A 57,671-nucleotide genomic window follows, 5' to 3' on the forward strand; every position below is an offset into this window, starting at 1 on the left:
GTTGTTCGTCCGAGGAAACTTGGCTGTCTGCTGTTCCGGCACCCGTCCCCCGTGTCTCATAATCAAACGACTTGACTGTAACCGGAGAAGACAAGTTCGTGCATGACTGTGCTATTAACTGAAATCTGCATAAAGCAAATACAGCAGTGAATACAAGTTTAAATAGCGTTGAGCGTTTGTCAAGAATCATAAAAGGCAATGTTTGTAGTTTATTATGTATGAGATAAAAACAAGCATTTTGTATTAACTGCCGATATGATAAGTATTCCCATTATCAATAATATCAAAGGAAACTAAAACGATTTTTAAACCACCCTTAAGCGACTGCGCGATAAATCGCAAATTATTAACGGTCAGATTCTCCGTCTTTCCGCGCAGTGCGGGAGCCAACTGATTTATTTGGCCATAGAAGCCGGCCGCATCAATCGCTGCATATCCCGCTGAGTTGCTAACCGTAAGAGAACGCACTCCGGTTGTAAGGGAAACGGTTTGCAATTTCGCGTTGAAGTCATGGATAAAGGGCCGGTAATCGCTGCTAGTGGACGCAGTACCCAAATATTTTGTCCGGTTTGTGCGTAACCCGATGGCTGTGGTACTTTGGGTCACATTGTCTTTGTGATAGGACGTTGCCCCCACGGTCATTGCCATTTCGTAAGTATTGCTGCTGGGAAGCATGACTGTAGAAGCTGTCAGGGACAACAGTGAAATATTCGCCCGCGCATAATCTACCCAGTCCGACAGATATGGCTGGGATGACAGGCCATTGGGCATCAGCACATCGCCCTTGTGCAAGATGCGCAAAACGTCATACTTAGCCGTGTTTGCTCCGCCACTTGGTACGAGATAGTACTTTCCCATGCCCGAACTACTTGTTTGCACAGCTACTTTCGCTAAAGTAATCGGCACACGCATGAACTTGTGAACTATCCCAATACATATTAATACAGTAGTGTTTAACACCATGTGTAGAGAACAATAAGTGAGATTGTGCCAAAGAATAAAAACCGTACTTATTCTACTTTGTAAAGCGCTGCTGGGCGTCCGGCTTGGGCATCAAGCAAGGCCTCAAAGGAAACGAGGGTATACGTCGTTGCTCCGCTTACTTTATTGGTCATAAACACCATGTTTTGCACTTTCATGTCGTGAACGGTGGGTCGGAATGCCGTAGGCAAGCGGTTATAAAAGCCGGACACATCCATGTGTGCAAAAGGCCCCCCGAGCGTGAAATGGTCAATGCCCGCCGGCGTGCTCAAGGCTAACTGCGCATTGAAAGCTTGGACAAAATCACTGTTCTGGGGAGTCTTTGCCGTTTCATTCGCAGCGTTGGCATCTGTATTATTGCGCAGCCTAATTATCGCGTCTGTCTTGTGGTAGGTCGTAGACCCTGCCTCCATGGATAACTCGTTGGTATTCCCGCTAGCGACTACCCGGATGCTGGAAACCGCACTGCTGGCTGGCAAGGTGTTCGAAACACTGGTCGGATAAATTTGTATCCGATTGCGGGCATAGTCAGCGCCCCCGGAGATAAACAGGTTGCCACTATTGCTCCCGCTATTGGGGGTGTTTACTTCCACCAAATCGCCCTTGTGCAAATAATGAAGCAGGTCACAAGCGCCCTGACTATTCATCGTGCTCACCAACGTCAGGTAGTAGGACCCGATGCCACCTGCTACGGTAGCCGTTGCTACTGCGTTACTGCCTGTACTGGCAAGAATTACGCCCTCATTCTGGGCCTTGCTTTGTTTCTCCGGGTAGAGCCAGGCGGCCATGACGTCCTCCTTCAGGTACGTTCCCTGAAACTCGTCCTGCGACCGGACCGCAACGGGCTTCCCGGTGTTCTGGTCCAGGGCGAGGTTCTCCTCCAGGTGGTAGATGCCGTCTTTGTACATGCGCACCGATTTCACAATGGCCGGGTAGCGCACCACTTTCGACGTCACGTGGGTGTAGATAGCCGCTTCGTTTTTGGTGGCCGATAAGCGGGCCGTGACAAACGGAATGGGAAAGATGAAGACAATGCCGAACGTGTTGTCAAACTCCATGCTTGCATCCAGGCTGAAATCCTTGACCGCGTGCTGGGCCATGGTGAGGTCCACCTCGCGGCCCGGCAAGTGTGTGCCGAGTTCGTCCCCTTGTCCCGGCGCATTCCACCGTACGGGCTGCGCTTGGTCGGGCAGGAAATATTCCTGCACCTGCTCGGTGATGAGCGTGGCCCCCGTCCCGTCGTTGATGTGCGCGTAATCGCCGGCGTACGTAGCCGTGCGCTTGGGCTGCCCGTGCATGCTGTTGAGGATGACACTAAAGCCCTGCGCCGCAAACTCGTTGTTGACCGTGGAGGAAACCAGGCTGCCAAAGCCGGGCTTGTAGTAATTTCTCCGTTCCAAGGTGGTGTTCTCGTACCGCACCGGGTAGTCGTGGGCCGTAAAAAACTCGGAAACCGTAAAGCCCGGGTTGGTTTTGCCGCTGTGGATGCTCCGCTCAATGACCCGCGAGTACCCCACCGAAGGCGCGGGCAATACCGACTCGCCCAGCGGCCCTTCGGATTGCTTGCGGTCCTCCCCGGAGATGATTTTCGAAAACAGGGTTTGGCCCCGGCGGGGAATGAACTGCACCAACGGGTTTTCGCCGCGGGAGGCCGCCGGCTCGTTCGTGGCCACGCCACTGCTCAACTTGCTGCCTGCCAGCTTGTAAATGTACTCACTGCCATACAACACGGCCTCGTTGTCAAGCGCGGGGTCGGCGGCGTAGGTGAGCAAGCGCCGGACCCGTACGCCGCCCCCCTTTTTGGAGAAGGGGACCGGAATTTTAAAGTACGACAGCCGCGGGTTCAGTTTGGCGCACATGTTCGACGGGTCCAGCACACTGCCCACGTAGCTGGCCATTTGCTGCACAATCTGTTTAGCGCTGGCATTATTGCTGGGAACCCCCGCCACCCGCGGGTCGCAGTTGCCGCTGGGGGAAAGCTTGCCCCGGCGCTGGGTCTTGACAAAGTCCTGGCACACCTGGTTCGGCAGCGAGTAGCCAGACGAGTTGGTATTTCCCACCGTCACTTCGATGAGCCGGCGGCCATCTTTCTGCACCACCCTGGCGGACCGCAGGTTGACGTAGCCGGAAAGGTAGTCGGTGTTGCACATGGTCGGCGTGGGAATAGCGGAACCGACCAGGCTGTACAGAAACTTGAAGAAGATGGGCCGTTTGCTTGGTCCGTAAAACGTGTTAATGGCCGTGCACAACGAATCAACCGCATCGGCGGCGGCCGGCGAGGCCGGCACCGTGGGCTCCGCGACGCCGACGGACTTCGGGTCAATATAAAAGGTGTTGCCAGTGCCCGCCGCAGCACCAGTGGGCGTGATGTCCCCGTTGTCTTTACCCGGGTAGAGCGAAGCCAGGGCGTGGGTCATTTCCCCCTGCACGAAAGCGTAATCGTCCTGTTCGTACTGGACGTGGATTTCGGCTTTGGAAGGCAGCTTAATGACCTTCAGCTGCCAGGCGGCGGGGTCAAAATCATTAGAATTGGGCCGCTGGTTGACCCAGGTTTTTAAGCTGTCGTACCGGTTATTGCCGAGGATATCGGGGTTGAACTGGTAGTTGCCCCACGCATCCACATTGGTGGGCCGATACCCGGGGTTCTGGTCATTGGCATGACCGGACCGGTTGTACTTGCCGTACTCGGCCACGATGCGGTCGTGGTAGGGGGCAGGGTAGATACTAAAGTCCGTGGGGTAACGGTACGTGAATTCGTAGGGGTTGACTTTGGTGTTTACTTGCCCTTGGTATTCAAACCACACCCGCGAAAGGGTCAACTTTCCGCCTTTCTTGAGCGGGCGGTCCGTGGCCGTCCAGCTGTTCGGCACATCGGGGCACAACTCGTACGTGTACTGGAATTTTACCGTCTTGAGGGGTTTGGCGGTCGATTTCAGCGTCCAGGTTTTCGATTGCGTGTCAAACCCCTGAACATCGCCGTTCGCATACAAATCAATCTGGTCGAGTTTGTACAGGAGTTGGTCGCCCTTGGCGGCGGACGAGTTCCGGGCCGTCGCGGTGTTATCAGCATCGCGTCCGTCTTCGCGGGCACTCACTTGGAAAATCGCCGTATGGGTTTTGGTGTGAACCGAGTACAGGTACGCGATTTCTTTATCGCCTTCCGAGACGCTGCCCATGTCGTCCAACGGGTCCGAAAGCGAGTTTTTCTCGTACACGTGGCCGGTATAGGGCAAACGCCAGTGGTAAGGAGTCCCATCCAGGGAGTTCTGTTTTTTGTAATTGAACTTCGTGAACCCCCCAAAATCATCATCACTTGGCCCGTCGAGGGTGCGGTCAACGTAGTCCGGGGTCGTGGCCTCCGTCAGCAGGTACGTCGCCGCGTAGGCCGCTTCCCGTTCCTCCCCAATCTTGGTGTCCTGGCTTTGGTTGTAGAGAATGAAGCCGTGCTCGCTGAAACCGGCCCCGGCAGTACCCTGCGCGCCGTACTGCAAGTTCTTTTCGTGGGCGGAGTAAAGCGGCAAGCCGTACGTATACCGGCGACCTTGCTCGTTGACCACCGAAAGTTCGCCAATGCGTTCGTTCCCTACCCCAGCATAAGCCAGGTCCGCCACATCCGCACTGCGGCAGTAGCGCGCGGCAGGATGCCCCATCTGCCCCCGGGTATGGTACCCAATATACGAGCCGCGCTTTTCCCGGGCATGAGCAGGCAAAACGGTGGTTGCGGTGGCCGCTTGATTCGTTGCCTTCAGCAAGGCCGCCCCGTATTGCGGGTTGAAATTCTGAAAATCAGTGGTGGATAACGAGGCCGATACGGCTTTGTCGTCCGTGTCCTGCTGGTCGGGATTGGCCGTGAGTTCGTTGGCAAACTGAAAATAGACGCCTTCGCCGTAAGCATCCCCGGTGTTGCCCCCAACGTCAGAGAAGCTTCTTTTGGGAGGCGGCACCCGTGAGGCACTCAAATCACTCCAGGAGCCTTCCTCCAGGCTTTGCGTCCCTACCCCACCGTCGTAGCCAATGCCCAGATTTCCCTGCGGAGAGAGGGGCACGTCGAACTCTACGGAAATATTGGCGATGGCGACACTGCTTTTCTTGCGGTTGGGGGCAAACTCCCCCACCCGGTCATGGTGCAGCCGAAAAGCTCCCCCAATGCCTTCCCCACTCACGCTGAACACGTCGGCGTTATTGAAGGGAATGCCCAGAAAAACATCACGTGTATTATAAGACGACGCTTTCTCGGTGTAATAATCCGAAACCGAAGTGCTGCCTGCATGCGCCGCGTACATATAGCCGGCCGCCGATAAATCGGTTTGCGGAACGTTTTCCTGGTAGGAATAGGTGCCAAACACGTTGGCGGTGACCCCGGCCGGAAGCCAGGTCGGACTGCCCTGCACCCCGGTTCCCACGTTAAACGAAGCCCCCGTGTATTCGCTCACCTGCGTCGAGCGATTGGTCTCGCCGTAGTCCAGCATTCCGTGGTTTCCCCCCAACAAGCTTATCGTGGCCGCCTTATTGAGCATTTGCATGGCTTGCCGCTGCATCCCCCCGGTCGCCTTTTCCTCCTTGCTGGCGGTGGTCGGCGAAGGGTTTTCCGTAGGGGGGGTGGCATCCTTCTTCTCCATTGTGAACGGATGCGACAACAAGGCCATGGGGTTAATGCTGGCGGTGAAGCTATGGCCCTCATCCGTCCCATTATACCCCAGGGAAATCAGCCCTTTGCCCAGGCTGACGCCAATGCCGTAGTTCGTGCCAAAGCCTTTGTTGTTATTATAACGCAGCGCGCCGGTGCCGTTGAGCTTGCCGATGTTGTCCGTGCTGAATAGCTCGACCCCAACGCCAATGCCAATGGTCGCGGTCCAGTTTTTGGGGACCTTGTTCCAGTACTTTACCGTTTCGTTGTCGTAGTCGTCCGGAAAGCCCCGGGTCCCGCGGTTAATCGCGCCCGGGTTCAGCGTCCAGCCGTACCCGACCCAAGAGGCCTCTTCTTCCGGATTCCCTCCGCTATGGTAAGACAGCGACAGGGGGTAGGAACTGCCGTTCGGCCCGGGGACTTCCAGCACGGGAATGCTGTAGTTGAAATCCCCCGTGAATTGGTCGACCATGCCGGCGGTGCTCACCGGCGAGAAGCTCGAAAATTCGGGTTGGCTGGGCCCGCTGGTCAGGGCATAGCTGATGCCCGGCAGGAAAATATTGGCAACAGTGTTTACTAGCAGGGATATGGCTATCCCTTTTCGCGCGGTAGGTCGCAAAAGCATACTGGAAAAGTAAGGGTTTACTCAAATAGTGACGTGTGGGGGCGTGGAATGCACACACCGCTGCCTAAAGACGCGTAGTGTGACTGGAAAAGTACCCGTCGTCCGAGAGAAATCCAGTTCGGTCAGGAGCGAATTGGATGAATAGGGGAGCCTTGTAGGATTGAGACGAACAACCGACAACTCAATGGAAAGGAAAGTCAGCACGACTACCTGCGACAATATTACAGGACTTGCATGAAGTAGCAATGGATTAGCTAACATTTATTTTTAGCAGTGGTCTACGGGCATATCAGGAGCGTATTGGCGCTATACTGTGCTAACCATAATTTACTTAGGCGGTCGTTGGTTCAGTGAGCCGGTCCACAAAAACGGCAGTAACTGCGGGCGGGCCAAGGACCAACGCATGGCCTCCGTTTACCGGGCCATTTACGGGCCGTGGCGTTAGACGTAGTTACCCGCTACGTGCAGGTGGTGAAGCTGCCGGATTAGCGCAATTCGCAGTGCCGCATTGTATGGACCACGGGCGGTTCGCGCACGACCATGGCCAACCTGGCAAAAGAAAGCGGCGCACACTGCCTCGCTGCTGCTTTATCGGCGGCTGAAAAAAAGCTCAGCACAAGCGGTGGGAAAACCTCGAACTGGATGAGATTGGACGTTCTTGAGCCGCAAGCAGCGAAAGGTGTAGCCGTTCGGTAACCCGAAGATGGAGCGTGCCGACACACTTGGCAGAAACCACAAAGGTGCGCCATACTGATACCCCCTCCCCTACTGGCTGCGCGAAGCAAAACAGGTGATTTTAATGGGTCAAGAAGTGGGTTCTGAAAGTTTTTGGCATGTTGCTTTATGAGCTATAGTTTCTGAACCATATAACGCATAATTAGCTACGCACACGTCTTGATTGCTGAAAGTAGCCAGCTGCAAGGCCAAACGCGACTTTTGGACCAGACTTTTAACCAAAGCCAGCGTCACCGGCCTACAAGCGAGGTCCGGGCCGGTTTTTTTGCTGCGTCGGCTGCGTCTGGGCGGGCTGCTGCAATAGGTGCACGGCCCGGCGCAGTTGCTGCACGGCGGGGTTATCCTTCAACGCGTCGAGCTTATTGACCACGGCCAGCACCTTCTCCACGTTCTCCCGGTTCAGGCCCTCCAGCGCCGGCCTGGTCAGCAGCTGCCGGCTAACTTCCTGCAGGCGGGCCGCATGTAGCAGCGCGGCACTTGCGCGCAACTCCCGGGCCACCTGGCCCGCCGCTTCGATAAACGATTGCCGGGCCTGGTCGTGAGTGGGGGAGTCCCTGGGCACCAATTTCGGCCCCGCTTGGCGCTGCTGCTCCTGCGCGGCGACCAGCTGCCGACGCTCGGACGCATCCGGCCCCGGCTCAATGACCGTAGTTCTGGGATTTTGCCGCAACGCATCCAGCGCGTCGCTAATGGCGGGAAGATGCAGCGAATCCAGTCGGTAGCGCAGGGTTAGCTCAGTGGCAATCTCCCGGGTTGCAGTCGGTTCCAGCTTCACGGCGTGGTCAATGGTGAACCCGACTTTTTCGAGGTTTTCGCGCAGGGTAGGCAGCAGCGCCACAGCGTCGCGGCTTTCCCGCAGCTCGACCACGAGCAGCCGCTCGCCCTGGCTCCGGGCCTGGGCCTGCGCCGCGTGCTGCTGCGTGATTTTGCCGCTGCCCTCGATAGGTGAGTTGTCCCAGTGCTGCTGGCCAAAGCCGTACTGGTCCTCGTAGATGCCACCCAGCTCGCGCTGCACCACCCGCTGCAGCTGGTCTTGCTTAAGGTCCTGGTTCCAGTCTTTGCCTTGGCTCTTCACAAGCTCCACGCGGTGCTCAAAGGCCAGCGCCTGGCTGGCCGCCTGGTTGAAAGCGCCCAGCGCCTCGCGGCTCATCGGCACGTGAAACTGGTAAGTGTGCGCTCCAAGCTTGTTGGAGTGAATCAACTCGTCGCGGAGGGTCTGGCTGCTGGTCGGATTGCCCGGCTCCCCATTCTCCTGAGCGTACTGCCGGGTGGCCTGGTCGTTGTAGCTTTTGAGGTGTTGGCTGAGCGCCTGCACGCCGGCCGGGTGGACGGCCATGATTTCGACGGTCAGTAGGTGCTCGTGCTCCCGAACCACTTTCATGGGGTTCTGCTCGCTGGCCAGGCTCGCCAGAAGCCGAGTATCGAAGTGGTGGCCCTGCGTGTCGTTGTCGAAGGCGGCGCGGATGGCCGGAATACGCTCCTCGCTAAGCAGCCGCTTCAGCTCGAAAATCTTGTTCTGGGTGAGCGTGCCGGCCGTCGAGCCGTACAGGGCGCTTTCGCCGGGGTGCAGCTGCGCGTAGGACAGCGTATCAAGGGCCGATTCGCTGATTACTAGCACCGCCGCCGGCCGGCCCTCGGGCAGCTTGCTTAGCCACAGCGAGCGGGTGAACTGGCTTTCGGGGGCTTGGCCCTTGAAGCCTTCGCCCTTCAGCTCTAAACCCACTACCCGACCCTCGTGGTAGGCCGGAAAAGCGATGTTGACGTAGGTTTTGGCCGGCATTCCCTCCTTCTGCACCGTGTAGAGCTGATTGAGGATGCGGCCCGCGAATTGCGGGTTGGCAATCGTGCTTTTGGTAATACCGCGCCCTTCCAGGTAGGCCGTATTTTCGAGCGGCCGGCAGTGCTGGGTGTAGATGCTGTGGAATTTCTCCCCCGGCGCGGTTTCCGCGATGGGCGGCAGGTCGAGCCGGGGGCGCTGCGCCTCGGGCAGGTTGAGGTAGGCGCGGAAGTGCTCGTTGACCGATTGCCAGAGGTTGCGGCCCGGCAGCGGGCCAAGGCCGGCGATGCGGTCGGAGCTGACCCGGTTTTTCATCCAGTCGATGACGCTGCCCTTGTCGCGGTCGTCCTGGGAGTTGAAGTACATCCAGTCGCCGCCCCGGCCCTTGAATACCACCAGCGTGTCATCGCCCTCGAAAACGTGCCACTTGCCTTTGCCCAGGTGCTCGCCTTTTCGCAGGGCATAGCCGAAGTGGCTCAGTAGTTCGGGCAGCTCAACCTGCTCCTTAATCTTCTGGAAGGTGAGTTCGTGTTCCATGGCAAAGCGGATTAGTTTGAAGGATGGAAGGCAGAAAAAAGAAGCCCGGAAGTGGGCTTCCGGGCTTGTAGGGTGAGAAATGGAGGTTAAGGGGGAGGCCCGGCTAGTGGCGGGGTCCCCGGGTTTTCACCTGGGGCACCTCGGCCTTCACGGGGGCCGGGGTCACGGTCTGGGTGGCTTTCACCGTCTTCTCGGCCCGTGGGGCCTGGCGCTGGCCCAGCTCGTGGGCGGCCGGTTTCACCTCGATGCAGGCCTTGGCGGCATTCACCTGCACGGTGCCGTCGAACTTCTGGCCGCCGTTGCCGCTGGCCATGTTGGCCAGCGCCACCACCTTGCCTTCGCGCAGGTCTTGGCGCTGCTCGGGGGTGAGCTTGACGCCGGCCACTGTGTCGTGCAGCGTCACTTTGCTTTCGGGCAGCACTACCACCTTATTCATGGCCTTGTCCACGGCCACGTAGCCGTTGAACTTGCGGCCCTGCTCGTCCTTGAGGCCCCGAATCAGGCCGGCGTTGCCCTCGGTTTCGAGCCGCTGGCGCTGCTCGGGCGTGAAGGGCTGGCCGCCAATCTCGTTGGGAATGACCAGCTTTTCCTGGGGCAATTCCATTTTAAGCGTGGCCGTCCCGTCGGCCTCGCGGTGGAGCACCATCTTGCCTTCGAACTTCACCGGCTCCTGCCCTTCCTTGCCCACGACTTGCATGGGCAACAAGTCGGTTTTCTCGCCGCTGAGCAGCTTTTGCAGCTGCCCGCTGCCCGTTAACTCAGCCAGATTCAGCCCGAGAGAGGCCAGCACTTTCTGCGGCACTTCATCGGCTTTGAACAGTGTCGGTGGAGGGGCCGGCACCGCGGCGGTCTTGCGGGCGACCTCGCCCACACCGGGGCCAGTCGCCACGCTGGGGGCCTGGGCATCCGGGGCCGGCGAACCAGGCGAAAGCTCCGGCTGCGCCGCCCCGGCCTGCCGGGTCAGGCGGGCCTGCAAATCCTGACGGGTTTTCTCATAGTCGATTTCCAGATTCTGGCGGGTCTTCGGGCCGCCGTTCAGGTGGGCGTAGAAGTTCTTGAGAAACGCCGACGCGGGGTTACCGCTGGTGTCGATGTCAAAAATGCTCTTGCCATCGCGGATGACCTGCTCGGTAGTTTTGCCCTGCTGCTGGGCCAGCTGCTGCACCCGCTGCCCGGCGGCGCCCTGCTGCACCTGCTCCGGAGCCGTGAGAGCGTGCTTGGGCACGGCCGATAGCTGGGCACTGAGCGCGTCCCACTGCTTCACGCCGAAGGCTTCCCGAACCTGCTTACTGCGCTGCGGCTCGTAGTCGTCATCGTAGCCCACTTCCTGCCGTCGGGCAGTCGCCTGCTCGGGCTCCTCCACGACGGCCATGCCGTTCCCCACTTGTCGGAAGCCCTGCAGGGCGGCTTCGAGCTGGCCCAGCTTGTGCGACTCCGGGTCGTAACTCACCGCGAAGCCGCCGCTGAGCTTGCCGGCCAGGTCGCGCTCCAGCTGCAAAGCGCCCACCGCCACGCCGGCTTCCTTTAGCTGGTCGAGGTAGGCCCGCATTTCTAGTAGCGGAGCCACTTCGTCGCTCTTCTGCTGCCAGGTAATGCGCAACTCTCCGACCGGCTCCGCACTGGCCGCAGCATACGGGGCTGGTATGGGGGCCACGGGCGGGTGCTCGCGACTTTGCCCCTCCCCTACCGGTTGTTGCCGCTCCGGCGCGTCGGTGCTTTCGCCTAATTCCGTTCGGGCCTCGTCACGTAACGCATCCGCGTAAGTGGCCCGGCTCTCGTCGGGTCCTTGCTGCGCGCGGTCGGCCACTCCTTCCAGTTCCACTTCCGACTTGGTGCGAACAGTGCCGGTAGTGGTAGCTACTTCGCTGGCCAGCTCCTCGGCCCGCGTCGTTAGTTCAGCTTGCTGGGTAGCCTGTGGAGGCACTTGGCCAAATACCTGCAACCGCTGCTCGGGCTCGGTGGCGCTGTAGCCCACGCGGCCCTGCTCGGTGATTTTCCAGTTGTCGCCCACTTTTTCCAGCCGCGTAGGCTTTTCTACCGTGAGAAACTTGTCTTCCCGGCCGGGGAGCCGGTTGGTAGTAAAGGCCCGCATCAGGGCATGGTCGAAGGCATTCAGCAGCCGACCATCCGCGCCGGGGGCCGGCAGCAGGGCCGCCTGGTTGGGGTTGGCGGGGTTGACCTGAATCTCATAGAGGGAGTGCCTGGCGGGCTGCTGCTGCAGGCCCTGGCCGCTGAGGTTGCCGTTGGAGGTTGGCACCGCACTCATGTACCAGCGCTCCGGCGTGGGGGTATTCACTTCATCTTGCTCAGCCATAGGAGGAATGGGTAGGTGAATAAAAGCTGCCCTTCCGACCGGCGCAGGCGCGGCCAGCCCGGAATTCGACGCTGCAAACCTACCGGCCCCCATCAGGCCCTGGGGAGAATATTGACGAGTGGCCGAAATTGGGCCGTGAGGTGCCGCTCCGGCACACGAACGGCACGAAGCCGGGGCGCAAAACCCGGCTTCGTGCCGTCCAATAGGCCACCTGTCCAGGCCTTACTTTTCTGCCTTCTCCTTGATGAGGTGCCGCAGCGTGGGTTCCTGCCCGATGCGCAGCAGCTCGCGGGCGCACAGTTCCTTCACTTCGGTTTTAACGCGGTTGAAGTTGGCCTTTATCATCTCCTCGGCCTCGTCCTTGCCGGTGGCCGGGTTAATGAAGCTGGTGATGTCGGGGATGGGTTGGTAAGCCTGGGCCTCGGTGGTCACCGCCTTCACGTCCACCTGAATGCGGGCGTGAAACACCTTCTGGTCGATTTCCTCGCCGAAGTTGTCGGCCACCGCCCCCACGAAATTGCCCTGCGTGAGGTTAGCAATGGTGCTGGCCGGAATCATGCTGTCCATCTGGGTGGATAGACTGGTGCTGGTTTCGCGCATGTTGATGCTCAGGCTCTGGCGCTGCTGCAGAATCTTGCCAAACCGCTCGCTCAGCCACTTGCCGCTGTTGCCCGATACCTGCCCGCTGAACACGTTGCCCACCGTGTTCTTGATGACTTCGGCTTCCTTCTGGCCGTAGTCGCGCTCCAGCTGCGAGAAGTCCTGGAAGCCCAGGCAGGTGCTCACCTTGTTGCTACGCGCCGTAGCAATGAGGTTGTCCAGCCCCTTGAAGTAGATGGTGGGCAGCTCGTCGATGATGATGGAGGATTTGCGCTTGCCCTTCTGGTTCACTAGCTTCACCAACCGGGCGTTGTAGAGGCCCAGCGCCGCCCCGTAGATGGCCTGGCGCTCGGGGTTATTGCCCACGCACAACACTTTGGGCTCCTCGTTGCTGTTGATGTCGAGCGTGAAATCGTTGCCCGACATCACCCAGTAAAGCTGCGGGCTAGCCAGCCGGCCCAGCGGAATCCGGGCCGAGGCAATCTGCCCTTCCAGCTGCTCAATAGCATCCTTCTGGAAAGCCGACACGAAGGGCTTCACTAGGTTCTCAATCTCCGGGTACGAGGCCAGCACCGGGAAAATCTCCTCGTAGTCGCGGCTCAGAAACTCAATGACGTGGGGGAAGGTGCAGTACTTGCCCTTCTCAAACAGCTTCAGAAACCAGATGATGGCCGCCACGAAGTTGATGGGAGATTCCACGAAAAAGTCGCCTTGCTTCTGAATCCAACTCTTATTCAGGTTGAGCATGATAGTGGAGGCACTTTCGTAGGCATCCACGATGTCGGTCATCAATTCGGGCAGCAGCGGGTTGCAGCGGTGGCTTTTGCGGGGGTTATCGAAGTTGATGACGTAGAAGCCCACCGGCTTGTCAAACTTGTCCTGGTGGCGCAGCAACGTGTTATAGCAAATGCGGCTCAAATCATCAAACTTGTAGTCGTAGATGTACATGCAGAAGCCCTTGGCCAGGTGCTGCCGGATGAACTCGTTGATGATGGCAAAGCTCTTGCCCGAGCCGGGGGTGCCTAGCACCATCGTGGCCCGGAACGGGTTCACCACGTTCAGCCAGCCGTGGTGCTGCTTGCCGCGCAGCTGGTACTCGGTGCGCAGGTTCACCGAGTACTCGTTTTCCATCAGCCGCTCCTCCTGCGGGAAGCTCTCGTTGGCCTTGTTGAAGATGTCCTTCATCAGGTTGTTGTTGAACAGCCGGCTTAGCCAGGCCCCGGCGCTCAGCAGCAGCAGAAAACCCGCCGACAGCAGCCCAGCGTAGAGCGCCGTCGTCAGCCCGGCTCCCAACGAGAAGCCGCGCACCACATCCGACCCGTAAATCAGCGCCAGCCCGGTGGCTGCGTAGCCCGCCACCGAGGCTCCTTTGAGCTTTTCATTGGCCCGCCCCCGCGTGCCAAGGCAGCTCAGCAGCAAGAATACCACAGCCAGTGTCTTGCTCACCCAGCTGGCCTTAAACAGGAACGTGTTCCGGGTAAAGCTCTCCAGCATATGCTCGACCACGGCCGGCGTCCAGCCCATGCTTTTGAAGTAGCCGAAGCAGTAATAGTAGATGTTGATGCCCATCAGCACAATGGCAAACAGGCGCATAAACTCCATGATTTTGCGCAGTCCTTTCTCGTCTTCCATCGCTTGAAACGCTTGGTGAATCAAGCAACCTACCCCCGCTGGCAGCACCCGGCGCGGATTATTTGACGAGCGGTCCAAAGTCAGCGGTGAGGTGCACGTCGGGCACACGAATGAACTGCCCCACCCGTCCGGCCGCTACCCGGCGGGCCCCTTCCGACGGGGGCGCTTCATCGGCTCGCTCCGACTGGCCTTCGGCAGCACGGCTGGCGTGACCGCGCCGGGCACCCGCGCAACTTCCGACCCCAACGCCGCCTGCAGCCCGGGCGCGGCCAGGGCTTCGCGCAGCTGCGCCCCTTTAAAGCCCACCTCCTGCCCCCGGACGGCCACGCCGTTCAGTTCAAAGCTCACGCCCCGCAGAACGCCGCCCTTGTCATGGGTATACCGCACTCCAATCAACTCTTTTTGCAATTGCAAAGCCAGCCACTCCTCCCCTCCCCTATCGGCTTGAGCGAGTAAGTGCTGCAACGCCCGGCTGACCTGCTCCCGCGCCGCCTCCTTCGTGGGGTCCAGCGCCCGCAGGCTGCGCCGCCGCTCCGGGATGGGCTCCATGCCCAGCTCCTGACTTATCTGCCGGGTGATAGCCGGCTGCCGGTAAAAGTTATTATCCGTCCGCAGCGCTGGTCCCCCATCAATCGGCACCCGGTTCAGGTAGATGTGGACGTGTGCGTGCTTCTTATCCCGGTGCTCATAAACCACCACCTGGTGCCGGTCAATGGGCGCGCCAATCAGCTCACAATACCGCTGGGCAGCGGCCACTTTCTGCGCTTGGCTCACTACCTCCCCCGCCTTCCACGAGAGCACGGTATGCCACACCGGCTTCTGAATCCTTTTGCTCTGCGCCGCCACGGCCCGCATATCCTGCGCCATCTCCCCAGGAGTGCCCGGAATCAGATTAGCCACTACTAAAAGTGGGGCCTCCCCCGGCTCCTTGCCCCGGCCCTGGCGCTGCCCCGCGCCGTAGGTTAGCGCCCCCTCGAAGTCATTGCCGGTGGTGGTCTTTGCAATCATACCAGGTACCCTCTGATGATGGCTAATGCCTGTACCAATTGAGCTTCGTGGGAGCTAAAAGACTTACCAGCCTGCGCCAGCCGCGCTATCTGATTCAAGTTGGTGCCGATGCCTACCAGCTTTCTACGTAACTCCGGCGGGATACTTTCTTTGACCTGCACCCCACGACCCACGTCGCGCAAATAAGTCGACACTTTCTTGTAGCCGGCGGCCGTAGCTTTTGCCTGCAAGTCCTTTTTCTCATCCGGGCTCACCCGCACGTCAATACGCAGAGTACGGACTGCTTCAATGGTATTCTCAACTTGCTTCTCTGGTTCCATAATGATTCTGGGGACGTTAGTTTACCCAAGTTTGCTAAAACTACTTTAGAATTGCGAAACGTAAAACTCTATACGCTAAACTAGCAAGCCAAGCCATGTGAGCCTGCGAACTTGGTGGTGTCATTGACTCGGGCAAACGAAGTTTGTCCGGACAATGACATGGCTTGCTGACCGATTGAACGGGCTACTGGAACGGGGGCGTTGCACGGTGCTAGGGCTAGAACTATAGATTAGCACTTATGCCACATTGCAACTTTGACACAATGCAACTTTCCACCTCCACAGCTATCAATCAGGAATGATGCCATTCGTGGCGTTTAATATTTTAATATTGCCACATTGCACCGTTACAACTTTGCCCCTTTGCAACACAATTAACCAACATAGAGAAGTATGACCTACTGGATAAATTGCAACAGTTCACCAAAGCAACTTTGCAACTTTACTGAATTTTGCGCTTCAAATTATTTGCCATAATGTTGCTTTGCAACAACGCAACATATTACCTTTGCCACATTGCAACTAAGCAACAATACCACATTAGCTTATTGATGCTTTGCAACTTTGCACCTATACACCTTTTTATCAATGCGACAAGTTGTATAGGTGCAATGCCATAACGCAACTTTGTTGCTATGCCCCAATGAAACTTTGTTGCAATCACACAATACAACTTAGCGGCATTGCAACAAAGCCACATTACAACTAGTAACCCAGCCTTCATCAATCTCCCGGTCCCACGCATGAATCAACCCCACGTACTCGCATTTGCCACCCAGAAGGGGGGCGCTGGTAAGTCGACTATCGGCACGCACATGGCCTCGGCGCTGTGCTACTACTATGGCTACAAAGTGGCCATGGTGGACTGCGACTACCCGCAGAATTCCCTGCATGCCTACCGCCTCGAAGAGCAGAACCGGCTGCAGTCGGAAGCGCCCTTCCAGGCCCGCCTGCTGAAGCAGGGCATCCCGCCGTACCCGGTTATCATTTCCAGCGTGGAGAAGGCCGTGAGTTCCATCGAAGGGTTGTTTGAGCAGGATTATGATTTCATCTTGGTGGATACGCCCGGAACGGTGAACGTGGTGGGGCTCCCCGAGCTGCTCCGGCTGGTGGATTACATCTTCCTGCCGATTGAGCCGGACAAGGGCTCAATTGCCTCCACCATGTCCTACATGGGCATCCTGGGCCAGTTTGTGCAGGCCCGCGATGAGGACTCCAACCTGCTGGGCTTCTACGCCTTCTGGAACAAGTTCGTGAAGTCCGAGAAAAAGGGAATTTATGACAAGACGGAGGAGCTGTTTCAGGAGAAAGGCTTGCCCTTGCTCAAGAGCCGGGTCGAGCTGCTGATGACCTACAAGGAAAACCGCTCCACGATGTTTCCGCTGCCGGAACGTGACCTCAACCGGCTCGGCCTGGGTCAGCTCATCCTGGAAATCCTGACCCTCGTGGTAGGGGAGGGGGCGGTCACGCCCTCGGGTAAAACCATTGCGTTTACGGCCCCGGCCGTCGAGTCAGCCCCCGGCGCGTAGCCCTACGGCTCATCCACCGCTGCTTTTCCTCTAAAAATTCAAGTCTGTATTCTTCTTCGTCATGGCCAAAGCCTCCATCAAGAAACCCAAACTCACCCCGGAAGAACAAATGGCTGAGTTGGCCCGCCTCACGGGCTCCGTTGCGGCCATCAGCCACATGGGGACCAGCCAGCCCTTCGTCCTGCCCACCCCTGCCCCGGAGACTACGCCCACGCCGGCGGCTACGGCCCTGGAATCGGCACCGGTGCCAGTCGAAGCCGCACCCGCGGTCCCGGCAGCAAAACCGGAACCGTCGGTGCAGGTCGCCCCTGTTGCCGCAACAGAGCCCGCGCCTAAATCGGCTGCTGCTCCCGCGCCAGCCGCCAGTGCAGCCCCGTTGGAACCGAAGGGAGAAAAAGCATCGGCCGTTGCGGCACCGGCACCGCCGGCTGCCGAGTTGCCCGTTGAAGATGACCAAGAGGAAGAGGAGGTTGAAGTGGAAGCTGCGCCGACGCCAGTTGCCACGGGGGACGGCAAAGACAAGCTGGACCTAACCTCCCTGTTTGCGGATTCGGCGGAGAAGAAGACTTTTCAGATTCGCATCACGGCCAGCCACCAGCAGTTTTTCCAACAGATGGGCCTATTGCTGGGTGGGGGAGCCTCCTCGACTGATGTTATTCACAACATCCTCGCCCAGTTCAAGGCGGCGAACGAGGCCCAGATTCAGAAAGCGTTTCAGCGGCAGCTGCGCCAGATGATGTCGCCCAAAAAGTAAGCGTATCCGTTAGGGGCTATTCCGCCGGCCCGGCCCGATTGGGGGGTCGTCGGTTCTTCCTTCCCTATTTCAAACTATGCCCTCCGCTGCCGGCCTACCTGGGCAGGGTAGGGGAGGGGCCCTATACTCTACCAGCAATGCGTACCAGCAGTACTTTCATTTTCAGCCCCCAAAGTGTGTCGAAGCGACGTGGCGGGCGGTAAGCGTTTGACCGTGCTGGCCCTGCTGCTGGCCAGTACGGTAGCCGGTGCCACCGGTTTGCCAACTGAAAGCAGCCTGGCCTCGCCCGGGGACAGCGCCACCGTTGACTCGCTGCGCGAAGTGGCCCGGCGGCCACAGCTGCCGGACTCGGTCCGGTTTCGGACGCTGCGCGCGCTGAGCGACGCACTGTTTGCCCAGGATGAGCCGGAGGCGCGCCGGGTAGGGGAGCAGGCCGTGCAGCTGGCCCGTCATCGACGGGATTGGCCGGGCGTGGCCGATGCCCTGTACCAGTTGGTGGTAAACTGTGAGCGGGCGGCCGACTACGTGGCCGCCATGCAGTACAGCCAGGAGGGTGCCGGCGTGGCCAGGGTGCACCAATTGCCCGACGAGTGGCGCTTTACCCAGTGCATGGGGCTGGTAGCGGTCGATACCAAAGATGTGAAAGCAGGCCTGAAATACATGCGGCAGGCTTACCAGCAGCAAGGAGCCGTGGGTAACGTTCCACCCCGGGAACGGGGCGGGCTGCTGCTCAACCTGGCCAACACCTTTCTGGTCATGCAGCGCTACGACTCGGTGCTGCACTACGCGACCCGGGCCCTGCCTTATATGCAGCGGGCCAAGGATGCCCGGGGCCTGGGCTACGTGTACCAGTTCCGGGGCGAGGTGTACGCCATAATTCAGCCCCAGACCAGGGCCACGCTGGATTCAGCGGCCACGAACATGAACCGGGCCCTGCGCATCATGCAGCGCCACGGGTTTCGGCCCCAGATAGCCAGCTCGGCGCTGGCGCTGGCCCGCGTGTACCGGCTGCAAGGCCAGCCGGCCGTCTCGCAGCGCATGGCGGAACTGGCCCTCACCCTGGCCCGCGAGCTGAAGATGCCCGACTACGAGGCCGACGCGCTGGCGAGCCTCGCCTGGGCCCACGCCGACCAGGGCCGGATGCGCCGCTCCTTCGACCTCGACAACCGGGCCCAGGACCTGCGCGATTCCCTCTTTAACGGCGACAAGGCGCAGGCTCTGGCCCAGCTGCAGGTGCGCTACGATGTGAAGCTGCTGACGGAACAGAAGCGGGCCGCCGAGTTTGAGCAGCGCAGCCAGCGGGCGCAGCTGCACTCGCTATGGCTGCTGCTGGGCGGGCTCACGACCACCATCGGGGTGGGCAGCTGGCTGTACTGGCGGCTGCGGCGGCAGAAAGCGCTGCTGGCCGTGGCCAATCAGGCCAACTGCCGGTCCGTGGCCGAAAAGGAGGTGCTGCTGCAGGAAATCCACCACCGCGTAAAAAACAATCTGCAGCTGGTGAGTGGCCTGCTGGGCTGGCAGGCCAGCACCCTGCCTGAACCCACCCTGGTGGCCGCGCTGGATGCCAGCCGGGTAAGAATTCAGAGCATGGCTTTAGTCCATGAATTCTTATATCAAGCCGATAATCTGGCCGAAGTACGCATGGACCAGTACCTGCGCGAACTGCTTGATTCTCTGAAAACGGCGCTTACTACGCCCGAACAAACCATTCAGTTGAGTACGGACCTGGCCCCGGTAATCATGAGCCCCAAAGAGGCCAGCACGCTGGGCCTTGTGGTCAACGAAATAGTAACCAATGCGTACAAGCACGCTTTTCAGGGCCTTGCCCAGGGCCATCTGCACGTTTCCTTCACCAGCCGCCCCACCGGCTTTCAGCTCGTTATCGCCGATGACGGGGCTGGCATGCCGGCCGGGGACGCGCCGGTTAAAGCCCACTCCCTGGGTATGCAGCTGGTCCGCACGCTCACCAAACAGCTGAAAGCGAAGCTGTCGGTGACCCGTTCCTTTCCCACGGGCACACGCATGGAGGTTACTCGTGAATGAGGAACCGCCCGGCGCGTCCCTTATCCCACCCTATGTCTACCATTCTCATAGTTGAAGATGAATTGCTTATTGCCGCGGAGATAGAACGCACGCTGGTTCGTCTCGGCCACACTCCACTCGAACCCGTCGACAACAGCGACGAAGCCCTGCGCGTGCTGGCCACGCAGCCCGTGGAACTGGTGCTGATGGACATCAACATTGCCGGCGACTGCGACGGCATCGCGGCCGCCCTGCTCATACGCCGGCAGTTTGCCATCCCCGTGGTGTTCCTTACGGCCCGCTCCGACGCCGACACCCTGAACCGTGCCAAGCTGGCCCAGCCCTACGGCTACCTGGTCAAGCCCTTCACCGATGATTCGCTGCGGGTGCAGGTCGAGCTGGCCCTTTACAATGCCTATCAGGCCGGCCCCACCGGCCCCGTCCTGGACACCGCCAATGCCGCCGACACGGAGGTGTTGGGAGCGGCCGAGCGCTGTCCCAAGTTCAAGGACTACCTGTTTGTGCGCAAGGGCTCCGGCCACGTTAAGGTGCTGCTCGCCGATATTCTCTATTTCGAAGCCCTGCAGAATTTCGTGCGGATGCACACGGTGCGGGAAAAGTTCGTGTTCGATTCCACTATGAAGGAGCTGGAGCAGAAGCTGCCTGACCAATTCTTTAAAACCCACCGCTCCTATATCGTGAATCTGGACCGTGTACAGGCTTATGAGGAGAGTAGCGTTTTGCTCGGCGAGGACTACGTGCCCGTCAGCCGTTCATCCAAGGACGAATTGAAAAACCGCATTCATCTGGTGGGGTAGCCTATATGCCCGCTATTAACGGTTGGTAATCAGGCTACAAAATCCACCTTGGCGGTTGCAGAACCCGCAGCCAAGCCTCTCGAATCGGTTGTTTGTACTCCCAATCGTCCGGAAAGGCTAGGCTGACGGGCCATTGGAAGGCCAGAGCGTCAACCTGCAGCTTGCGGGCCTTAGGGGCAGTATTTCGTTTTTGGGCCTGCCTCGCTCAGCCGTTTCGCGGAGCCGGCTGTTACAGGGCTGTACGTTCTTTTTCACCCGTTTTCATTCTTCCGTTTATGGATTTGCATTTTGTCCGCCGCGGCACCGGCCGCCCCCTGTTACTGGTTCACGGCATCGGCGGCAGCTGGCGGTCCTGGAACACCATCATCGATGCCCTGGCCGCCGAGCGCGACGTTATCGCCGTGGACTTGCCCGGCCACGGCGACACCCCTAAGCTGACCGGCGAAAACTCTATCGCCACCTTGGCCGACGCGGTGACGTCCTTTCTCACTCAACATGACCTGCTCGGGATTGATGCCGTGGGCAGTTCGATGGGCGCGCGGCTGGTGCTGGAGCTGGCCCGGCGCGGCGGTGTACTCGGCGCCGTGGTTTCGCTGGACCCGGGCGGATTTTGGCAGGGCTGGCAGATTCCTTTTTTCTACCACTCGGTGGACCTGTCGGTGAAGCTGGTGAAGGCCCTGCAGCCGGTGATGCCCGCCCTGGCCGGCTCGGCGGTGGGCCGCACGGTGTTGCTCCCGCAGTTTTCCGCCCGCCCTTGGGCCGTAGATTCGCAGCAGGCCATCGACGAGATGTACACCCTCGCCCACTCGCCTGCCTTTGATGAATTGCTCGACCAATTGGCGCACGGCGAAGTGCAGCAGCCCGCGCCTAAGGGCAGCATCCCCGGGCCGCTGGTCATTGGCTGGGGCCGGCAGGACCGGGTGTGCCTTCCGAGCCAGTCGTCGCTGGCGCTGGCGAAGTTCCCGGATGCGCGCCTGTATTGGTTCGAGCACTGCGGCCACTTCCCACAGTGGGACCAGCCCGCCGAAGCCACGCGCCTGATTCTGGCCGCCACCAGCCGCCAGCCCTTCACCGATGAATCCATTGCTTTGTCAAAAGCAGAAGTGGCGGCACCGACTTTGCCGAAGGCGGCCGTCGTGGCAGCCGCACTGGCGCTGCTAGCCGGTGGCTTTTGGCTGCTCTCGTCGCGGGGAAAGCGGGGGCGATAGTCCGGCGAGCACCCCAGCGTAAGCACGATGGCTGCCCGGGTTCCCAGGCACAATAAAGCCCCGGCCCTTTATCAGGGCCGGGGCTTTCGCTTTCAATTACGTACTCGCTTAGCTGCTCTGGGCACCGCGTACCCCTCTGTTAGTGACAAAGACAATCAGGTCGCGGCTAAGCTTGTCCTTCCCGGTGATAAAAAAGTCGTGCGGGACGCCGCAGCTAATGCAAGGAGCTTATTACTTGCTGTCGGTGTCCAGGCTATTCAAGTAGGCCACCAGCGCGGTACGCTCGGCCGGGGTTACGGCGTAGAACGGGTGCGGCGCTGTTTTGCCCCGCTTGGGATTTAGCAGTTCGTCGAGGCTGTGCACGGAATCGTCGTGCAGAAACACGGGCTTGCGGGCCAGGTCCAGCAGCAGGGGCAGCGCGTTGCCGCGCATGCCGCCGCCGGGGCTGGCATCCACTACCACCATTTTGTCATCAAATGTGCCGGGGGCATTCTGAATGGGGGTGAGCGGTGCCTGCCGCTGGGCCAGCACCTTGGGCGCGTAGCCGGGCCAGATAATGTTCATCGGCACCAGCTTGGACTGGACGGCCACACCCTGATTGGTGTTGTGGCAGGAGGTGCAGTTTTGCGAAATAAACAGGGCCCGGCCGGTGGCTACCTGCGCAGCATTGCGCACCACGCCCTTGGGCGCTTGCAGGCTCGATACGTAGGCATTCAAGTCGCGCAGCTTCTGCTCGTCCACGCGCTTGCCGGTGGGCGTGGGCGGGTCGCCGGCCTTGCCCTGCAGGTGGGCCGTGACGAAGGGATAGCCGGTGACGCCCGTGGCGGCCAGCACCTTGGCGTAGCCGGCCACGATGGAGTCGCCGCCCGCCGCGCCGAGGGCGTGCATGAATTGCCGCCCGCCGGGCGAGAGCAGGTTGGTCTGGTCGAACAGGGCCGTATAAACCGTGTTGTTAAAGTCGTCCAGCTTATCATTCTGGCCCGATGAACCGTAGGGCGCGGCCAAGTCCTGCCGGAAAAAGGGCGTGATGTGCACGGCGTTGCCGTTGCCATCGGGCGAGTCGTCGAAGCTGCCCACGGGGTAGAACTTCGGGTTGCTGAGGTAGGCATCCACCTCGGCCTCGGTCGATTTAGCCGTCAGGCCCTTCGGCGCGCGCCCGATGGTGCTGCCGTCGGGCTGCTGCAGCTGCAAGGTGGGAAACAGGGCGCGGGAGTTGGCGGCCGTGGCCAGCAGCTTGCCCACGTTCAGGCCGTGCGGCGTGGGGCCGTCGATGCGCTTGCCAATCGTGCCCTTGCCCGTCAGCTCGTACATCGACTTATCGGTGATGGCGTGGCACAAGGCGCAGGTCACGCCCACCTTGCCGCCCTTGGGCACCATGCCGATGACGGCGTTGGCCTTCACCAGCGCATCCAGGGTGGCGGGGTCGTTAAGCTTGGGCGCTTTGGCGGGCGAGTGGTCGGTTTTCAACTCGCTCGCAAAGGCCGCTTTCAGGTCGGCCGGCATGGCGTCCACGTCGAAGCTGACCCCGGCTTTTAGCGCGTCGAGCACCGTGAGCTTGGCGGCTTTCATGCCCTGGGGCATCCGCACGGCATCGGTCCAGAAGCCCTCGTCGCCGAAGGTTTCGTTGCGGTACACGTCGCGCCCGGCTTCGGCGTTGCCGGTGCGCAGCTCCACCGGCGTGGCGCCGGTGCCAGTGGTATCCGTCGCTGCTTGGGTGGTGGAAGTTTCGGTACTTGTCTTCGTGTCGGAACCACCCTGGCAGGCGGCCGCCGCCACCACGGCAAGGCCCGAAACAAGAAGGGCGGGCACTCGGAAGTGGTGCAAGTTGGCCATCAGGTCAGGGAGTAAAGTAAAAAATGAGAGATGAAACAGGTTAGTTAGTAAGACGCTGCTTAGGTAGGCGCTGCCACTAGCTGGCCGTCCGGGCGAGCACGGCCAAAGCGGCGCGCGCCCGGGTTTTCACGGTGGCCAGCGGAATGGCTAGCCGCTCGGCCGTCTCGGCCTGGGTGCAGCCGCCGAAATAGAGCAGGTCCATGACTTCCCGCTGTCGGGGCTTTAGATGCACAATGAGCTCGCGCACGCCAATGTGCTCGGGATAAAAGGCCGTGGGAGCCGGACTATAGTATGCTCCGGCAGCCTCCAGCGACGGATTGCGGCGGTGAAAGCGATGGCGCGGACTGCGCAGGGCATCAATGGCCTGGTTGCAGCATACGCGCACCATCCAGGTAAACAGACGGCCCCGCGTGGCCTCGTAGCTGCCAATGCTGAGCCAGACCTTGAGCAAGCCTTCCTGCAGCACGTCCTGGGCCATCGCCTCGTCCTGCACCACCCGCAGAATGACGGTGAACAGATTCCGGGCGTACTGCTCGTACAACTGCCCCAGAGCGCGCTCGTCCCGGGCCAGCAGGCGCTGCACCAGCTCATGCTCGGCCGGGGCCGGGAGTAAAGCCACGGGGCTAGGTAGCGAAGTAGTAGTTTGGGGCATATAAGCTGGCAAAGCATAGCTGCGCCACGAATGCGGCCCGACACCCGCTCATACGGCCGATAAGTAAGCAGTGTTTATCCACCGTGACGAAGTGGCCTTTTAGCGGGACGAACAGCAATATTTCTTAAGCAGTTGGCCCAGCCAATAGCTGTACTTAAGAGACAAATTGCCGCAGAAACTGCTGAATGCCCTCGTGGCAGCTGCGCGAAGAGGTCAGGTGCGTGCCATCGTGCAGCGTGAGCAGGTACTCGCCATGCGTCCAGGGCCGCAGCTCTTTGATGTGGGTGGTGTGCACAATCAGAGAACGGTGGATGCGCAGGAAGCGGGCCGGGTCGAGCTGGCTGGCCAGCTGGGTGAGCGTGGCGCGCACTAGGTGGGTTTCACCGGACGCGTGCACCGTGACGTAGTTGCCGGTGGCTTCGAGGTATCGTACCTGCTCGACGGGCACGAAGTAGAAACGTCCGGGCTGTTTCACCAGCAGCTGCGACGCATACGGCACCGGCGGGGCGGGCAGCGCCTGCACCAGCGCCTCCCAGCCCGGCGCGGCCACCTGGCCGACCCGCTGCTGCACGTAGAGCAGGCAGCGCGCGAAACGGTCAGGGTCCAGGGGCTTGAGCAGGTAATCCACGGCGTGGGCCTCAAAGGCTTGCAGCATATACCGGTCGTAGGCTGTCACGAACACCACCAACGGCCGCGGCTGGGCCGGCAATTGCTGCAACACCTGCAGGCCGTTGCAATCGGGCATCTGCACGTCCAGAAACACTAAATCCACGGCCAGTCCGTGCGAGAGCGCGGCCACTGCCTCGGCACCAGTGCCACACTCGCCCGCGATGACAAAGCCCGGCTGGTCGGCCAGCAGCTGGGCAATGCGCCGGCGAGCCAGCGGCTCATCGTCCACAATCAGGGTTTGAATGGGGGCCATTGCCACGGATTAGTGGTGAAAGGGTAATTCGATGCGCACCACGGTGCCCTGCCCGGCCGCGGGCAGCAGGCGCAGCGCATACCGGTCGTCGTAGAGGGCACGCAGGCGCTGCTCGGTGTTTTCGAGGCCCACGCCCCGGGGGCCGGCCTGCGCAGGACCGGGGCCGGAGTCGCGCACCTGCACCACCAGCTGCTGGCCCTGCCGCTCGGCGGCAATATGCAGGCGGCCGGTGCCCCCCGCGCTCAGGCCGTGGCGCACGGCATTTTCCACCAGGGGCTGCAGCAGCAGGTGCGGAATCAGGGCCGAGAGCGCGGCCGGGTCCACCTCGTAGGTCACGGCCAGCCGGTCAGAAAACCGTACTTGCTCCATGTCCAGGTACAGCTCCACGAAGTGCAGCTCCTGCGCCAGCGGCACCTGCTGGGCATCGGAGTGGTCGAGCACCAAGCGCAGAAACTCGCCGAGCTTGGCCGTCATGCGCTGGGCGGCGGCGGGCTCGTCGCCGATGAGGGTGGCAATGGCGTTTAGGGTATTGAAGAGAAAATGCGGGTTGAGCTGCTGCTTAAGGGCGTGCAACTGGGCCTGCACCAACTGCATTTCCAGGCGTACTGCGTCGAGGTTGCGGCGCTGCCATTTGTCGTGGTAGTCGAGGGCGTAGGCCACGAACAGCACCATCCAGTAGAGCGGAATCCAGAAATTAAACCCCGCCAGAATCGTGACCCATGAAACGGGCGCTTTCGAGCCGCCCACCAGGTAAAGCGTGGCCATGAACAAGGCCCGGTAGGCCACCGTGAGGGCCACGCTGGCGGCCGCGTGCACCAGCAGGTAGGGCAGCCAGTGGGCGCGGCCGGCCGTGAGGTCGAAGCGCGCTGCCAGCACAAACACCACCGGTGTGAGCAGGGTCCCAATCAGCCCGTACAGCAGCGGCCCCAGCAGCACCGTGCGCCATTGCAACGGCCCGGTGCCCGTAATGGCCTGCCCGTACGCCACCAGCATCATGAAGAAGGCAAACGCCCCCCACGCGGCCGCCATGCGCAGCCAGGAGATGCGGAAAAGTAGGAGCATAGGGAAGGTCAACAGCCGATTCCGTTCAACGGGAAATACTCCCGCCGAGTTAAAAACGAATGGCGAGCGCAGCCGGGCAAGTCATCACTCTGCGCCCCGCTAATCAGTCGCTCGTGGCGGTTGCACAACTCGGTGTGGCGTCTGGAAACAAGGGTTTGATAAGCCGAATCAAACTGGAAAGAATGGCAAATGGGCCATTTACGTGCTTTTGACAGCCCGCCTACCCGCTTAGTGAGCCGTCCAGCAAGTTCTGCAACAGCCAAGTTTCTTTTCTCTAAAATTCAGGCTTGAATGCGGTGCCGTTCGTGTGTCGGGGCTGCACCTCACCACCGAATTCCAGCCATTCGTCAACTTTCTACCCAAGCGGTTTATAGCCCGCATAGGTTTGTAGCGTCAAATCACGGTTTGGCAAGTTCACGCCCGGGCCGGTCGGCCTGGGGTGCCACGCTATTTCCCCGCGATGCTCAGCGCCTATTCCTGGGGCCAGTTTGGCCTTTTCGTTTTGGTTGTGGTCGTTCTCTACTACCTGGTGGTGGGCCTGCTCTACTACCGGGTAGAACTCAAGGCCCTGCTGACGCCGGGCAAAAAGCTGGCCGGTGCCCAACTCGCCGGCGCGGGCGGCAGCGCGGTGGCTCCGCCTTCACTGGTGCGCCCCACCTCGGCCTTCGTGAAGGCCACGCCAGCGGCCACGGAAACCCGGGAAGACGCTGAAGACGCTGAAGACGCGGAACGCCCCGAAGCCGGGGCCGACCAAAACCTGCCGGCGGCCGCCGAACCGCTGGTCGGCGGGACGCTGCCCGATTCCACCGGCACGGCCACCGGCCACGACGAAAGCACCAGCGATACCACCCCAATGGAAGCCACGGCCGCCGCGGGCGACGAGGCTCAGGCGCAGGATGAAAACCGCACTGAAGAAGCCGACCAGGCCGATGAGCACCTGGCTGCGCTGGTCCGGCGCGAAGCCCACAACCTGCCCCCGGAGTCCGTGGCTGCGGATGCGTCGGTTGATGCAGTACTGGAGCCTGAAACCGTGCAGCTGCCCCTGGTAGCGGATGGCTACGAGCCGCTGGCCACGTTCGAGGAGCCGGTAGCCTCGCGGCTGGACATCGCTCCCGTGGACCCGCCCACGCTGGTGGCTGCTGCCTCCGTCGCTGAATACCTAACCCTGCTGCAAGCTGGCCAGCAGCCCGCGCAGCCAATCGAGTTGGCCGGCACCAGTCTGGCCGAGCAGATGGCCCAGCAAATGGCCCTCAACCACGCCGAGTTGGACGACCTCTTCGGCCCCGACGACGAGTAGCCGGCGCTCCATTTCCACTTCCAATATTCCTGATTCCATTACCCATTGCCATGAATAAGAAGCCTTTCATTACCTCGCTGACTCTCGCGGTCCTGCTCCTCAGCTCACAGCTGCTCTACGCCCAGACTGGGGGCGGCAACGGCACGGCCGGCATTCAGGATGCCACCACCCAGGTCACCAGCTACTTCGACCCGCTGACCAAGCTTATGTACGCCATCGGCGCGGTATTGGGACTGGTGGGGGCCATCAAGGTCTACGGCAAATGGAACGCCGGCGACCAGGACACCCAGAAAACGGCCGTGTCGTGGTTTGGCTCGATGATTTTCCTGGTCATTGTGGCCACGGTGGTGCGCTCGTTCTTCCTCTAAACCGCCGCCATGCCCCTCTACGACCTCAATCGCGGCATCAACAAGCCCGTGGAATTCAAGGGGCTGGTGGGCAGCAACATCTACTTCCTGGCCGCCGGCATCGGGCTGGTGTTCGCCCTGTTCGTGACCTGCTATTTAGTGGGTGTGCCGCTGGTGCTCACCGTGCTGGTCACCTTCGGGGCCGGGGGCGGCATGTGGGCCGGGGTTTTCGCCCTGAACCGCCGCTACGGCGAGCACGGGCTGATGAAGGCCGCCGCCCGGCGCTCGTCGCCCAAGTACATCACCAACCGGCACAGCCGCTTATTCCAACGCCTCAACGAGGACCCGGCCGGCCGCGCCTAGCGGCTGGTTTTGGGTGCTTTCTCCGCTTATGAGCAATAAGGTTCTGCCCTCCGTTTCCCTGGAATCCAAGCAGCCCATCTACAAGGTGGAAAAGGATTGCCTCATCTCGAAGAATGCGGACGTGACCGTGGCCTTCCGGCTGGATTTGCCGGAAATCTTTACCCTCTCCCGGGACGATTACGCCCAGCTGCAGGCGGCTTTCGTGAAGGCCGTGCGCCTGCTGCCCGACCACTGCGTGGTGCACAAGCAGGACTGGTACGTGGAGGACAAGTACGCCCCGGGCTTCGAGGCCGAGCGCACGCTGCTTTCCTCGGCCTATGAGCGCCACTTCAACGAGCGGCCGTTCCTGAACCACTTCTGCTACCTCTACATCACCAAAACCTCGTCGGAGCGGCCTAACTGGGGCAGCACCTCGGGGCTGCTGGCCCGGCGCAACATCGTGCCCAAGGATATGCTCGACACGAAAGTGCTGGAGAGCTTTTTCGACAACGTGGGCCAGTTCGTGCGCACGCTGGAAGGGGTAGGGCCCACCAACGCGCCCTACATCCGCTCGCACCGGCTCACCTCGGATGAGCTGGCTGGCACGGCCGAAAAAGCCGGGCTGCTGGAAAAGTACCTGGCCCTAGACCTGTCCGACCAGGCCCTGCAGGTGGACCTGGATTTGACCGAAGGGCTGAAAGTGGGGGCGGAGTTCTGCCAGATGTTCTCGGTGGCCAACCTTGATGACTTGCCCACCTCGGTGGAAACGGACATTCGCTACGAGCAATACAGCACCGAGTATTCGGACTTTCCCATTTCGTTTGCCGCGCCGCTGGGGCTGCTGCTGGGCGCGAATCACATCCTGAACCAGTACGTGTTCCTGGATAACACCACCAAGACGGTCAAAACCTTCGAGCAGAAGAAGGACCGGCTTAACTCGCTCTCGCTCTACTCGCGGCAGAACGCCATCAACTTCGAGTACTACAACGCCTTTCTGAATGAGCTGATTGCCCACAAGCACCGCCCGGTGCGCGTGCACTGCAACGTGCTCACCTGGGGCCGGCACGAGGAGGAGCTGACCGAGGTGCGCAAGTTGGTAAACGCCGCTTTCAATGCCATGAACTGCAAGCCGCGGCAGAACACGGTGGACATCGCCGCCCTCTACTGGGGCGGCATTCCGGGTAATGCCGGCGACTTTCCAAGCGAGGAAACCTTCTACACCTTCATCGAGCAGGCCGTCTGCTTCTGGGCCTCCGAAACCAACTATCGCAGCACCGGGGCCACAAAAGGCATCAAGCTCTCCGACCGCCTCACGGGCAAGCCCGTGCTGGTCGATATATCGGATGAGCCGATGAAGAAGCAAATCATCTTCAACCGCAACAAGTTCGTGCTGGGCCCCTCAGGCTCGGGCAAGTCGTTTTTCACCAACCACATGGTGCGCCAGTACTACGAGCAGGGCGCGCACGTGCTGCTCGTGGACACCGGCAACTCCTACAAAGGCCTCTGTGAGCTGGTGGGCGGGGTGTATTTCACCTACGAGGAGGACGACCCGATTGCCTTCAACCCCTTCCTGATTTCGGGCAAGCTGGATGTCGAAAAGAAGGAATCCATCAAAACGCTGCTGCAGGCGCTCTGGAAAAAGGACGACGAAAGCGTGAGCCAGTCGGAGTACGTCTCGCTCTCCACGGCCGTCAGTCTGTATTACGTGATGCTCGAAGCCAATGCGCTTATTAAGCCCAGCTTCAACACGTTCTACGAGTTTGTTAAAGGACCTTATCGCAAGATTCTGGAGGAGGAAAAGGTCCGCGAGAAGGACTTCGACATCGACAATTTCATCTACGTGCTCAAGCCCTACTATCGGGGCGGCGAGTACGACTACCTGCTCAACTCCGAGAAAGAGCTGGACCTGGTGCAGGCCCCCTTCATCGTATTCGAGCTGGACAACATCAAGGACCATCCCATTTTGTTTCCGGTGGTCACGCTCATCATTATGGAAACCTTCATCTCCAAGATGCGCAAGCTGAAAGGGGTGCGGAAGATGATACTGATTGAGGAGGCCTGGAAGGCGCTGACCACCCCGGGCATGGCCGCCTACATCAAGTATCTCTTTAAGACGGTGCGCAAGTTTTTCGGCGAGGCCATCGTGGTGACCCAGGAAATCGATGACATCATCGGCAACGAGATTGTCAAGGATGCCATCATCAACAACTCGGACTGTAAGATTCTGCTCGACCAGCGCAAGTTCATCAACCGCTTCGATGAGATTCAGGCGCTGCTCTCGCTCACGCCCAAGGAAAAGGACCTGGTGCTGAGCATCAACCGCGACAACAAAGCCACGCGGGGCCGCTACACGGAGGTATTCATCAGCCTGGGTGGGGTCGTGTCGAAGGTGTATGCCATCGAGGTATCGAAGGAAGAATACGTGACCTACACCACCGAGGAAACCGAGAAAGTGCGGCTGTTCGAGAAGCTCAAGCAGACCGGCGACATGCCCACGGCCATTAAGCTTTTCGCCAACGAGCTGCGCGAAGGGTAGGGCGGCTGATTTCAACCAAAGGGAAAAATCATGAAAACGAAAATCACGCTTCCAATACTAGGCTTGGCCACTTTGCTAATTGGCTGCGGCTCCGACAAGGCTACGACGGCGACGGACAATAAAGCCGTCGAAACAGCTCTTCCAACCGTTTCCACCTCACCCGTGGCCGTGGCCGCCGTGGCGTTTGCCGATAGCCTAGCATCGGCTCCCAAAGCCGAAAAAGCTGACATCACCGCCGCCCGGGCTTTCGCGCAGGCCGTGAATACCTGGGAGGCCAGCGACCTGAACGGTGCGGTGAAGGAGCACCCCGTGGTGGCCAACATCTGGAAGCGCTACCGCTACGTGCTGCGTACGGTGGTCCACTCGCGGGGCATGAAACGCGTGAAGCTCGAAGACGTGGCCACTTGGAACGGCTTTACGCCGCAGTGCGAAGAAGCCATGAAAATGCTGCTACCGCTCATCCAGGAGCCCAACGTGACGGCCACCCAGGCCCTGCCGACGCTGCAGAGCGTTCATTCCGGCATCAGTCGGGTGCGCTTCGCGGCCGAGCGGCACATGATGTATCTGGAGCACCCCTACACGCGGACACTGTAGCGCCACCTCTGTCAACTACTTGCCTTCCCTATGAAAACGAAGATTGGCTTCCTCAGCCTGGCGCTGCTTGGCCTCAGTGCCTCGAAAGCTTCAGCCCAGCTGGTGGTAACGGCCCCGGTGCTGGAAGTGCAAAGCGGCGTGCAAACCGGCCTGCAAAACACGATGAAGGGGCTGGAAGCGGCAGCCAATAAGCTGGTAGCTCTGGGCGTGAAAGAGCAGGAACTGACCAAGACCTATTCGCTCAAGAACATGGAGCAGCACAAGGCCTGGTACGACGGGCTTCTGAAGGTGAGCAGCGCGGTGCGGGATTACCGCCGGGTGCGGGCCATTTACGCCAAGCAAACCCAGATTATCTCGACTTACTCCGCCGCCATCAACGTGCTGCGTACCTCGCGCTACATCACGCCGGTCCAGCTAACCGAGATGGTGTCCATCTACACGAAGATGCTGGCCGAAGGAGCCAATACCGTGTCCGACTTGGCCACCATTACCAGCCCGTCCATGCTCAAGATGACCGACGCGGAACGAATGGAGTTCATTGACACACTGGACGCCAAAATCACCGACCAGCTGGGCCTGGTCAACTACTACACCCGGCGCAATATGATGGTGCTCAAGACCGCCCAGCAGGTCGAGCAGGACCACCAGGCGCTGCTCAGTCTCATGGGCGCGCACTAACTCTTCCTCTCCCGATGAAATCATTTACCACGACGCTGCTGCTTAGCCTGGGGCTGAGCACCCAGCAGGGCTTTGCCCAGGCTCCGGCCGTTATTTCCGCGCCCATCGCCGAATCCAGCTCGCGAAAGCAGATTGTGCACCAAGGCGTTTCGACCACGCTGCTGGCCCGGGGCAAGGCCCTGGCCGGCGACATGCAGATGGTGAACGGCAAGATTAAGGGCATCGTGGACCAGACGCAAGCCCTGCACGCGCAGTGGTACAGCAGCCTGCTACAGATTAGCGCGGGGGTGCGCAACTACCGCCGGGTGCGGGAAATCTACGCCGCGCAGGCCTCGATGATATCGCAGTTCAGCTCGGGTGTGGCCGACTTGCGTGGGCGCGGCCTCTCCCCAAATCAGGTAACCGAAGCAGCGCAGGTGTACCAAGTGCTGCTGCAGGAAAACGTAGCCCTGATTGGTGAGTTGGCCACCATCATGACCACGAACCGGGCGGAAATGACAGACCCGCAGCGCATCAAATTCATCAACAAGATTGGCGACAAGATGCAGCAGCAGCAATACCTGATGACCTACTACACCAATAAATGCCGCGCCGTAGCCCTCTCCCAGCAGCAGGCCATTCAGGACCGGGCATCCGTGCTCACCCTCGTGGGCGCTAAGCAGTAGCCCTTTCGCTTTCATTCACTAGCCCCTAACCCACCCGACTATGGAAATGAATTCCATCACCGCGCAAATGCTCGAAATGGAGCAGATGCTCAGCCGGCTATATGACTCCATGCTGCCCCTGGTGGCGCAGTTCGTGACCCTGGGCCGGGCCGTGGGCGGGGTGGGAGCCCTCATTTTCATCAGCTCCCGGGTGTGGGGCCACATTGCCCGCGCCGAGCCCATCGACCTGTACCCGTTGCTGCGTCCGTTTCTGATTGGCTTGGCCATCCTACTGTTTCCGCAGTTGCTCGGTGGCCTGCGCGGCATCACCGGCGCGCTGGCGTCGAGCACGGACTCGGTGCGGGTAGACCAGACCACTCATATTACTGCTTTACAGGACCAGAAAAAGGCTTTACTGGCCGCCCGGCCCGAAAACAAGTACTTCGCCACCGACGAGGCCTATGAGAAGCGGCTCGACGAGCTGGGCATGATGAATATGGGCCAGCAGATGTCACTCTCGTTCGACAAGCTGAAGTATGATGTGAACCAGAACTTCCGCGAGTGGATGAAGAACACGCTGGAGCTGTTCCACGTCGCGGCCCGGCTGCTCATCAACGTGCTGGCCACGTTCCTGCTCATTGTGCTGTCGGTGCTGGGGCCGCTCACTTTTGGGTTGGCCATCTTCCCGGGCTTTGGCAATTCCATTCCCAAATGGCTGGGCCAGTTCATCACCATCAGTCTGTGGGTGCCGGTGGCTAACATTTTCGGGGCCATTATGGGCCAGTTTCAAATAATGATGCTGCAAGGCGACATCACCCGCCTGACCTCCAATCAGGGTGTGGATTCGGCCGACTTCGGCTACCTCGTCTTTTTGTGCATTGCCATCACGGGCTACCTGATTATTCCCTTCATCACCGATATGATGATTGCGGCCTCCGGGGCTGGCATGGCCGCCCGGGCCATGCAGTCGGCCATGAGTGGGGGAGCGGCAATGGCCGGCGCGGCGGCAGGTTCGGCGGGCCGGGCGGGCGCGGCGGGCGTATCCGGGGCCGCGTCGGGCCTGGGGGCGGCGGTTGGAGCAGGTCAGGCGTTGGCCGGCAATGGTGCCTCGGGCAACATGACGCGAAGCGAGGCCGCTGGCCACCGGGCCGGCACAGCCGTGCGCGAGCGGGCGGCCAGCTTCGTCAACCGCCTGCGGGGCTAACCCTGGTCGCGCGGTGATTTCCCACTATTTCCTTTTCCCATGTTTGCTTCCCTTAAAACCATTGATTCGGCTTTTCAGCAGGTAAAAACTCTGGCGCTGCTTTTCATTGTGGCCGTGCTGGTATTGGCCGGCACCATCGCCTACTTCGCCTTCCAAACGACCAATGCCGCGGCCAATCGCATCTACGTGCTGGAAGGCGGGCAACTACTCACGGCCGGGGCGCGGGATGCGCGGGCCAACCGGCCGGTGGAGGCCCGCAGCCACGTTACGCGCTTTCACGAGCTGTTCTTCACCCTCGACCCCGACCAGAAAGCCATTGACAGCAACGTCAATAAGGCGTTGTACCTGGCTGATAACTCGGCCAAGCGGCAGTATGAGAACTTCAAGGAAAAGGGCTTCTACAACGACCTGATTGCCGCCAACATCAGCCTGGAAATGACGGTAGACAGTGTGGTGGTGACAAACTCGCGCCCGATGGTGGCGCGGTGCTACGGGCACCAGCGCGTCATTCGGGCTACCTCGGTTACGAACCGCAACTTCCTTTCCGAGTGCTCTCTGCGCGACGTGACCCGCTCGGAGAACAACCCCCACGGCTTCCTGATGGAGAACTGGCGGGTGCTCAAGAATGAAGACCTGAATACGCTCCCCCGTTAATCCTCCCCAGTTATGGCAACGGCAACCAACGCGCCGCACGACGCGCAATTTCTTCGCACCCGCAAGATGGCCACCTTCTTACCAATGGTGGGAGTACCCTTTCTGGCCGTCATGTTCTACCTAGGCGGGGGCGGCCAGGGCACACCGGCAGCAGCGCAGAATACCGAAACCGGCTTCAATACCAATCTACCCAAGGCCGAGAAGGGCACCATCACCAGCAGCAAGCTCGAAGCCTACGCCAGCCCGGTCGACACCCTGCGCAACCGGGGCCTAGTCGATGCCCGCCTCGATACGACTTCGGGCTCGGGCCTTTCCTACGCGGTGGGGGCCGATGGCAAAGCGGGCCCCAACGGCTCCGTCGACAAGTCAGTGGTCGAGGCCCAGCAGCAGCTCATTGCCGCGCAGCAGGCCCAAATGAACGGCGGCGTAGCGCTTGGCACGGTAGCACCCACCACAACAGCCCCTGGTGCCCTCACCCCGCAGGAGCAGATGGAGTTGATGCGCAGCCAGCACGAACGCGACCTAGCCGAGCAAAAGGCGCAGCTGCAAATGGCGGCGTTGCTAGCTCAATCCAACAGTGCCGGTGGGGGAGGAGCGGCCCCGCGCGCGGTTGCAGCCCTACCGAAAAAGAAGAAACCCACCACCCGGTTGCGTGCCATCGATGATGACGCCGTGGTATCGCGTCTGGGCTCCAATGGGCCGGGGCGCAAGCGCACGGCCTCTTTTCAGGGATTTGATGCTGAAACCGGCACGGGTGGCGACGGCAATACTCTGCCGGCCGTCATCCACGAATCGCAGGAAGTGGTCAGCGGCTCACTGGTGAAGATGCGCCTCACCGAGTCGGCCGTTATCAACGGCCACTCGCTGCCGGCCAACACCTTCATCTACGGCAAGTGCAGCCTGGCTGGCGAGCGGCTCAGCATTGCCATCGAAACGCTGAAATCGGGCAACAGCGTGTTTCCGGCGGCGCTGGAAGTGTACGACGTGGACGGCCTGGAAGGCCTGCACATTCCCGGGGCTATCACGCGCGATGCTGCCAAGCAAGCCGGTGCAGAAGGGCTAGGCGCGGCCGACATGATGACGATGAGTGCTGACCCTGCCATGGCCGCAGCTGGCGTGGCGGTGAGTGCCGTGAAAGGCATTGGCCAGAAGAAAATTCGCCTAGTCAAAGTGCGCCTCAAGGCTGGCTACAACGTGATGCTCAAAGTAGACAAAGACTAACGACCCTCTTCCATGAAAACCACCCTATTTGCTACCAGCGCCCTTTTACTCGGCTTAGCGGCTGCTCCGGCGCGGGCCCAGACTTCAGCCGCCCGGATGCTGCAATACTCGGAAGCCAACAAGCTGCCGACCTACCCACTCTACATCAGCGACCAGAAAACCACCCACTTGGTATTTCCTTTCCCGGTCACCTACGTCGACCTGGGCAGCTCGGGCCTGATTGCGGCGAAGGCTACCGGCGCGGAAAACATCGTGCGGGTGAAAGCAGCTTCGGCGGGCTTTCCAGAGTCGAACATGACGGTGCTCACCTCGGATGGAAAGCTATACTCCTTCGTGGTGAACTACCAGCATGACCCCAAGGTGCTCAGCCTCGACCTCGGTGCTGCCGGGTCGGCCTCGTCGGCACAGGGCGAAGCCATTTTATCAAACTCGCCCATCCCGCAGGGCAACCTGGATGCCTACTCCCGGCAGGCGCTGGCGGCGGGCGGCACCTCGGCCAGCGAGAGTGCCAACCAACTCAGCGTGCGCGCCGGCAACGTGGGCTACAAGCAGGAAACCCTGTTTTTTCCGCTGCACGTTGCCAACAAATCGAATGTAACTTACGATGTGGACTTCGTCAAATTCTACATCCAGGATAAACAGGTAGCCAAGCGCACGGCCGAGCAGGCTTTAGAAATCACGCCCATCTACGTCTTCAATGGGGGCCTGAAAAAGATTGACGCCAAAGGCCAACTCCAGCAGGTCTACATCTTTAAGAAATTCACCATCCCTGAGCAAAAGCAGCTTATCATCGAGGTGTATGAGAAGGGCGGCGGGCGCAACGTCAAGCTCAAGCTCACTAACGCCGACTTGCTCAAAGCCCGAACGTTTAACTAGCGGCCGCCGGTCTTAGCGGCGCGGCTAAAGCAACGAAAGCACTTCTCGTAGCGTTTCCTACCTAGTTAGCGTGAAGATTTAACCCGTGTTGGTATGCGTAGCTTCCTGATTTTCGCGGCGATTATCGCCTTTCTTTATTCGTCCTGGTCTCCCAGTTGGGGCAGCACTGCTGCTACCTGGGGCTTGGTGCTTTTTGGCTTGAGTAAGTTCTGGGGGCTTTCCAGCAAGGTCACGCCACCCAACCGCAATCCGTACAACCCTTACGAGCGGTTCAAACCGTTCTAAACTGCTTTCGGCAACTACAATTTCGGCCCTCGACGCTTCGGCGCGGGGGCTTTTTGCTTCGTGGAAGTTGCTGTAACAGGCGGCACAACTGCCTCTTTGGGCTGTGTTAATGGTACTCTTTGCTGCTGAGCCACCGGAAGTGACTGATGAAGTTTAACGGCCTGCTGGGTGGCCTGGGTAAAGCGCTGCAGCACAGATTTGTCCGAAAAATGGGGCTGGTCCGAGCGGGCAATGACGAGGTAGGCACTCTTCAGTTCATCCAGCGTGGCCTGCTCGGTCAGCGCCTCCGGCCGGGCCATGATAGCGGCCTGCACGTAGTTCATTACCGGCGAGGTAAGCGCTGCCCCGTTGGGAGCTTTCAATGAAGTTCCAGTTTCTTCCGCGTGGCGAATTCCTACCCATTGGCTGCTGGCTTTCAATTCGCGAAGCGCCTCGATGCGGGCTACTTCCAGCGTGGTTGCCGCCAAGGGCTGTGCCTGGCTGGGCAAACGGGCCAGCAAGCCGGCAGCGCCGGGCAGTGGCGTAGTGGCCGCGTCGAGCAGGTAGCGCAGGCGGGTCTGGTTCTCGTGGTGATTGGCGGAAACGCCCACTACGCCGGTATCCCGCGCTAGATTGAAATCCTTGTAGACTTTCTCAAAGCTTATCCGGTAGCCCGCTTGGTGCCCTAGCTGCATCAGCACGGCCTGCATAGTGCGGCCGTTCCCTTCCCGGAAGGGGTGGACGTGATTGAAGTGGTCGAGGTAGTATGCCGCCCGCTCCACGAATTGCGGTTTGGTCAGGCCCTTCAGGTTGTTTTCGGCAGCCAGCTGCGCCGCCAGCGCCGCCACATCCGGACCGATGCGGCGGTGGTTAGCATAGGTCATCAGGTGGTCGGCCTGCACATTGGGGGCAGGCTTGTAGCCCTGGAACGACCGGTCTTGGCGGGTTTCGCCAGCCCACGGGTACACGTCCTGAAACAGGTACCGGTGCATAGCGCGCAGGTACTGCTCGTCAAACCGCAGTGGGGTAGGAGGAATGGGGTAAGCCGGGCCCACGATGGGCACGTTGGCCGGCCGGGGGGTAGTTAGCCCTACCTGCGCCCGAACGAGCATCAGGCGCTTGATGGACAGGTCGGCTTCGAAGCGGTCGAGCTGCACCTCGCTGGTGGCGCGCACATTATTGTAAAGCAACCCATCGGCGGGGTTGGCAAAGAGGTCAGCCATAGGGCGGGAAGTACCAGGGCAAGCCTAGCAGAAAGTCCGGCACCGGGCCGGGCTTCGCGGATGATACAAGATGCTGGAGTGCCAGCTTACTAAGCCAAGCTCACAATGCGCTCTTCGAATTGCAGATAGGGTTCGTAAGATTGAGCGGGCTCCACGAGCGGGCCTTCGCCCGGCGCATACTTAGCGTGCGGGTCCGGGCTAGGCGCGGGTCCGTATTCGGCATCGAGTACGGCGGCCAGTTGCTCCAAGTCAATCTGCCCGGCTATATAGCGGTTTTGCAGTTCGACCAGCTGCGCTGAGGGCGGCTGGCTCTGGCTCAGCGATACGCCCACCGCAAACTTAACCACGTCGCGGCGCTGCTGCTCAGTGCGTTCGTTTTCGGAGAAATACGGAGTCTTTTCCATAATACAAGATACGTAAAATCGGCGATAAGGGCGGTCCTGAGCGGTTAATCAGCGCCGTTTGTCAGCCAGAGCAAGCGTGGAAAATGTGTGTCTCCCCCAACAATAAGACAGCCGACTTAATTACCTTGACTTACCGGATAGTAGGCTTCCAGCTGTGTGTGTACTGCGACCAAACTCAATTCGCCTTTGATGTAGCGCTAGGTCAAATGCTCGGCAATGGGGCTTAATTGCGGCTCTGGATTGCATTCAATGCGTCAGCACGGTCCGATAGAGCTTGGCGCTGCTCTTAGTTGGCCTCTTTAGGACCAAAATTCGGGCTGATGTCCATCCTATTTTGCGCGATTTAGCGGCCGTTTTTGCAACCAAAATTACCACAAAATCGAGTCAGCTCAGATTTGGCTTGCTGGGCTTGCCTGCACGTCGGCGACGCGGATATCCCCAGCCAGCGGAAAGCCGGACGAGAGGGGTTCGCGCTGCCTGATGGTGCAATACGTCATCTGCAGGTGTTCCATCAACGGCTCCACGCTCATGCCGTAGTCCTCAATGAGGCGAGCCAGAAACGGGAGGTCTTGACTTGAGGATTAGCCTAAGATTACTAACTCAGTCGATTAAAGTCACAGCAGTAAGGAGACAGAAAATTGCCAATCGGGCAACGTGGCTGCGGGCTAACAGCTAATCCACAGGTGGTTGGTTTGTATTTTCTACGGTTGTAGCAAGCGTTTCCAACGTGCATAAATAGTAAGTGGCACTGACCGGATGCACTGTACAGGCTACCTGACCGGAACGAGTGAAGATGAGCATGATGGGCTTCGTAGTCAGGTACTGGGGCTGTTGCGCAATCCGGGCCAGACTAGTCAAATCTGTGGTGCTGGGGTTGTTATTTTCATCAGGGTGACTGTGCCACTCCCCCAGGTATAGCAGTCCCTGGGCGGCATAACCGTTCAAAAACTGCTGACAAGACTCAACATCCCGTTCGAAGCGCATAGGCGTCCGCACGGCCCCGGGTCCGGGAGGCGACGCGTACTGGACATGCACGAGGCCCGCACTAATCTTCCCTATCAGAATACCGCCGGTCTCAACGCCGGGGGTAGCCAGTGTTAGTTGCCGCATGAAGTCCAGCGCGGCGGGCTCTATTAGCACACGCATTCTGTGCAGAGCTTGGCAATAGGGACAGTCCGGGTGCGGCAGCAGACTGCGCGTGTGCAGACTGAATGGTACCCCCGCTTGCTCGGGCAAGCCCGAAATCGGCTCGGTAGCCCAGACCCAGTGGTTTGGGGCAGTGGGAGTAAGGCTTTGCAGATAATCGAGCAATAAACGGCTGGTAAGGGCCGAAATCAGCTTGAGGTCGGCCGCGCTGGCCGGTCGGATGGGGTTGTTGCACTCATTACGCAGGGTGGGCAGCGCGGTGTCTTCGGGCACATCCACAAAGTCTTCATGCTGTTCCCGGCGATACAACGTCAGGCAGTGAAAACATGCGTCTACACCAGGGATAATCCGGAAAATACGGGCGGCCTTGCCACCACGCAGTGCACGGGCGTAGAACATCGTGCGCTGGTGCGCGATTGCCTGCTCATTCAGGTAAGCTTCCGTATTGTCCTCAGCGATAGAACAGATACCAATACCGGCCGGCAGCATATAGTGCGCAAACTCTCCGCGTAGTATATCCTCTACTGCAACATCGAGTTTGACAAAGGGATTATGGTCGGCAACGACCTGTGCTACGGCCACCGCTTTGGGCAGGGTGGCCAAGTGCAGGCCTGCCAGGTGCCGGATGCTGTTGTGCGGATACTGCGTCTGGTTATCCACCAGCTTCAGGTGCCCCACCCCAGCCTTACCAAGCGAGTCAGCAATCTCACTGCCCAGTGCTCCGCAGCCCACAACGGTCACGGCCTGCCCGCGCACCGCTTCATAAGATACCCGGCCACTATTGCGCAGGTGGTAATCCTGGTCGCGAAACGCCTCACTGTAGCATGACGCTAGGCGGTAGTTCCGGAGCAGTTCAGGCACGTTGCGCCGGGCATAGTCAGCCTTAAACTGGTTGCCCGTTCTTTCCAGAGTCAGCAGCAGCCACTCCGGCTGCGCGTGCCGGTTAGGAAAGCACAAACCCACGAAGATGTAATCGCGCCGGTCTTTAAGCGGTTTCCATAACAATTCGGCAGGTTGCCCACCCTCGGGAAGATTATCAGTCAGATATTGCAGCAGGACTACCCCATCGGCAAAAACGGGCGGCTCGCCAGGCAGTGACCACCAGTAGCCTTCCACCAGCTTATTGTCTTTAAGCGCCTGCCTGAGCTTACCGGGCTGCCGCGTTAACTGTTGCGGAGTGCGCAGGCCTTCCGGCATGTGCGGCCAGTTTATTGTTTCGTCAGTCGGAGCGGAGTCGGATACGAGACCCGCACCAATGTATAGTTGGTGGTCTTGTTGCGCAGTATACAGGGGTACTGGCAACAGATAGAAATGGCCCCGGCTCGCCCCGGCTATATAAAAGGCCGCCGTCAGGAGTATGTGCACAGGCAGCCGGTGGGGATAATGCGCGTACAGTTCTACTTCTTGGCTCTCCGGCATGGGCCGGCCCAGCAACTGTGCCGTCAGCCACTGCTGAACCCTGCGGATAATGCTGCGGGCATCGTAGAACTCCGCTCCGTGGCGGTCCAGATTATCCTGTTCCAGTAAGCAAAGGCTGCCGTCCGGATTCTGGTGGCGCTTAAAATAAAATCTGGCTTTCTGCTGAAGCACTTGGGCAACGGCATCACAGGTCAGTCTGGCCAGAATTTTTACGTCGCTTTCTGTCAGCGGCTGGTCGAGTAAAAACACCTTGGGCAGGTCGTAAGGTGTAGCTTCGGCGTACACAATGGCCACGGGAAAGCGCTCGACGCGGCCGTTTGCCCGGACGAGAATATTACCGGCCGAAACAAAAAGGTTACCCAGTTCGTGGTGTTGCTGCTCATAGCTACTGGTAGAGGCCAGCTGGTCAGCCTCTGCGTACAGGATGTCCGGATGGCGCTCAAACCACTTACTCATGCGCAGCGCCCATAGGTTGCTTATCCAGACGGGTGCCCGGACGCGAGGAACTGACCGACGCGCTGCGCCCGCTGGCTTTGCCGCCATCCCCGCCGTCGTTGTCGTACCCGTAGGCCTCTACCAGTTCCTGGTCCGGAGTTACCGTCCAGTTGCCATCCGGGTGTATGTCTACAATAAATGACTCCCGGTTTTTGCCGGAATGCAGCACATTAGCCGGGTCGCTGACATGCTCCTTGTACAAGTCCATGGCATCATCATGCGGGTGGCTGTGACGGCTCTCATCCTGTGTGGGAGCGCTGACTATCACATACTCCGGTGCAATGGTTTCGATATGGGTTTCATACACGTCCTCGTCGTCGCCGTGAAACTTGAAGAACGTACGCGAGCCGTGGTGCACTGCGCTCAGCACATCGGCCTTAACCATCGTCTGATGGTAGGGCATAATGTGGTCTTCCCAAGCCACGCGGTCAGCATCGCCCGTTACAAGAATATGTCGGGCCGGGTTTCCATAGGAAAACCGGATAACGGCGCAGTGCTCGTGAATGCGACGGTCACGTTCCTTGTCCTCGCCTTCAGCAATGTCATCGCAAAGGTATTCGGCGGGCGATAACACCTGATAGGTAATATCCCCCAGCATTTTAGTCACGGTAGTAATACCATCAGACTTGCGAATCTTGTTAGTCGAGTTACTGCCAAAAAGCTTGTACTCATTGGCCGGGCCGATATCCTTGATTACCCGGCGCATTTCCTGATAAGCACCATCACTGTCTTTGCCAGGCTTATGCCCCGAGTGCCAGACTTCCTTGATGGGCGTGGCCTCGTGAATGACTTCAATACCCTCAGTGTGGTCGCGGTGCGGGTGCGTATTTATAAACACGTCGAGGCCGTCATCAAGCAGGTCTTTGAGCAGCTTTTCCGTATTGATGCCCCCGGCGCTACGGTCGATATTATTGTCCAGCAGCACGTAGCGAAATGCCGGCCCGTCCGGCACAGCCAGAATGGCCGCGTCGCCCTGCCCTACATAGAGAAAAACTACCCGGAACACGCCCACTGGCGGCACGATAACTTCTTTGGCTTTGGAAGGCATGAGCGAAATAAAATAAACAGTCAGGCAAAGTAACGTTCAAGTTGCGCGGAGACAATGGCTTTGCCATAAATTTTAGCTTTTTTTGCTAAAAAATACAGCAGCCTGGCTAAGGCCTGTATTGGGATAATGCGGTGTGGTGCGGTAAATCGTCTAGCTTCGCCGGCTGGTATCCAGCGCAAGCATATGAGTTGCCTGACCGCTTGGCTTAACCTGTTTCCGGTTGGTCAGCCGCCACAGAATTGAGAACCCCAGCTTTTTTTATGCATTTTGTCATTGATATCCTGAGCCTAGATAAGGCCGATGCCAGTATTATCTGGGCCCGTGACAGTACGCGGGATTACGTAGTCTTTTTAGATGCTGGAAAGAAGGCAGATGCCGGATTGGTCCTTGACCATTTTAACGCCTGTATAAAAGACGCCCTCGGGCCATCACCCTACCTGATTGCTGTCAACACGCACATGCATAGCGACCATTTGGGTGGAATGGAACAACTGCTAACGCAGCTTCACCAGCAAGGCAACAAGGTAGAGGCTGTTTACTTCAACAACCCGGTTGGTCCCTGGGGGAGCCGCCTGCTACTACGGGAAGTACAGCAGAAGACTCGTCTCCTCTTCTTCGCAGAATTCCGCCTCCAGGGACGGGCACAGTTTCTGGCCGAGTCATTAAAGCAAGCCAGCAGCCTCGAAAAGCAGTTGCAACATCTTGGCATTGCACACCGGAACGCTTTTGCTGGTACCACACTACTTCCGAAGCCTCATCAGGACCACTTACGCATTTTGGGACCAAGCCCAGCATTCTTTCAGCAAATGATGCAACAAGCCGGGCGGCAGTTATCTTGGAACCTCCTTCCAAGTCAACAACTTGCTGAGGCGGAAGCCATTATTGACCCTTGCCGCGCTATTGCCAATCGCCAAGACCCTTCGCACGATAACAAAGCCAGTGTGGTAATAGAACTGATAACAGCGCAGGGAGATAGATGCTTATTCACTGCCGATGCCAGTGAGCCCTCGTTTGCCGCTATAGAAAAGGGGAGTCATCAACTCAGCCACTACCACTTAGTACAATTGCCTCATCACGGCAGTCGCTACAATCTGAATGCTGCGCGGATGCAGAAGTTCGGAGCTGACAGGTTCTGGGTAGCAGCCCCCAATGACGGCATGCATCCGGGGCCGGATTTACTACGGTGCCTTGAGCAGACAGTCCCCGGCTGCGCCATTTACTCCACCGGTGACTTACCCCGTGGCTCTTGCCAGAGGTTTATCACGAACAGACTGGCCTTTACTCCGTGCACCAACGCCGCCCGACAAGAGGCACTGGGCCAGATGTCTTAACCAATACCAGCTAATCGGTTATTTACCAGTATTTTCAGCACAGATTTAGTATGACATTCGTTCGCCGCTTCGGTTTAGCTCTGTCCGGTGGTGGCTACCGGGCCGCCGCTTTTCACTTAGGCACGCTTAAAAAACTGCACGAACTGGAGCTGCTTTCCCGCATCGAAGTTATCTCAACCATTTCCGGAGGCTCCATTACCGGGGCGGCCTACTGCCTGCACGAGGGAAGTTTCGAGGAATTCCATGATGGTATGACAGCGGCGTTACTCCATTGTAACGTTATCAGCTATGCGCTACGCTCTTGGTCATTCGTGCGGTCTGTACTGCTGGTACTGGCTTTTCTCGCCTTGAGCGGTTTCCTGCTGTTTACCCGCTGGGCCCCGCTTGCCCTGCTTCCGCTGGCTGGCTTGTTTTATTTTGTGCTCCGGTTTCAATTTCGGCTGCTTCCCGTCAGCCAGGAAATAGAGAAGGCCTACGATACTTTTTTCTACCAGGGACGAACGCTGCAGCAGTTGCCTGAAAAGCCTGTGCTGGCGATTGGCAGCTCGAATCTGCAAACAGGTCGGCCCTTTACGTTTTCGCGGGATTCCATGGCCGACTCCACCTACACCTATGCCCCTCATCCGGTGCATTTTAATGGTGCCGATTTTCCAATAGCCCGGGCAGTAACCGCCTCCTCCTGTGTGCCGTTTGCTTTTACGCCCATCACCATTGACCCGAAATACTTTCGGGACCCGACTGATACCATCCATGCCCAGCCGCAGCTTATTGATGGCGGAGTGTATGATAATCAGGGCCTGCAGAAGCTCACGCAGGCGACCAGCCGCTACGAGTGCAACACCATCATCGTATCGGATGCCGGGGCTGGCCTGGGACCATTAGGCAGCCGTCCCTACCCAAATACGATAGCGCTGCTGCTCCGCACGGTAGATTTATTTATGAACCGTATCAAGAATTCGCAGATGATGACGCATCTGTTTCAGCGGGCAACAGACGACAGCAAATGTGTTGCCTATTTATCGCTTGGCTGGAAGCTGGAAAACAGCATTCCGGGATTTATCAGTAACCTGGCTCAGGGCAATATTCCGCCGTCAGTTGTAGCGGCCAGACAATTACGCCCTGAATGGGTAGCCAATCCGAGAGAACATCGCATTGCGCTGACAGAATATCTGGAGAAACAGCTAGACTACCCATCACTTGCAGCCCGCGACCTTACTACTGAAGAGTGGCAGGTAGTCTGCGGTATAGGTACTAACCTTACTCCGTTATCATCTATCCAGCTTGCTTTACTTAACCGCCACGCAGAAAACTTAACCGAAGTGCAAGTCAGGCTATACTGGCCTTTGGTTCTATAAATCAGCGCACCTTGACGAAGATTAAAATTTCTGACCTCCTGCTTAAAATGCAAACATGCCTTTTCAAGCTAAATGTTCGGGATATCTTCGGTTTGCACCGGCCAGTTTTTCGCTTCTTATCAGGTCTGGCTGCTAATTCTCCGGCCCAAATCAAGTGCTTCAAGCTGTCGCCGTTTCTCATGGACGGCAACGACACGCGGCAACTGCTGGTGGAATACAAGACCCGGCCGGTGTATATGCTGCACCCGGGCACGAAGCAGTGGGAGATGGAATACCTGGCCGATGTCATTGCCTACGACTTCCCAAGCTATGAATCCGCGCAGGCCCACTTGAGCGAGTGGAAGGAAATCTGGCAGGATTACCTGAATGAGCAATCCGCCTGAGATTGGTTTACAGCGCTACTTTTTGAATGACCACTTTCTGCCCGTCCAGTATGAAGGTGAAATGCGTCGTGGTTTGCTGGGTCAGTTTGGTGTTGCCGTAATGTATCTGCCGGTGGTGGTTAGCGCAGATGGTAATCAGATTTGCCAAGCCGAGGGCCCCCACTGATAGCTGTGAAACCGGCTCGACGTGGTGCGTTTCGACGTAAGGGGTGCCGTCCGGCTTGCGAAACCCGACGGGGCTCAGTCCCATGGCTTCACAAACCAGGCATTTGTGCTTGGTCAGCACTTTGACCTTGCTGGCAATGGCGCCCCGTTCGATAAAGGACGAAACCCGTTCTTTTAGCTGCGGGCGCAGCTGCTGCATTTTTTTCTCCAGGCAGGCAAGCGATTCCAAGCTGTCCGCATCCTGGTTACCCAGGAATCCGCGAAAATCTTCTGCATCAATCACCTCGTTGATGTAGCTCAGGTCATTCGGAAATTTCTTCAGCAGGTTGGTTAGCTTGGTGTTGTCCGGGTTTAGCCGGGCAGCCAGCAGCAGGACGTTGAAGACGTTGTCCGAATCCAGGTAATTAAACCCTTGCTGGGATATCAGCTTGCCCTCAGGCAGTAGCTTCTCCCGGACGACGCGTTCGTTATCGAGTACCACCGGGTTCTTGAAATAGATGATATCATCAAGATGAGAGCGTACGTTGCCGGCATCGTACTTCTCGAAAATCGGGTGCTCAGCTGTCCGCTCAAACCAACCGATTTCCGGAAAGCCGTAGATGCCCACAATGCATTTGCGGTTCTGGTTCTGGTAGTCGGAGCTTAAAAAGAATACCGCACACACATTCTTTGCCTTTTCCACGTCCGGTAACCGGCGCAGCATCGGCGTGTAGCCGATAAAGTTGCCATCCGCTTCAGCGGGATACAGTTCGTGCCCAAAGTTGATGCTTTCGTGGGTGTGTTGGTTATCCTTGACAAAATCGTACTTCGACTTTTTCAGGTCCGCGTCGGTCGGGTCAGCGGTCCAGTCGTTGCTGTTCCAGGCAATCGAAGCGAGAATGCCGTAATTTTTAATATGTTCCATCTCTGCAAAAAAGTGAGTACTGTGCTTTAAAAGCGGACTTTAAGAACGTGGTTAAAACCCCGGGTACCGCGCCCACCACTCCTCGTCCAGGGTAAAGCTGTCGCCTTTCACGCGGGTAAACAGGTCATCGGCCATGGCCAGGGTCAGCCCGGCCAGGTCGTGCCGGCTGCTCCACCCGCCCGGCCAGGCCGATTCGCCCAGGTGCGCGCCTAGCAAGGCACCCGTTAGCGCAGCCATGGAACGCCCACCCACCTGAGCGGCTTCCGTCAGGGCAGTTTCGGGCTTGTCCCGGAACTGCAGCGCGTGGTAGAGTGCGCCCATCAGGGCTGCCGGCGCAGTGCGTCCCGCCATAAACTGCCGAAAGTCCGCCGCGAGCAAATGTGTCGGCTTCCCGTGCAGCTGCAGTGCCATGTCCACCGCATACCGGCACAGGTCACCGCCTGCGGTGGCAGGCGGGAGCAGGTGGTACGCCACCCGGGCTGCTTCTTCCAACGAGGCCCCGTGCACCAGCTGTGCCACGGTCGCCGATGCCCAGCCGGCTGCCGCCTGGGCCACGGGATGCCCGTGTGTGTAGGCGGTTACTTTGGCTGCCTGCTCCATGGCGTACGCTGTGGAGTGAAAATGGAAGAGGCCAAACGGCACCACCCTCACGAGCGGGTCCGCGCCCATGCTCATATTAGGCACGGCTTCCGGGGGATAATACCGGGAAGTCGTCAAGGCCTTCCAGGTAGTAGGGGCCGGCTTACGGGAATGCTTCAGGGGCACCTGCCGGCTGAGCCAGCCCGAAGTCACCTTTTCCGGATTGTACCCTCCGGGAGGGGTAGCGCCTTGCGTGCCAAGCCAGCGCAGCCAGCTTTCCCAGACAATCTGCGGCTCGGCCCCGCCAATGCCTTTCTGTACGCTGCGGTGCTCTGCCCGCAGCAGGCCTTCCGCCGTGAACAGCATCAGCTGTGTGACAGCCGTGGCCTGCGCGGGAATTCCCGTAGGAGCAGCCTGCGCCGCCAGGGCGTCCCCATATGTAGCACCTAATAGGCTGCCGCGGTAACGGTCCCGCAGGTCCAGCGGCCGGCCCGGCTGTGTGGTATCGCCCCACTTCTGGAATTGCTTCCGGCCATAATAAGAATGGGCGCTTGGCTCGGGCAGCTCCTGCGGCAACGCATGCGCACCGGGCTGGTCAATGGCCCACGTCACGCAATGCAGCAGCCCACCGTCCTTAGCCAGCTCTGCCACATTCAACGGAACCACCCGGCATCCAGGGAACAACCGCTCGGTCTGGTACACCGCCGCTTCGTCCGAAGGCAGGTCAAAGACGGGCAGCAGCACCAGCGGCCCTACCCGCACAAAATTGATGTAGGCACCCACCGCCGATGAATAGCTGCCTGCCTGGGGAAAGTAGGGAAACGGGATACAGGTCAGGCCGGCATTACTCAGCACACTGGCCAGCTGCTGCCCTAGCTGGGCTTCCTTGCCCCGATAGTCGTTGATGAGCACGGTTCGCTCGTCCAAGTATTGCACCATGCCGTCGGCATGCCCGGTGAAATCGTGCGGGTCGGCCGGAATAATAATCAACTCTCCCCGCAAGGCCTCACTGAGCTGCTCTCGCACCCGGGCGGGCGGCACACCGGGGTTTTCAGAAAAGACCCGGTCGGTAACAATAACCTTCTGTCCTACCCGCACCACGTTGCCTCCGTCAAGACGCAGTGGATTCAGTGTGGCACCCGGCAGAGGCAATGCGGCCAATACCGGGGTGGCATCAGTGCGCTTATTAGCGTACTTCTTAAATTTCAGATAGGACGGGTCGTAGCGAAACTGCACAAATTCCGTCCGGCTCACCTGCACCGGCATATAGTCGACAGCCCAGATGTCTTTGGTCTGGGTCAGCAACTGATAAGGAATTGCGTGTTCCTCCAGTACCGGTGTCAGCTGCTGCCAAAGCCGTGGAGCCGCCGCAGGCAGCAGTTCGGAAAAATAGAGGGTATTAACTGGGGAAAGGTGGACCATATTTACAGCATACAGTTTTTAATACAGTTAACGAATGCGCCCGCATGCGCTATTCGCCTTCCAACTCGATATTGTTCAGATTCAGCAATGAATCGCAGGTCTGCTCGACGTTATTCAGAAGTTGCGTCAGCAACTGCACGTTAGCATCTTCACATCCCTCGAACATCTCTTTGGAAAAAGTGACCTGCTCCCCAACGGTAATGGTGTCAGACCACTCTTTCAGTTCCCCGGTGATGGCGACCTAGAAGACGGCATTGAAAAGTCGCTCGCGAATGTTGAACAAGGCAGATGCTGCCTGCTGCAGGCTTTCCTTATATGCGGTTGAGTCCATAAACAGGAGCCGGCGAAGCAAGGCCGGCAAGTTAGCCCTACAGGTTTTTAAATTCCTCCATCATGCGGTCGTACTCGCCCGGCAAGTACAAGGCCCGCAACTCCTCGTCGGTGGCGATGTAGTTATCCGGCTCGGGCAGATGCAGGTTGATGATGTCGCGGTCAAGTTCCTTATCGGAGATGTTGTAATTTAATCCGGGAGGAACAGCCGACTTTTCATCCGAGTCAGGGTTCAGACACATATATAAGAAGGCGTGGTAAGGGGCACGTGATGAAAAAAGCAGTGGTCAGTAAGGAGCGCAATCTACGTTGCGAGCAGGACACTAACGCTACTTATGCTGGTCAAGCAAAATCAGCACTTTAGGTATCATAACTCTTCCTTATGATACCTAACGGGCACCAAAGGCTTCAGTCTTGTTCGTCAGATAACAGGTATCGATTAGTGTGGCTTAGCACTACCAAACAAAGAAGCCCAACCTTACTATGGTTGGGCTTCTTTGCTTCTCCTGTCTGCATTATCGCTAGTGGCTCAGCTACCTGCTATTACAGATTCTCAGTAATGAATTCAATGATGCTTGCTTTACGGGCAGTAATCATTTCTTTACTCCACACGTTGGATTCCGCGCTAAGGTCCTGAATCTCCCGTTGCTGCGCCGTGTGCGTGTAGGAAGCCCGCTTGTCCAGAAACGGACTGTTCCCAACCGAGCAGTTATGGGACTTGGATAACAGCAGGTAGTTGCCCAAGCAGTCGATATACTGGTTTCTGAATTCCTCGTCGTATGCCGGGTACCCCGCGGCTACTGGTTCCCCTTTGGTTGGCGTCTGGGGCGCAATGTGCTCCAGTTCCGGGCGGGTAACGGCATCGAAGCGGGAAAGGGCATACCCGCTTTTGCCCTTGCCCAGCAAGTGATTTTCGTACTTCCACAACAGGAACCGGGCAGTGGCCGGGTGCAGCCAGCCTTGCAGGGCCTTGTCCAGTTCCACTCTATTCCAATAGGCGTACCACCACTCAGTGGTCGTTTTCAAATAATTGACCCGCTTGACAATCGGTTCGATGCTGGGGGTATCCTCCGTGAAGTCCGAATACACATCATTCAGACGAGAAGTTAAATCGGCCCGCGTACCAATTACCCGGCTCCGGAGCACCACGGATTCCAACGAGGTGCACAATTGGCAGATGCTCTCAATGGGCAATCTGAACGTGTAGGCTTTGATGATGAAGGGGATGGCCAGGCTATATCCGCCAAGGGCTACCAGTGAATGAATCGCATGGTGCTCGGGCTCATCGTGTCTAAAGAAGGTCGTCAGGTGCCGAAAACTCGTGTCCAAGGCTTGAGTAAAGGCTTTGACAAAGGGTACGGGGTCGGCAACCGCCAGCTTCTTATTGATTCTATCGAGCGCGTTGCTTTCCGATAAGGAATTGAAAAACACTTGGAAGGTGTACCCCAACACATCATCCTCCTTGATAGTCCCTTCAATAGAGGAGATGGACTTGTAGATATTCTCGAACCGCGTCTTTATCTCGTCGATGAGACTATTCTTGGCTTCCCCGCCTTGCAAGTGCACGGCAAACATGAACTGCGCTTTGATAATCTCCAGATTCGAGGGCTTTTTTCCCCGGTTGTTCTGAAAGATGAACATTTGAATCGCTTCCGATTCGTCCCGCACCGGGTGGGTGGTGCAGGTGGCCGCACTGATGGTGTCCAGCATCTTCACCAGATAGCTCTCGTCTTTCTCAGCCAGGACATTGGTAAAGAAGTCGAATGCGGCTACGATGCGTTTGGCAGAAGTGGTTTGCAGGCCGCGGTTATCCTTCCGCTCCTAGTTGATAACATAGTCTTTGAATAGCTGCCGGTCGTAATCGACGGTTTCAAAGCGGTAGGTCGAGTTCCGCTTTACCATGTCTTCCTTGGCCTCAATTTCCGGGTCAGTTAACTTCCGAATTGCTTTCAAGCGGGTAAAAAGGGCGGAAAGAAAGATAACGAGCGTGGTAAGCCGCTGCTGCCCGTCAATCACCGCGAAGTCCTCCTTAGTTATCTCTTCAAACAGGAAGTGCCCGAAGTAGTAAGGGGTCTTTGCCGAGCTGGTGTTGTATTGCTCTAAGTCGCGCAGAAACACATTCACCTGTTTGGTGGAATTCTCCTTTTTCGCCTCGGTGTCCCAGGAGTAAGCGCGCTGGTAAGTTGGAACGACAATTTTGTTGCCGGCCAGCATTTTCTTGATGGTACTTGATGCTTCCATGTAATGGGGATTATGTTGTTTGTAAGGTGATGGTTTAGGGTCGTAGGCTACAGGCTGGTTGCTGCCCGCTACAAGGGTACGGCCTTCATAGCGGTGGCATGAATCTGTTTTATCTGCTTCCGCAGCGACACCGGGGCCAATACCTGCACCTGGTCTCCAAGCGAAAGGAGTTCCATCAGCAGGTCGTGGGTATTGTACAAGGTGAGCTGCAGCAGTAGCTCCTCGTCCGTATCCACCAGTATCCGTTGTGAAGAGTGGAGGGGAAACGACTTGAGATACTGACCCTGTGTAGGTTCCAGCGCCAAGACAATTTCGGCCGGGGGCTCGTGGTCTGGGCGGATAATGCCAAAGCTGTGGGCGTAGTAAGTATCGGGCTCAAAGTCGGCAGGGGGTTCAAATGAATGAGCAGTTGATTCCAGGGCCCGGATGCGGTCGAGCCCAAAGCACCGCAGCCCCTGGCGGGCCGGCTCGTGCGCCAGCAGGTACCACCGGCCTTTGAATTCTTTAAGCAGCAAGGGCGAAACGGTCCGATGGGTGGGCGCTTCTTCCCAAAACTTGTGGTACTGAAACACTACCTGCCGGCGTAGCTGCACGGCGCGTAGCAACGGTTGCAACCATTCCGTGCCCAGGGGCCGACGGGATTCCCACTGCACAAACGGGCTCAGGGCCGTCGGGAGCCGCAGGAACTCCTGCAGCTCAAAGGCATCGAGCAGCCGCTGGTAGCCTTCCGGCAACGGGTCTGCGGTGACAATCACGTAGCCGCCGGCTTGCCGGTCATGCCCAATGTTGACGCCAAAGCGCTCGGCAATTTGGGGCAAGTCCCGCTGCAGGGTGCGCTGCGAATAGTTAGCGGCCAGGTCCCGCAGCGAGGTCTGCTCCAACAGGTAGTCGCGCAACTCCTCAAAAGGCACCGCCCGCTTGAGGTGCTGCAGGCGCAGGACCACTAATAAGTGACGAAGAAAATGGGCGTGGGTAGTCACAGAGCAGAGTAGTTGCTCCCGTTCGTCCAGGATTTCAACCGGATACGCTGCCCAATTTCATCTCCTGAAGTAGAAGGCAAACGGACGGTACCTGCTCTCCTGAAGAAGCGTAAGCAAGGTGCAAGGTAAGGATTAGTGGTGGCTGACAAACACCTGCTATGATGGAGGGCCGGCCTTATTTTCGTGGTCATACAGCGCCATTGACATACTCTCCTGCACCCACAGCAACCCCCACCGCTCGAACTTGTCGGTTTCCGCTCCATAGTAGCGCTGTGCCCCCTGCCAGCCGTGTTTCCCGGCCTCGACCAGTTCAGCCAGGCTTAGGCCCCGCCCCCGGAAGCGGCCGGCGACGGAAATCAGGAGCATGTTGGTGCCAAGTGGCAGGCCGGGAGGCACCGGAGCGTTTAGCACTTCCTGCCTGGCTTGCCGGTCCTCCTCGGTCTGACATTCCAGTTTTGCAATGCGTAGCGGTCGTAGCATGGGGTTACTCAAAAAGAAAGGGTGGTCTTACTGCCGACTGACGAGCATCATCACCTGGATGCTTTCGCCGAGGGCCGGATTGAGACCGTGCCCAAAAACGACTTCGGCTTGGTCCCCGGCCTGGCTCATTACGTACTCCAAGAGGTAGGTAAGCTCGTCCATCTCCAGTTCCGTCGCCGTTCCGCTTTGGATGGCCAGTAAAATCCGGTGGGCTGGCAGTGTATCATCGCCAAGCAGGGTGGAACCATCCCACAGTTGCTGCCCGACTACTGCGACGCGGTTGTGGCCTTTCCCGGTTGCCATGCCGAATTGAATGGAGTTGGCTCCGGCCAGCACGGTCCAAATGTCCTGATGGTCCACTTTGATATCCCCAGTATCCGCCAAAATGAGCTGCAAGACGATCAACAGGCCGGCATTTGTGACCGGCGTCAATGCCTGCACGGCTGGTACATCGGCACATTCTTGTAGCCAGAACGTGAACAGGGCATCCGCTTGAGCTGGGCCGCTGGCAAAGGGTGGGATGAGTGGGATTTGCATGGGTATTAGAGCCAATTTTAAACGAAGGTGCAGGCGGACGACGACAGAACGTGTCGTCCTCATCCGAGCCGAAAATTTGCTGCCGGGGCTAAGCTAAATGTTCGGGATATCTTCGATTTGCACGGAACGATTTTTTGCCACTTATTAGGACCGGCTGCTAATTCCTCAGCCCTGCTTACATGACGGCTCAATCCCTTTCAGACCCCCACAGCGAGTTTGATGCGTTGCTGAACGAGTATCATCAGCGGTTCCCCGATGCCGTGAGCCCGGCAACCTACATGATGAGCTTTGGCCCGGAACAACTCTGCACCATTTTGCGCAAAGCCAATGGACAGGAAATTGTGTTCAGCTACCCCGACCAGGACCAAGGGGTACTGGATGGCTGTATCTATTACTATAAGGAAGCGCCGGGCATTGCCCTCACGTTGCAGGAACTGTTGCATCATCGCCGACTGCCCCGTCATAGCCGGGTGAAACTGGTCCGCCACCGGGACACGACGGGAGGGGTCGATGTGTATGCCCTGTACCGCGACGAACCAGAAAAATTCCTGGCTTATCAGCGCCGGCAGAAAAAAGAGGTGTTCAAAAACTGTGAATACCTCGTTTCCTTTTTAGGCGAAGACGGGCGACGGGCACGCTTTGTTGGTGTTTATGCCGTCGGCCCGGTGGAAGCGATGGGCCAAGATGCGCTCGACTACACGTTAACCGAAATGCGCGGGTACGAGGACCTCAAAGAGCGGGTCATTATTGACTGGGGCAAAGGCAATGAACGCAACTGGCACATGATGATGCGCGATACGGCCCCTAAAACGGTCCTGGAAATTCAGGCGCGGCCTTTCAGTCTGCCGTTTACCGATTACTTGGATTTTACCATCACTTTTGCGCAGCTCCGAACTTTGGTGAAAAGCCAGTCTCCACGGGATGAGTGGTGCCGGATGCTTAGCGCCGTGGCCGGCATCTACCTTATTCTGGACAAATCCAGCGGCAAGCAATACATTGGCTCGGCTTCCGGGACGGAAGGCATTTGGGGGCGCTGGAGGGAGTACGTCACTTCAGCAGGAACCGGGGGCAATGTGGAACTCGTCAAATTAATGGAAGCCGACCCATCTCACGCCCGGCATTTCCAATTTACTGTCCTCATGACGTTACCCAAAACCATGACCCGGTTAGAAGTTGAAAGACGTGAATACCTTTTTATGAAAAAGCTCGGCTCCCGCGCTTACGGCCTGAACCAGAAAGCATCCCATGAACAATAAGGCAACCATTACCACGCACGCGGGTCTGACACTCGACCTAGCGCAAATCAAGTGCTTCAAATTGTCGCCGTTTCTTATCGACGACAACGACACGCGGCAACTGGTGGTGGAATACAAGACCCGGCCGGTTTACGTGCTGCACCCGGGCACGAAGCAATGGGAGAAGGAATACTTGGCCGACGTCATAACCTATGACTTCCCAAGCCATGAATCAGCGCAAGCGTATTTGAGCGAATGGAAAGAAATCTGGCAAGACTACCTCGATGAGCAGGGTTAGAAAGGCTCAGTCAATTTCCAGAGATTAGGGATGATAATCATTAATTATCATCCCTAATCTTTTCGTACTTTTACCCGGCCGATTTTCACCAATCCAGCCGCGCACGGGAGTCCGTGAGCACGACGCCGGACACTCTCTCACGCCTGTACCCATGAACGAACAAAAGGGAAAGAAAGAGCAAGTAGCCGTCGTGCCGGCCTCATCGCTGGCCGAGATGGGCGAAGCCCTGGCCGCGCACGTCGGCCGCTACTTTGTCGAGGGGCTGCACGGCGCGGACAACACGCGCCTGGCGTACTCGGCCGACCTGAAAAGCTTCGAGGCCTACTGCGAAGCCAACGCCCTGACGCCGTACCCGGCCGACGCAGCGACCCTGGCGGCTTACATTGCCCACTTGGCCGACCTGCCCCGCAAGCTGGCCACCATCCGCCGGCACCTGGCCGCCATCCAAAAGAAGCACGAGTTGCACGGCCATCCGTCGGCCGTGGGCTCCAAGCCGGTCGAGACCGTGCTGCGCGGCATCGGACGCGTCGTGGGCAAAAAGCAGAAGCAAGCGCCGGCCTTTACCGTCGAGGCCCTGAAGCAGGCCATCCGCGGGCTGGACCTGACCACACCGGTTGGCTTGCGGGACCGGGCCATTCTGCTGCTCGGCTTCGCGGGGGCATTCCGGCGTTCGGAACTGGTGGCCCTCAACGTCGAGGCGCTGGAATACAAAAACGGGGCACTGGTGCTGCACCTGGAGAAAAGCAAAACCAACCAGCAGGGCGAAACCGAAGACAAAGCGGTGTTCTACGCGCCGACCCCGCTGTTCTGTCCGATTCGCGCCTGCGAGGAATGGGTGGCGGTGCTCGGCCGCACGTCCGGGCCGCTATTCGTGTCGATGGTGCGCGCAAAGCCGGGGCAGCCGGGCCGGCCGGGCACCCGCCGCCTGACCGATGGCCGGCTAAACAACGTGGTCAAGACGCACCTGGGCGACCAGTACTCAGCCCACTCGCTGCGGGCTTCCTTTATCACGGTTGCCGTGCTCAACGGCCAGTCCAATAACTTTATCAAAAACCAGACAAAGCAGAAGACTGACGAAATGATTAGCCGGTATACCCGCCTTACGGATGTTATTGCATATAATGCTGCTCAAGCCCTAGGCTTGTAATCGTTTTTGTCCAGACCCTGAGTCCTCAAAGCATTATTCATAGTACGCCATCAGCCTCTGATGCTGCTTGAAGTTAAATGCACTGACACATTGAGACCAATTAAACCACAAACCGGATTTGACCATGCAGACAACAGCCAACATTCCGACTCTCTTCAATCAGGCTCTTGCAGAGTATGTATCCAATATCAGTACACAATATCCTGAAGCTGAATTTTATAAAGAGAAGAAGCGGGATAGTGGACGCGGTGAAGGACCTACGCTCATGCTCACAGTTTGTGAGCATGATGAAATTCTGGAGGAAGAGACTTTCTTTTATGCCAATCAATCCGAACTTGACGAGGATTTGAATAATCTAATTTTCTATCTGGATTTCGATTAATAACGGTACCGCTTACCGCGATTCCGAAAGCTTTTGCTTGACATCGTCATAACACACTACTATCACCCCAACACGTATCATGGCTGAACCATCCGGTCACCAAGTTCAATTTAAGCCAAAAGCTAACCTTCTGATACTTTTAGGAGAGGAACTCATAAAGAGTCCTGTCATGGCTATTTATGAGCTTATAAAGAACAGTTATGATGCTGATGCCACTGAGGTAAAGATTGAATTTAACAACGTTGAGGACCCACAAAAAGCTCAGATAGTAATAACAGACAATGGCACAGGAATAAATGAGGCAGTGCTAACCAGTGTTTGGTTTGAGCCAGGAACTGATTTCCGCAAACCATTGCAGGATGATGGAACAAGAAAGGCCAATCTGAGCCCTGTATTCAAAAGAGTCCCAATGGGTGAAAAAGGCGTGGGACGATTTGCCGTTCATAAGCTCAGTAACCTCATAAAACTTAAAACCAGACCTGCTGAAGTCACCCCGGGCAAAAGTGGAGCTACCGCTAACGTAAATCTCTTGGACTATGAATTACATGTAGAAATAGACTGGCGCTCATTCTCCTCCCAAAAATACCTTGACGAAGTTGCTATCTCTTGGAAGAAAGTAACTGCCCCTGAGTCATTTCACTTTAAAAAGTCTCCCGGCACATACATCGAGCTGAATGACTTAAAAGAGACGTGGACGAAGGGGATGGCTAGGCAACTCAAGCGAAGCACTGTATCCATGCTTTCGCCCAAAAACGAGGAGAAGGAATTTAGCATAGCCCTCAATTTCCATAACGACTGGCTGAAGGCTCTGCCAAGCGTAAACCAGGTACTGGATGCCGCGCCATATAAACTCACGGCCGCGCTGGACCCGCAGTACAACCTGACTTTTGACTACCACTTCTCTCTGCAAAACAACACTGCGCTCGGGCACAGGGATATTGACGGGAAAAGCAAGGACGCGGTAATCCGGAGTAAGTACAAGAGAAATATCAGGGAGGAACTGAAACAGTCTGTGCGAAACTTCTTCGCTAAAAACAAGGAGATTGCTGCAGAAGAAATAGAGGCTCATACCGAAGCGCTTTTGAATAGGTCGGCTTCGTTTGGCACTTTAAAACTGGAGGTTTATTCCTACGACCTCGATGCTCAATCCCTGCGGGATACAATGCCTGAACCTACCCTGATTAAGGACCTGTTAAAAGAACAGTCAGGCATCCGGGTTTTTAAAGGTGACCTGCGCGTTTACGATTATGGTGAGCCAGGAAATGACTGGCTGGGTTTTGACCTCAAGCGGGTTCAGAATAAAGAGTGGTTCTCCAACAATCAGGTGATAGGTTTCATTTACTTGGACCCTGCGCAATCCGGAGTGCTTGTTGAAAAAACGAACAGAGAAGGTTTTATCGCTAATGCAGCCTTCGAAAAATTCATCCTCTGCCTAGAATTCATCTTTAATGATTTTAAAGTTGAACGTTCAGTTGACCGCAGAAAATGGCTTAAGTTTAACCATAAAGAGAGCCCTAACTCTTTCGAGGGCAACATCAAAAGCTTTAAAGAACT

The 57,671-nt window shown here is 58.3% G+C and carries 49 protein-coding genes (1 of these 49 running past the window's edge); 25 read left to right on the top strand and 24 right to left on the bottom strand.

The window, feature by feature from the left end; translation table 11 throughout:
* The 8 genes from ACYU70_RS21700 to ACYU70_RS21735 form a co-directional block, all read right to left on the bottom strand.
* Positions 1-190: hypothetical protein (locus tag ACYU70_RS21700; RefSeq protein WP_460616125.1), on the bottom strand; the 190-nt coding region annotated here is incomplete at its 3' end.
* Positions 191-243: 53 nt separating this feature from the next.
* A complete protein-coding gene (locus tag ACYU70_RS21705) occupies positions 244-912 on the bottom strand; it encodes a hypothetical protein (protein ID WP_342297162.1) in 669 nt (222 codons plus the stop codon).
* Between the two features lie 98 nt (positions 913-1,010).
* A complete protein-coding gene (locus tag ACYU70_RS21710; protein WP_342297164.1) occupies positions 1,011-6,233 on the bottom strand; it encodes a hypothetical protein in 5,223 nt (1,740 codons plus the stop codon).
* Positions 6,234-7,206: 973 nt separating this feature from the next.
* Positions 7,207-9,282 carry a toprim domain-containing protein gene (locus tag ACYU70_RS21715; RefSeq protein ID WP_342297166.1) on the bottom strand — a complete coding sequence of 692 codons (2,076 nt, stop codon included), beginning with the start codon at positions 9,280-9,282 and terminating at the stop codon, positions 7,207-7,209.
* 103 nt (positions 9,283-9,385) lie between these two features.
* On the bottom strand, positions 9,386-11,596 hold the full coding sequence (locus tag ACYU70_RS21720; RefSeq protein WP_342297167.1) for a DUF3945 domain-containing protein: 2,211 nt from the start codon (positions 11,594-11,596) through the stop codon (positions 9,386-9,388).
* Between the two features lie 222 nt (positions 11,597-11,818).
* On the bottom strand, positions 11,819-13,828 hold the full coding sequence (mobC, locus tag ACYU70_RS21725; protein ID WP_342297169.1) for a conjugal transfer protein MobC: 2,010 nt from the start codon (positions 13,826-13,828) through the stop codon (positions 11,819-11,821).
* Positions 13,829-13,963: 135 nt separating this feature from the next.
* Entirely contained in the window at positions 13,964-14,836 is an 873-nt protein-coding gene (locus ACYU70_RS21730; RefSeq protein WP_342297170.1) for a relaxase/mobilization nuclease domain-containing protein, read from the bottom strand.
* Positions 14,833-15,156 carry a plasmid mobilization protein gene (locus ACYU70_RS21735; RefSeq protein WP_342297171.1) on the bottom strand — a complete coding sequence of 108 codons (324 nt, stop codon included), beginning with the start codon at positions 15,154-15,156 and terminating at the stop codon, positions 14,833-14,835. The genes ACYU70_RS21730 and ACYU70_RS21735 overlap by 4 nt, the downstream gene beginning before the upstream one ends.
* A gap of 743 nt (positions 15,157-15,899) precedes the next feature.
* On the opposite strand from ACYU70_RS21735, the gene ACYU70_RS21740 reads away from it, so the two are divergent.
* From ACYU70_RS21740 to ACYU70_RS21760, 5 genes are all read left to right on the top strand, one after another.
* A complete protein-coding gene (locus tag ACYU70_RS21740) occupies positions 15,900-16,685 on the top strand; it encodes a ParA family protein (protein WP_169533839.1) in 786 nt (261 codons plus the stop codon).
* A 61-nt stretch (positions 16,686-16,746) separates the two neighbouring features.
* Positions 16,747-17,439: a hypothetical protein gene (locus ACYU70_RS21745; protein WP_342297174.1), complete on the top strand. Its 693-nt coding sequence runs from the start codon at positions 16,747-16,749 to the stop codon at positions 17,437-17,439.
* Positions 17,440-17,613: 174 nt separating this feature from the next.
* Complete coding sequence (locus ACYU70_RS21750; RefSeq protein WP_342297176.1) at positions 17,614-19,482, top strand: sensor histidine kinase; 1,869 nt, start codon at positions 17,614-17,616, stop codon at positions 19,480-19,482.
* Positions 19,483-19,514: 32 nt separating this feature from the next.
* A complete protein-coding gene (locus ACYU70_RS21755) occupies positions 19,515-20,279 on the top strand; it encodes a LytTR family transcriptional regulator DNA-binding domain-containing protein (protein ID WP_245097766.1) in 765 nt (254 codons plus the stop codon).
* Between the two features lie 275 nt (positions 20,280-20,554).
* Entirely contained in the window at positions 20,555-21,487 is a 933-nt protein-coding gene (locus ACYU70_RS21760; RefSeq protein WP_342297178.1) for an alpha/beta fold hydrolase, read from the top strand.
* Positions 21,488-21,718: 231 nt separating this feature from the next.
* Here the strand turns inward: ACYU70_RS21760 and ACYU70_RS21765 are convergent, their stop codons facing one another.
* The 4 genes from ACYU70_RS21765 to ACYU70_RS21780 form a co-directional block, all read right to left on the bottom strand.
* Positions 21,719-23,320 (bottom strand): hypothetical protein, encoded by a 1,602-nt coding sequence (locus ACYU70_RS21765; protein ID WP_342297179.1) that lies wholly within the window; start codon positions 23,318-23,320, stop codon positions 21,719-21,721.
* Positions 23,321-23,396: 76 nt separating this feature from the next.
* Positions 23,397-23,939, bottom strand: coding sequence for an RNA polymerase sigma factor (locus ACYU70_RS21770; protein ID WP_342297180.1), 543 nt, complete (start codon positions 23,937-23,939; stop codon positions 23,397-23,399).
* A gap of 187 nt (positions 23,940-24,126) precedes the next feature.
* Positions 24,127-24,894 carry a LytR/AlgR family response regulator transcription factor gene (locus tag ACYU70_RS21775; RefSeq protein ID WP_342297182.1) on the bottom strand — a complete coding sequence of 256 codons (768 nt, stop codon included), beginning with the start codon at positions 24,892-24,894 and terminating at the stop codon, positions 24,127-24,129.
* Between the two features lie 9 nt (positions 24,895-24,903).
* Positions 24,904-25,956 (bottom strand): sensor histidine kinase, encoded by a 1,053-nt coding sequence (locus ACYU70_RS21780; RefSeq protein WP_342297184.1) that lies wholly within the window; start codon positions 25,954-25,956, stop codon positions 24,904-24,906.
* 508 nt (positions 25,957-26,464) lie between these two features.
* Here ACYU70_RS21780 and ACYU70_RS21785 point away from each other — a divergent pair.
* The 12 genes from ACYU70_RS21785 to ACYU70_RS21840 all read left to right on the top strand — a co-directional run bounded on the left by ACYU70_RS21785 (position 26,465) and on the right by ACYU70_RS21840 (position 36,634).
* A complete protein-coding gene (locus tag ACYU70_RS21785) occupies positions 26,465-27,253 on the top strand; it encodes a hypothetical protein (RefSeq protein ID WP_342297186.1) in 789 nt (262 codons plus the stop codon).
* A gap of 50 nt (positions 27,254-27,303) precedes the next feature.
* Positions 27,304-27,621 carry a DUF4134 domain-containing protein gene (locus tag ACYU70_RS21790; RefSeq protein ID WP_342297187.1) on the top strand — a complete coding sequence of 106 codons (318 nt, stop codon included), beginning with the start codon at positions 27,304-27,306 and terminating at the stop codon, positions 27,619-27,621.
* A gap of 9 nt (positions 27,622-27,630) precedes the next feature.
* Positions 27,631-27,963, top strand: coding sequence for a DUF4133 domain-containing protein (locus ACYU70_RS21795; protein ID WP_342297189.1), 333 nt, complete (start codon positions 27,631-27,633; stop codon positions 27,961-27,963).
* 28 nt (positions 27,964-27,991) lie between these two features.
* Positions 27,992-30,478: a TraG family conjugative transposon ATPase gene (locus ACYU70_RS21800; protein ID WP_342297190.1), complete on the top strand. Its 2,487-nt coding sequence runs from the start codon at positions 27,992-27,994 to the stop codon at positions 30,476-30,478.
* Positions 30,479-30,541: 63 nt separating this feature from the next.
* Positions 30,542-31,072, top strand: coding sequence for a hypothetical protein (locus ACYU70_RS21805; RefSeq protein ID WP_342297191.1), 531 nt, complete (start codon positions 30,542-30,544; stop codon positions 31,070-31,072).
* 30 nt (positions 31,073-31,102) lie between these two features.
* Positions 31,103-31,750 (top strand): hypothetical protein, encoded by a 648-nt coding sequence (locus ACYU70_RS21810; protein ID WP_342297192.1) that lies wholly within the window; start codon positions 31,103-31,105, stop codon positions 31,748-31,750.
* Positions 31,751-31,764: 14 nt separating this feature from the next.
* Positions 31,765-32,415 (top strand): hypothetical protein, encoded by a 651-nt coding sequence (locus ACYU70_RS21815; RefSeq protein ID WP_342297194.1) that lies wholly within the window; start codon positions 31,765-31,767, stop codon positions 32,413-32,415.
* A gap of 40 nt (positions 32,416-32,455) precedes the next feature.
* Positions 32,456-33,598, top strand: a complete 1,143-nt coding sequence (traJ, locus tag ACYU70_RS21820) for a conjugative transposon protein TraJ (protein ID WP_342297195.1) — start codon at positions 32,456-32,458, stop codon at positions 33,596-33,598.
* A gap of 39 nt (positions 33,599-33,637) precedes the next feature.
* Positions 33,638-34,252: a conjugative transposon protein TraK gene (gene traK / locus ACYU70_RS21825; protein ID WP_342297196.1), complete on the top strand. Its 615-nt coding sequence runs from the start codon at positions 33,638-33,640 to the stop codon at positions 34,250-34,252.
* A gap of 12 nt (positions 34,253-34,264) precedes the next feature.
* On the top strand, positions 34,265-35,473 hold the full coding sequence (gene traM, locus ACYU70_RS21830) for a conjugative transposon protein TraM (protein ID WP_342297198.1): 1,209 nt from the start codon (positions 34,265-34,267) through the stop codon (positions 35,471-35,473).
* Positions 35,474-35,485: 12 nt separating this feature from the next.
* The gene (traN, locus tag ACYU70_RS21835) at positions 35,486-36,349 is read left to right on the top strand and encodes a conjugative transposon protein TraN (protein WP_342297200.1); all 864 of its coding nucleotides are present in this window, start codon (positions 35,486-35,488) and stop codon (positions 36,347-36,349) included.
* 93 nt (positions 36,350-36,442) lie between these two features.
* Positions 36,443-36,634, top strand: a complete 192-nt coding sequence (locus tag ACYU70_RS21840; RefSeq protein WP_342297201.1) for a hypothetical protein — start codon at positions 36,443-36,445, stop codon at positions 36,632-36,634.
* Positions 36,635-36,648: 14 nt separating this feature from the next.
* On the opposite strand, the gene ACYU70_RS21845 is transcribed toward ACYU70_RS21840, so the two are convergent.
* The 4 genes from ACYU70_RS21845 to ACYU70_RS21860 all read right to left on the bottom strand — a co-directional run bounded on the left by ACYU70_RS21845 (position 36,649) and on the right by ACYU70_RS21860 (position 42,348).
* Complete coding sequence (locus ACYU70_RS21845) at positions 36,649-37,836, bottom strand: Fic/DOC family protein (RefSeq protein ID WP_342297202.1); 1,188 nt, start codon at positions 37,834-37,836, stop codon at positions 36,649-36,651.
* Positions 37,837-37,925: 89 nt separating this feature from the next.
* Positions 37,926-38,240, bottom strand: a complete 315-nt coding sequence (locus ACYU70_RS21850) for an antitoxin VbhA family protein (RefSeq protein WP_342297203.1) — start codon at positions 38,238-38,240, stop codon at positions 37,926-37,928.
* A gap of 672 nt (positions 38,241-38,912) precedes the next feature.
* Entirely contained in the window at positions 38,913-41,261 is a 2,349-nt protein-coding gene (locus ACYU70_RS21855) for a ThiF family adenylyltransferase (RefSeq protein WP_342297204.1), read from the bottom strand.
* The gene (locus ACYU70_RS21860) at positions 41,254-42,348 is read right to left on the bottom strand and encodes a ComEC/Rec2 family competence protein (RefSeq protein ID WP_342297206.1); all 1,095 of its coding nucleotides are present in this window, start codon (positions 42,346-42,348) and stop codon (positions 41,254-41,256) included. Before ACYU70_RS21860 ends, ACYU70_RS21855 begins: the two co-directional genes overlap by 8 nt.
* Positions 42,349-42,608: 260 nt before the next feature.
* On the opposite strand from ACYU70_RS21860, the gene ACYU70_RS21865 reads away from it, so the two are divergent.
* The 3 genes from ACYU70_RS21865 (at position 42,609) to ACYU70_RS21875 (ending at position 45,417) form a co-directional block, all read left to right on the top strand.
* Entirely contained in the window at positions 42,609-43,679 is a 1,071-nt protein-coding gene (locus ACYU70_RS21865; protein WP_342297207.1) for a ComEC/Rec2 family competence protein, read from the top strand.
* Between the two features lie 50 nt (positions 43,680-43,729).
* Positions 43,730-45,034 (top strand): patatin-like phospholipase family protein, encoded by a 1,305-nt coding sequence (locus ACYU70_RS21870; RefSeq protein WP_342297208.1) that lies wholly within the window; start codon positions 43,730-43,732, stop codon positions 45,032-45,034.
* 179 nt (positions 45,035-45,213) lie between these two features.
* Positions 45,214-45,417: a hypothetical protein gene (locus ACYU70_RS21875; protein ID WP_342297209.1), complete on the top strand. Its 204-nt coding sequence runs from the start codon at positions 45,214-45,216 to the stop codon at positions 45,415-45,417.
* Between the two features lie 7 nt (positions 45,418-45,424).
* Here ACYU70_RS21875 and ACYU70_RS21880 read toward each other — a convergent pair whose 3' ends face one another.
* The 8 genes from ACYU70_RS21880 to ACYU70_RS21915 form a co-directional block, all read right to left on the bottom strand.
* Positions 45,425-46,486: an HNH endonuclease gene (locus ACYU70_RS21880; protein WP_342297210.1), complete on the bottom strand. Its 1,062-nt coding sequence runs from the start codon at positions 46,484-46,486 to the stop codon at positions 45,425-45,427.
* Between the two features lie 51 nt (positions 46,487-46,537).
* Positions 46,538-48,487, bottom strand: coding sequence for an ADP-ribosylglycohydrolase family protein (locus ACYU70_RS21885; protein WP_342297211.1), 1,950 nt, complete (start codon positions 48,485-48,487; stop codon positions 46,538-46,540).
* Positions 48,488-48,855: 368 nt separating this feature from the next.
* On the bottom strand, positions 48,856-49,059 hold the full coding sequence (locus ACYU70_RS21890; RefSeq protein WP_342297212.1) for a hypothetical protein: 204 nt from the start codon (positions 49,057-49,059) through the stop codon (positions 48,856-48,858).
* A gap of 301 nt (positions 49,060-49,360) precedes the next feature.
* A complete protein-coding gene (locus ACYU70_RS21895) occupies positions 49,361-50,527 on the bottom strand; it encodes an HNH endonuclease family protein (RefSeq protein ID WP_342297214.1) in 1,167 nt (388 codons plus the stop codon).
* A gap of 111 nt (positions 50,528-50,638) precedes the next feature.
* On the bottom strand, positions 50,639-51,058 hold the full coding sequence (locus ACYU70_RS21900; RefSeq protein ID WP_342297216.1) for a DUF262 domain-containing protein: 420 nt from the start codon (positions 51,056-51,058) through the stop codon (positions 50,639-50,641).
* Between the two features lie 68 nt (positions 51,059-51,126).
* Entirely contained in the window at positions 51,127-52,038 is a 912-nt protein-coding gene (locus tag ACYU70_RS21905) for a helix-turn-helix transcriptional regulator (protein ID WP_342297218.1), read from the bottom strand.
* A 156-nt stretch (positions 52,039-52,194) separates the two neighbouring features.
* On the bottom strand, positions 52,195-52,518 hold the full coding sequence (locus ACYU70_RS21910; protein ID WP_342297220.1) for a hypothetical protein: 324 nt from the start codon (positions 52,516-52,518) through the stop codon (positions 52,195-52,197).
* A gap of 27 nt (positions 52,519-52,545) precedes the next feature.
* A complete protein-coding gene (locus ACYU70_RS21915) occupies positions 52,546-53,055 on the bottom strand; it encodes an FtsZ/tubulin family protein (protein ID WP_342297222.1) in 510 nt (169 codons plus the stop codon).
* Positions 53,056-53,234: 179 nt separating this feature from the next.
* Between ACYU70_RS21915 and ACYU70_RS21920 the strand changes: the two genes are divergently transcribed.
* The 5 genes from ACYU70_RS21920 to ACYU70_RS21940 form a co-directional block, all read left to right on the top strand.
* The gene (locus tag ACYU70_RS21920) at positions 53,235-54,311 is read left to right on the top strand and encodes a GIY-YIG nuclease family protein (RefSeq protein WP_342297223.1); all 1,077 of its coding nucleotides are present in this window, start codon (positions 53,235-53,237) and stop codon (positions 54,309-54,311) included.
* Positions 54,301-54,588 (top strand): hypothetical protein, encoded by a 288-nt coding sequence (locus ACYU70_RS21925; RefSeq protein ID WP_342297224.1) that lies wholly within the window; start codon positions 54,301-54,303, stop codon positions 54,586-54,588. The genes ACYU70_RS21920 and ACYU70_RS21925 overlap by 11 nt, the downstream gene beginning before the upstream one ends.
* 151 nt (positions 54,589-54,739) lie before the next feature.
* Entirely contained in the window at positions 54,740-55,735 is a 996-nt protein-coding gene (locus ACYU70_RS21930) for a tyrosine-type recombinase/integrase (RefSeq protein WP_342297226.1), read from the top strand.
* A gap of 124 nt (positions 55,736-55,859) precedes the next feature.
* Positions 55,860-56,117 carry a hypothetical protein gene (locus ACYU70_RS21935; RefSeq protein WP_342297227.1) on the top strand — a complete coding sequence of 86 codons (258 nt, stop codon included), beginning with the start codon at positions 55,860-55,862 and terminating at the stop codon, positions 56,115-56,117.
* Between the two features lie 79 nt (positions 56,118-56,196).
* A protein-coding gene (locus tag ACYU70_RS21940; protein WP_342297228.1) for an ATP-binding protein crosses the window boundary here: on the top strand, positions 56,197-57,671 show its 5' portion. Its footprint extends 760 nt past the window's final position; 1,475 of the gene's 2,235 nt are visible here — the first part of the coding sequence; the start codon lies at positions 56,197-56,199; its stop codon lies off the right edge, out of view.

The sequence above is a fragment of the Hymenobacter segetis genome (assembly GCF_054776495.1).

Excerpts from the sequence above, each read along its gene's own strand:
- ACYU70_RS21705 (WP_342297162.1), bottom strand. The coding sequence starts at position 912 with ATGCGTGTGCCGATTACTTTAGCGAAAGTAGCTGTGCAAACAAGTAGT.
- ACYU70_RS21710 (WP_342297164.1), bottom strand. The coding sequence starts at position 6,233 with ATGCTTTTGCGACCTACCGCGCGAAAAGGGATAGCCATATCCCTGCTA.
- ACYU70_RS21715 (WP_342297166.1), bottom strand. The coding sequence starts at position 9,282 with ATGGAACACGAACTCACCTTCCAGAAGATTAAGGAGCAGGTTGAGCTG.
- ACYU70_RS21720 (WP_342297167.1), bottom strand. The coding sequence starts at position 11,596 with ATGGCTGAGCAAGATGAAGTGAATACCCCCACGCCGGAGCGCTGGTAC.
- mobC (WP_342297169.1), bottom strand. The coding sequence starts at position 13,828 with ATGGAAGACGAGAAAGGACTGCGCAAAATCATGGAGTTTATGCGCCTG.
- ACYU70_RS21730 (WP_342297170.1), bottom strand. The coding sequence starts at position 14,836 with ATGATTGCAAAGACCACCACCGGCAATGACTTCGAGGGGGCGCTAACC.
- ACYU70_RS21735 (WP_342297171.1), bottom strand. The coding sequence starts at position 15,156 with ATGGAACCAGAGAAGCAAGTTGAGAATACCATTGAAGCAGTCCGTACT.
- ACYU70_RS21740 (WP_169533839.1), top strand. The coding sequence starts at position 15,900 with ATGAATCAACCCCACGTACTCGCATTTGCCACCCAGAAGGGGGGCGCT.
- ACYU70_RS21745 (WP_342297174.1), top strand. The coding sequence starts at position 16,747 with ATGGCCAAAGCCTCCATCAAGAAACCCAAACTCACCCCGGAAGAACAA.
- ACYU70_RS21755 (WP_245097766.1), top strand. The coding sequence starts at position 19,515 with ATGTCTACCATTCTCATAGTTGAAGATGAATTGCTTATTGCCGCGGAG.
- ACYU70_RS21760 (WP_342297178.1), top strand. The coding sequence starts at position 20,555 with ATGGATTTGCATTTTGTCCGCCGCGGCACCGGCCGCCCCCTGTTACTG.
- ACYU70_RS21765 (WP_342297179.1), bottom strand. The coding sequence starts at position 23,320 with ATGGCCAACTTGCACCACTTCCGAGTGCCCGCCCTTCTTGTTTCGGGC.
- ACYU70_RS21775 (WP_342297182.1), bottom strand. The coding sequence starts at position 24,894 with ATGGCCCCCATTCAAACCCTGATTGTGGACGATGAGCCGCTGGCTCGC.
- ACYU70_RS21780 (WP_342297184.1), bottom strand. The coding sequence starts at position 25,956 with ATGCTCCTACTTTTCCGCATCTCCTGGCTGCGCATGGCGGCCGCGTGG.
- ACYU70_RS21790 (WP_342297187.1), top strand. The coding sequence starts at position 27,304 with ATGAATAAGAAGCCTTTCATTACCTCGCTGACTCTCGCGGTCCTGCTC.
- ACYU70_RS21795 (WP_342297189.1), top strand. The coding sequence starts at position 27,631 with ATGCCCCTCTACGACCTCAATCGCGGCATCAACAAGCCCGTGGAATTC.
- ACYU70_RS21800 (WP_342297190.1), top strand. The coding sequence starts at position 27,992 with ATGAGCAATAAGGTTCTGCCCTCCGTTTCCCTGGAATCCAAGCAGCCC.
- ACYU70_RS21810 (WP_342297192.1), top strand. The coding sequence starts at position 31,103 with ATGAAAACGAAGATTGGCTTCCTCAGCCTGGCGCTGCTTGGCCTCAGT.
- ACYU70_RS21815 (WP_342297194.1), top strand. The coding sequence starts at position 31,765 with ATGAAATCATTTACCACGACGCTGCTGCTTAGCCTGGGGCTGAGCACC.
- traJ (WP_342297195.1), top strand. The coding sequence starts at position 32,456 with ATGGAAATGAATTCCATCACCGCGCAAATGCTCGAAATGGAGCAGATG.
- traK (WP_342297196.1), top strand. The coding sequence starts at position 33,638 with ATGTTTGCTTCCCTTAAAACCATTGATTCGGCTTTTCAGCAGGTAAAA.
- traM (WP_342297198.1), top strand. The coding sequence starts at position 34,265 with ATGGCAACGGCAACCAACGCGCCGCACGACGCGCAATTTCTTCGCACC.
- traN (WP_342297200.1), top strand. The coding sequence starts at position 35,486 with ATGAAAACCACCCTATTTGCTACCAGCGCCCTTTTACTCGGCTTAGCG.
- ACYU70_RS21840 (WP_342297201.1), top strand. The coding sequence starts at position 36,443 with ATGCGTAGCTTCCTGATTTTCGCGGCGATTATCGCCTTTCTTTATTCG.
- ACYU70_RS21845 (WP_342297202.1), bottom strand. The coding sequence starts at position 37,836 with ATGGCTGACCTCTTTGCCAACCCCGCCGATGGGTTGCTTTACAATAAT.
- ACYU70_RS21850 (WP_342297203.1), bottom strand. The coding sequence starts at position 38,240 with ATGGAAAAGACTCCGTATTTCTCCGAAAACGAACGCACTGAGCAGCAG.
- ACYU70_RS21855 (WP_342297204.1), bottom strand. The coding sequence starts at position 41,261 with ATGAGTAAGTGGTTTGAGCGCCATCCGGACATCCTGTACGCAGAGGCT.
- ACYU70_RS21860 (WP_342297206.1), bottom strand. The coding sequence starts at position 42,348 with ATGCCTTCCAAAGCCAAAGAAGTTATCGTGCCGCCAGTGGGCGTGTTC.
- ACYU70_RS21865 (WP_342297207.1), top strand. The coding sequence starts at position 42,609 with ATGCATTTTGTCATTGATATCCTGAGCCTAGATAAGGCCGATGCCAGT.
- ACYU70_RS21870 (WP_342297208.1), top strand. The coding sequence starts at position 43,730 with ATGACATTCGTTCGCCGCTTCGGTTTAGCTCTGTCCGGTGGTGGCTAC.
- ACYU70_RS21875 (WP_342297209.1), top strand. The coding sequence starts at position 45,214 with ATGGACGGCAACGACACGCGGCAACTGCTGGTGGAATACAAGACCCGG.
- ACYU70_RS21880 (WP_342297210.1), bottom strand. The coding sequence starts at position 46,486 with ATGGAACATATTAAAAATTACGGCATTCTCGCTTCGATTGCCTGGAAC.
- ACYU70_RS21885 (WP_342297211.1), bottom strand. The coding sequence starts at position 48,487 with ATGGTCCACCTTTCCCCAGTTAATACCCTCTATTTTTCCGAACTGCTG.
- ACYU70_RS21890 (WP_342297212.1), bottom strand. The coding sequence starts at position 49,059 with ATGTGTCTGAACCCTGACTCGGATGAAAAGTCGGCTGTTCCTCCCGGA.
- ACYU70_RS21895 (WP_342297214.1), bottom strand. The coding sequence starts at position 50,527 with ATGCTGGACACCATCAGTGCGGCCACCTGCACCACCCACCCGGTGCGG.
- ACYU70_RS21900 (WP_342297216.1), bottom strand. The coding sequence starts at position 51,058 with ATGGAAGCATCAAGTACCATCAAGAAAATGCTGGCCGGCAACAAAATT.
- ACYU70_RS21910 (WP_342297220.1), bottom strand. The coding sequence starts at position 52,518 with ATGCTACGACCGCTACGCATTGCAAAACTGGAATGTCAGACCGAGGAG.
- ACYU70_RS21915 (WP_342297222.1), bottom strand. The coding sequence starts at position 53,055 with ATGCAAATCCCACTCATCCCACCCTTTGCCAGCGGCCCAGCTCAAGCG.
- ACYU70_RS21920 (WP_342297223.1), top strand. The coding sequence starts at position 53,235 with ATGACGGCTCAATCCCTTTCAGACCCCCACAGCGAGTTTGATGCGTTG.
- ACYU70_RS21925 (WP_342297224.1), top strand. The coding sequence starts at position 54,301 with ATGAACAATAAGGCAACCATTACCACGCACGCGGGTCTGACACTCGAC.
- ACYU70_RS21930 (WP_342297226.1), top strand. The coding sequence starts at position 54,740 with ATGAACGAACAAAAGGGAAAGAAAGAGCAAGTAGCCGTCGTGCCGGCC.
- ACYU70_RS21935 (WP_342297227.1), top strand. The coding sequence starts at position 55,860 with ATGCAGACAACAGCCAACATTCCGACTCTCTTCAATCAGGCTCTTGCA.